48 protein-coding genes, 1 tRNA gene and 2 pseudogenes (1 of these 51 running past the window's edge) are annotated in these 57,671 nt (G+C 61.1%); 24 read left to right on the top strand and 27 right to left on the bottom strand.

The window, feature by feature from the left end; all coding sequences use genetic code 11:
• From ACMZPQ_RS06715 to ACMZPQ_RS06705, 3 genes are all read right to left on the bottom strand, one after another.
• On the bottom strand, positions 1–1,920 hold the 5' portion of the coding sequence (locus tag ACMZPQ_RS06715) for a TonB-dependent siderophore receptor (protein ID WP_197580271.1). It extends 612 nt beyond the left edge of the window; only the first 1,920 of its 2,532 coding nucleotides appear in the window; its start codon is at positions 1,918–1,920; the stop codon falls past the left edge of the window.
• A 92-nt stretch (positions 1,921–2,012) separates the two neighbouring features.
• A complete protein-coding gene (locus ACMZPQ_RS06710) occupies positions 2,013–3,167 on the bottom strand; it encodes a FecR domain-containing protein (protein ID WP_197580272.1) in 1,155 nt (384 codons plus the stop codon).
• A 79-nt stretch (positions 3,168–3,246) separates the two neighbouring features.
• On the bottom strand, positions 3,247–3,756 hold the full coding sequence (locus ACMZPQ_RS06705) for a sigma-70 family RNA polymerase sigma factor (RefSeq protein WP_197580273.1): 510 nt from the start codon (positions 3,754–3,756) through the stop codon (positions 3,247–3,249).
• Between the two features lie 120 nt (positions 3,757–3,876).
• Between ACMZPQ_RS06705 and ACMZPQ_RS06700 the strand changes: the two genes are divergently transcribed.
• Positions 3,877–4,065 carry a hypothetical protein gene (locus ACMZPQ_RS06700; protein WP_414485981.1) on the top strand — a complete coding sequence of 63 codons (189 nt, stop codon included), beginning with the start codon at positions 3,877–3,879 and terminating at the stop codon, positions 4,063–4,065.
• A 268-nt stretch (positions 4,066–4,333) separates the two neighbouring features.
• On the opposite strand, the gene ACMZPQ_RS06695 is transcribed toward ACMZPQ_RS06700, so the two are convergent.
• Positions 4,334–5,134, bottom strand: a complete 801-nt coding sequence (locus ACMZPQ_RS06695) for a lysozyme inhibitor LprI family protein (RefSeq protein WP_024957134.1) — start codon at positions 5,132–5,134, stop codon at positions 4,334–4,336.
• Between the two features lie 818 nt (positions 5,135–5,952).
• Here ACMZPQ_RS06695 and ACMZPQ_RS06690 point away from each other — a divergent pair.
• Positions 5,953–6,987, top strand: a complete 1,035-nt coding sequence (locus ACMZPQ_RS06690) for a DUF4365 domain-containing protein (protein WP_143568645.1) — start codon at positions 5,953–5,955, stop codon at positions 6,985–6,987.
• A gap of 154 nt (positions 6,988–7,141) precedes the next feature.
• Here ACMZPQ_RS06690 and mobQ read toward each other — a convergent pair whose 3' ends face one another.
• Positions 7,142–8,665, bottom strand: coding sequence for a MobQ family relaxase (gene mobQ, locus ACMZPQ_RS06685; RefSeq protein ID WP_024957137.1), 1,524 nt, complete (start codon positions 8,663–8,665; stop codon positions 7,142–7,144).
• Positions 8,666–8,924: 259 nt separating this feature from the next.
• Here mobQ and ACMZPQ_RS06680 point away from each other — a divergent pair, with 259 nt between their 5' ends.
• The 5 genes from ACMZPQ_RS06680 (at position 8,925) to ACMZPQ_RS06660 (ending at position 16,574) form a co-directional block, all read left to right on the top strand.
• On the top strand, positions 8,925–9,191 hold the full coding sequence (locus tag ACMZPQ_RS06680) for a hypothetical protein (RefSeq protein ID WP_024957138.1): 267 nt from the start codon (positions 8,925–8,927) through the stop codon (positions 9,189–9,191).
• Positions 9,192–9,380: 189 nt separating this feature from the next.
• Positions 9,381–12,353 carry a tellurite resistance TerB family protein gene (locus ACMZPQ_RS06675; RefSeq protein ID WP_024957139.1) on the top strand — a complete coding sequence of 991 codons (2,973 nt, stop codon included), beginning with the start codon at positions 9,381–9,383 and terminating at the stop codon, positions 12,351–12,353.
• Positions 12,350–13,648 (top strand): ATP-binding protein, encoded by a 1,299-nt coding sequence (locus ACMZPQ_RS06670; protein ID WP_024957140.1) that lies wholly within the window; start codon positions 12,350–12,352, stop codon positions 13,646–13,648. The genes ACMZPQ_RS06675 and ACMZPQ_RS06670 overlap by 4 nt, the downstream gene beginning before the upstream one ends.
• Positions 13,649–13,650: 2 nt before the next feature.
• Positions 13,651–15,831, top strand: a complete 2,181-nt coding sequence (locus ACMZPQ_RS06665; protein WP_024957141.1) for a DEAD/DEAH box helicase — start codon at positions 13,651–13,653, stop codon at positions 15,829–15,831.
• 182 nt (positions 15,832–16,013) lie between these two features.
• Positions 16,014–16,574, top strand: coding sequence for a hypothetical protein (locus tag ACMZPQ_RS06660; protein WP_024957142.1), 561 nt, complete (start codon positions 16,014–16,016; stop codon positions 16,572–16,574).
• A 941-nt stretch (positions 16,575–17,515) separates the two neighbouring features.
• Here ACMZPQ_RS06660 and ACMZPQ_RS06655 read toward each other — a convergent pair.
• Positions 17,516–18,004: a DUF6624 domain-containing protein gene (locus ACMZPQ_RS06655; RefSeq protein ID WP_024957143.1), complete on the bottom strand. Its 489-nt coding sequence runs from the start codon at positions 18,002–18,004 to the stop codon at positions 17,516–17,518.
• A 330-nt stretch (positions 18,005–18,334) separates the two neighbouring features.
• On the opposite strand from ACMZPQ_RS06655, the gene ACMZPQ_RS06650 reads away from it, so the two are divergent.
• Positions 18,335–19,732 (top strand): site-specific integrase, encoded by a 1,398-nt coding sequence (locus ACMZPQ_RS06650; protein WP_038645844.1) that lies wholly within the window; start codon positions 18,335–18,337, stop codon positions 19,730–19,732.
• 120 nt (positions 19,733–19,852) lie between these two features.
• Entirely contained in the window at positions 19,853–20,197 is a 345-nt protein-coding gene (locus ACMZPQ_RS06645; RefSeq protein WP_024956681.1) for an H-NS histone family protein, read from the top strand.
• Positions 20,198–20,305: 108 nt separating this feature from the next.
• Here the strand turns inward: ACMZPQ_RS06645 and ACMZPQ_RS06640 are convergent, their stop codons facing one another.
• Positions 20,306–22,066 carry a P-loop NTPase fold protein gene (locus ACMZPQ_RS06640; RefSeq protein WP_024956680.1) on the bottom strand — a complete coding sequence of 587 codons (1,761 nt, stop codon included), beginning with the start codon at positions 22,064–22,066 and terminating at the stop codon, positions 20,306–20,308.
• 120 nt (positions 22,067–22,186) lie between these two features.
• Positions 22,187–22,807, bottom strand: a complete 621-nt coding sequence (locus ACMZPQ_RS06635) for a hypothetical protein (RefSeq protein ID WP_231910911.1) — start codon at positions 22,805–22,807, stop codon at positions 22,187–22,189.
• Positions 22,808–23,141: 334 nt separating this feature from the next.
• On the opposite strand from ACMZPQ_RS06635, the gene ACMZPQ_RS06630 reads away from it, so the two are divergent.
• Together ACMZPQ_RS06630 and ACMZPQ_RS06625 are read left to right on the top strand one after the other, a co-directional pair.
• Positions 23,142–23,456 (top strand): DUF1153 domain-containing protein, encoded by a 315-nt coding sequence (locus tag ACMZPQ_RS06630; RefSeq protein WP_024956679.1) that lies wholly within the window; start codon positions 23,142–23,144, stop codon positions 23,454–23,456.
• Positions 23,456–24,280 carry an IS3 family transposase gene (locus ACMZPQ_RS06625; RefSeq protein WP_032963337.1) on the top strand — a complete coding sequence of 275 codons (825 nt, stop codon included), beginning with the start codon at positions 23,456–23,458 and terminating at the stop codon, positions 24,278–24,280. The genes ACMZPQ_RS06630 and ACMZPQ_RS06625 overlap by 1 nt, the downstream gene beginning before the upstream one ends.
• Before the next feature lie 59 nt (positions 24,281–24,339).
• Here ACMZPQ_RS06625 and ACMZPQ_RS06620 read toward each other — a convergent pair whose 3' ends face one another.
• From ACMZPQ_RS06620 to ACMZPQ_RS06610, 3 genes are all read right to left on the bottom strand, one after another.
• Positions 24,340–25,047: an HNH endonuclease gene (locus tag ACMZPQ_RS06620; protein WP_197580274.1), complete on the bottom strand. Its 708-nt coding sequence runs from the start codon at positions 25,045–25,047 to the stop codon at positions 24,340–24,342.
• A gap of 508 nt (positions 25,048–25,555) precedes the next feature.
• Positions 25,556–26,569, bottom strand: coding sequence for a hypothetical protein (locus ACMZPQ_RS06615; protein ID WP_134967741.1), 1,014 nt, complete (start codon positions 26,567–26,569; stop codon positions 25,556–25,558).
• Positions 26,570–26,854: 285 nt separating this feature from the next.
• Positions 26,855–27,091, bottom strand: a complete 237-nt coding sequence (locus ACMZPQ_RS06610; RefSeq protein WP_143568571.1) for a hypothetical protein — start codon at positions 27,089–27,091, stop codon at positions 26,855–26,857.
• A gap of 168 nt (positions 27,092–27,259) precedes the next feature.
• Between ACMZPQ_RS06610 and ACMZPQ_RS06605 the strand changes: the two genes are divergently transcribed.
• From ACMZPQ_RS06605 to ACMZPQ_RS06565, 9 genes and pseudogenes are all read left to right on the top strand, one after another.
• Positions 27,260–28,372: a hypothetical protein gene (locus ACMZPQ_RS06605; protein ID WP_134967742.1), complete on the top strand. Its 1,113-nt coding sequence runs from the start codon at positions 27,260–27,262 to the stop codon at positions 28,370–28,372.
• A 235-nt stretch (positions 28,373–28,607) separates the two neighbouring features.
• The gene (locus tag ACMZPQ_RS06600; protein ID WP_327083332.1) at positions 28,608–28,892 is read left to right on the top strand and encodes an HNH endonuclease; all 285 of its coding nucleotides are present in this window, start codon (positions 28,608–28,610) and stop codon (positions 28,890–28,892) included.
• Positions 28,893–28,948: 56 nt separating this feature from the next.
• Positions 28,949–31,697, top strand: a pseudogene (locus ACMZPQ_RS06595) (UvrD-helicase domain-containing protein); the annotation flags it as partial.
• A 711-nt stretch (positions 31,698–32,408) separates the two neighbouring features.
• The gene (locus ACMZPQ_RS06590; RefSeq protein ID WP_024956670.1) at positions 32,409–32,708 is read left to right on the top strand and encodes a hypothetical protein; all 300 of its coding nucleotides are present in this window, start codon (positions 32,409–32,411) and stop codon (positions 32,706–32,708) included.
• A 192-nt stretch (positions 32,709–32,900) separates the two neighbouring features.
• Complete coding sequence (locus tag ACMZPQ_RS06585) at positions 32,901–33,206, top strand: hypothetical protein (RefSeq protein WP_134967743.1); 306 nt, start codon at positions 32,901–32,903, stop codon at positions 33,204–33,206.
• A 191-nt stretch (positions 33,207–33,397) separates the two neighbouring features.
• A pseudogene (locus tag ACMZPQ_RS06580) lies at positions 33,398–33,466 on the top strand (DNA-binding protein); the annotation flags it as partial.
• 475 nt (positions 33,467–33,941) lie between these two features.
• Entirely contained in the window at positions 33,942–34,898 is a 957-nt protein-coding gene (locus ACMZPQ_RS06575) for a hypothetical protein (RefSeq protein ID WP_024956669.1), read from the top strand.
• A 61-nt stretch (positions 34,899–34,959) separates the two neighbouring features.
• Positions 34,960–36,744 carry an ATP-dependent nuclease gene (locus ACMZPQ_RS06570; RefSeq protein WP_024956668.1) on the top strand — a complete coding sequence of 595 codons (1,785 nt, stop codon included), beginning with the start codon at positions 34,960–34,962 and terminating at the stop codon, positions 36,742–36,744.
• Positions 36,741–38,006 carry an ATP-binding domain-containing protein gene (locus tag ACMZPQ_RS06565; protein WP_024956667.1) on the top strand — a complete coding sequence of 422 codons (1,266 nt, stop codon included), beginning with the start codon at positions 36,741–36,743 and terminating at the stop codon, positions 38,004–38,006. The genes ACMZPQ_RS06570 and ACMZPQ_RS06565 overlap by 4 nt, the downstream gene beginning before the upstream one ends.
• Before the next feature lie 27 nt (positions 38,007–38,033).
• Here the strand turns inward: ACMZPQ_RS06565 and ACMZPQ_RS06560 are convergent, their stop codons facing one another.
• Complete coding sequence (locus ACMZPQ_RS06560; protein ID WP_024956666.1) at positions 38,034–38,366, bottom strand: helix-turn-helix domain-containing protein; 333 nt, start codon at positions 38,364–38,366, stop codon at positions 38,034–38,036.
• 112 nt (positions 38,367–38,478) lie between these two features.
• On the opposite strand from ACMZPQ_RS06560, the gene ACMZPQ_RS06555 reads away from it, so the two are divergent.
• The 4 genes from ACMZPQ_RS06555 (at position 38,479) to ACMZPQ_RS06540 (ending at position 40,938) form a co-directional block, all read left to right on the top strand.
• A complete protein-coding gene (locus tag ACMZPQ_RS06555; protein WP_024956665.1) occupies positions 38,479–39,228 on the top strand; it encodes a hypothetical protein in 750 nt (249 codons plus the stop codon).
• A gap of 29 nt (positions 39,229–39,257) precedes the next feature.
• Positions 39,258–39,578 carry a lipoprotein gene (locus tag ACMZPQ_RS06550; protein ID WP_024956664.1) on the top strand — a complete coding sequence of 107 codons (321 nt, stop codon included), beginning with the start codon at positions 39,258–39,260 and terminating at the stop codon, positions 39,576–39,578.
• Positions 39,579–39,587: 9 nt separating this feature from the next.
• Positions 39,588–40,052: a hypothetical protein gene (locus ACMZPQ_RS06545; protein ID WP_024956663.1), complete on the top strand. Its 465-nt coding sequence runs from the start codon at positions 39,588–39,590 to the stop codon at positions 40,050–40,052.
• A gap of 112 nt (positions 40,053–40,164) precedes the next feature.
• Positions 40,165–40,938 (top strand): hypothetical protein, encoded by a 774-nt coding sequence (locus ACMZPQ_RS06540; RefSeq protein WP_024956662.1) that lies wholly within the window; start codon positions 40,165–40,167, stop codon positions 40,936–40,938.
• A gap of 395 nt (positions 40,939–41,333) precedes the next feature.
• On the opposite strand, the gene ACMZPQ_RS06535 is transcribed toward ACMZPQ_RS06540, so the two are convergent.
• The 15 genes from ACMZPQ_RS06535 to folP form a co-directional block, all read right to left on the bottom strand.
• Positions 41,334–43,061, bottom strand: a complete 1,728-nt coding sequence (locus ACMZPQ_RS06535; protein ID WP_077684414.1) for a patatin-like phospholipase family protein — start codon at positions 43,059–43,061, stop codon at positions 41,334–41,336.
• A gap of 340 nt (positions 43,062–43,401) precedes the next feature.
• Positions 43,402–43,845, bottom strand: a complete 444-nt coding sequence (locus tag ACMZPQ_RS06530) for an ankyrin repeat domain-containing protein (RefSeq protein WP_024956660.1) — start codon at positions 43,843–43,845, stop codon at positions 43,402–43,404.
• Between the two features lie 183 nt (positions 43,846–44,028).
• Positions 44,029–45,507, bottom strand: coding sequence for a site-specific integrase (locus ACMZPQ_RS06525; RefSeq protein WP_024956659.1), 1,479 nt, complete (start codon positions 45,505–45,507; stop codon positions 44,029–44,031).
• 82 nt (positions 45,508–45,589) lie between these two features.
• Positions 45,590–45,682 (bottom strand) — tRNA-Ser (locus ACMZPQ_RS06520).
• Positions 45,683–45,760: 78 nt separating this feature from the next.
• Positions 45,761–45,964: a carbon storage regulator CsrA gene (gene csrA, locus ACMZPQ_RS06515; RefSeq protein WP_004152909.1), complete on the bottom strand. Its 204-nt coding sequence runs from the start codon at positions 45,962–45,964 to the stop codon at positions 45,761–45,763.
• Between the two features lie 148 nt (positions 45,965–46,112).
• The gene (gene alaS, locus ACMZPQ_RS06510) at positions 46,113–48,761 is read right to left on the bottom strand and encodes an alanine--tRNA ligase (protein WP_197580276.1); all 2,649 of its coding nucleotides are present in this window, start codon (positions 48,759–48,761) and stop codon (positions 46,113–46,115) included.
• Between the two features lie 109 nt (positions 48,762–48,870).
• Entirely contained in the window at positions 48,871–49,362 is a 492-nt protein-coding gene (gene recX / locus ACMZPQ_RS06505; RefSeq protein ID WP_197580277.1) for a recombination regulator RecX, read from the bottom strand.
• Positions 49,363–49,472: 110 nt separating this feature from the next.
• Positions 49,473–50,510 (bottom strand): recombinase RecA, encoded by a 1,038-nt coding sequence (gene recA / locus ACMZPQ_RS06500; protein WP_040008061.1) that lies wholly within the window; start codon positions 50,508–50,510, stop codon positions 49,473–49,475.
• 204 nt (positions 50,511–50,714) lie between these two features.
• Positions 50,715–51,350, bottom strand: coding sequence for a transcriptional repressor LexA (gene lexA / locus ACMZPQ_RS06495; RefSeq protein WP_197580278.1), 636 nt, complete (start codon positions 51,348–51,350; stop codon positions 50,715–50,717).
• A gap of 201 nt (positions 51,351–51,551) precedes the next feature.
• Positions 51,552–53,234, bottom strand: a complete 1,683-nt coding sequence (ubiB, locus tag ACMZPQ_RS06490; RefSeq protein WP_197580282.1) for a 2-polyprenylphenol 6-hydroxylase — start codon at positions 53,232–53,234, stop codon at positions 51,552–51,554.
• Positions 53,235–53,268: 34 nt separating this feature from the next.
• The gene (locus ACMZPQ_RS06485; protein WP_005409020.1) at positions 53,269–53,763 is read right to left on the bottom strand and encodes a CinA family protein; all 495 of its coding nucleotides are present in this window, start codon (positions 53,761–53,763) and stop codon (positions 53,269–53,271) included.
• Positions 53,764–53,885: 122 nt separating this feature from the next.
• Positions 53,886–55,196 (bottom strand): ribosome rescue GTPase HflX, encoded by a 1,311-nt coding sequence (gene hflX, locus ACMZPQ_RS06480; protein WP_049434772.1) that lies wholly within the window; start codon positions 55,194–55,196, stop codon positions 53,886–53,888.
• 14 nt (positions 55,197–55,210) lie between these two features.
• A complete protein-coding gene (gene hfq / locus ACMZPQ_RS06475) occupies positions 55,211–55,486 on the bottom strand; it encodes an RNA chaperone Hfq (RefSeq protein WP_004152891.1) in 276 nt (91 codons plus the stop codon).
• Positions 55,487–55,581: 95 nt separating this feature from the next.
• Entirely contained in the window at positions 55,582–56,535 is a 954-nt protein-coding gene (gene miaA / locus ACMZPQ_RS06470; RefSeq protein ID WP_197580279.1) for a tRNA (adenosine(37)-N6)-dimethylallyltransferase MiaA, read from the bottom strand.
• Positions 56,535–57,431, bottom strand: a complete 897-nt coding sequence (gene folP / locus ACMZPQ_RS06465; RefSeq protein ID WP_197580280.1) for a dihydropteroate synthase — start codon at positions 57,429–57,431, stop codon at positions 56,535–56,537. The genes miaA and folP overlap by 1 nt, the downstream gene beginning before the upstream one ends.
• Positions 57,432–57,671: the final 240 nt, after the last annotated feature.

The following is a 57,671-nucleotide window of genomic DNA, read 5'->3' as shown; positions in this document are numbered from 1 at the left end:
CAGCAGCTCACCCTTCACGCCCACTTCGGTGTTGCTGCCGTGCATCGGCTTGAGACCACTGCCCGGTGCCGGCCCCGATTTGTAATAGGCCTGCGGGTTGAAGATTTCCGCGTAGCTGGCATAGGCCGACCATTGCGGCGAAAGGTCGTAGATGATGCCGCCGAACGGCACGACCTGGGTGGGTTCGCTGTACTGGGTGGCGCTGGCCACGCGCCAGGTATCGGTCATCTGCCAACTGGCGTCCAGGTAGGTGCTGTAGACCTGGTTGAACGTATATCTGTTCGCGCGCGCGCCGACGACCACCTTGGTGTTGTCCGCCACTTCCAGCCGCAGCGTGCTGTAGACACCGTACTGGCGCGTGTCGTTCGGATCGTAGCTGCGGAACAGCTGGCCACGTGCCAGGTTGCCAGGCACGTAAGGCGTCGAACCGATATCAAACAGATTGGCGGCCTGCCCGGTAGCGCGCTCGACCACGAAACTCTGCCAGCGGCTCCGGATATCCTGCATGTCCGCACCCACCAGCAGTTCGTGCGTGCGCCCGAACATGTCGAATGCACCACTCAGGTTGAGATCGATCATGTGCTGGCGGTTCCAGCTGTGCTGGTCGGAGCCGACCCAGCGCGAACCGGCCAGGGTCACCGGATTGACCGCACCAGACACGTAGCCCCCGTTGACGTCACGATCTTCCTCGGTGAACGTGGCGTTGAGGCGCATCGTCCAGCGCGGCGCCAACCTCCAGCTGAGCTTGGCGAAGAACTCGGTCGAGGTGGTGTCCTCGTAAGCCCATGGCGCGGTCAGTGCGGTGTGCCGCGGCAATCCCAGGTCGGCACCGTTGCTGTAGCGCGGAAAACCCTGCGGTGTTCCTTGTTCCTTGACGTGCTGGTAGCGCGCCCCCAGTGCCACCACGGCATTGGAACCGACATCGGCTTCCACAACGCCATAGAAGGTCGGCTTGCGGGTGGATCGCAGATCGGTGAAGTACCTGCGGTCATCGTAGGCCACCACCGCGCGGCCGCGCAGCTTGCCACCGAAGGCCAGTGGACCGGAGGCATCCATCTCGGTGCGGTAGTTGTCCCAGCTGCCGGCGCTGGCGGTCAACTTGAACTGCGGCACGGCGGTCGGCATCTTCCGCACGAGGTTTACCGCGCCGCCCGGGTTGCCGGTGCCGTTGAGCAGGCCTGCCGCACCGCGCAGCACTTCGACGCGATCAAACTCGGTCATGTCATAGGAGATGAAGGTGTAGTTGCCGCTGGAGGTCGACATCGGCGCACCGCCATCGATCTGCACGCTGTCGATGGCAAAGCCGCGCGAGTAGATGTCGGTCAGGCGGTGGCCACTGTCCTGCACGGTCAGGCCGACGATCTGCTCGGCCGCCTTGCCCAGGTCGGTGATGTTCTGATCCTCGAGGCGCTGCTTGGTCAGCACCGAGACCGACTGCGGCAGTTCCCGCATGGCCTGTGCCGTCTTGCCAATCGTCAAGCCATCGCTGGTGTACGAGCTGGTGCCTTCAGTCTCTCCCAGGCGACGGGCCTCAACCCGCACTTCGCGTAGCGTACCCACCGTCCTGTCGTCTTCGTGGCCCGCCGATGCACGTCGCACGATCACGTCAGTGCCCTGGATATCAGCCACCAGGCCACTGCCTGACAGCAGCCTCTCCAGCGCCTGCCGCGCTGTCAGCCGTCCGGAAACCGCAGGCGCCTGCTTGCCCGCCACCAGGTCGGGATGCACCATCAGCTGCAGCTCAGCCTGCCGTGCCAGTTCATTCAGCGCGCTGCCCAATGACTGTGCTCGCAGCGAGACGGTCACGGAGCCGGCATCGGTTTCCAGCGCATGTGCTGGCAAAGAAGTGGTTGCCAGCAATGGCAGGGCAATGGCGGTGGCCAGCGCGAGCGGCGCAAGGCGAAGGAACGGGTGCGGCATGTAGGGAGCTCCACGGTAGAAATATTTCCTACCTGTGCAGACGCACGACCTGCGAAAGTGTTGAGGTCAATCCGCGAACTTTCTGCAGCCCCTCACTCCGCGCTGACCGCCACGATTTCCGTATGCCCGTCGCGAGCATCCAGGCGCACCGGCAGCACCTGTGGCAGCGCCCTGGCAAAGGCGCCGGCACGTCGCAGGTTGAAACTGCCCTGCACCTTCAGTGCCGCCACCGCCGGATCGTGGATGACCAGGCCAGTATCGCCATAGCGTTCGAACTCGGCCAGGGCCTGGTCCAGGCGGGTACCACTGAAGCTGATGCGGCCCTCGCGCCAGGACATATCCACCTCGCTGCCCACGGGGCCGGGCTTGCCACCCGCGCCGACAATGACCGATTGGCCCGCCAACAGATCCACAGCAGCAGCGTGCTCTGCCGTGTCCTGCGCCTTGGCGACGCGCACATGCCCCTGCTCCACGGCCACGCTCACCTGGCTGCTGCCATCGAGGGCACTGCCGGTACGTCGCACCGAGAAGCGTGTTCCGACCACGGTGACCCGGGTATTGGCGGCCAGCACATTGAAAGGATGCTCACGGTCAGGGTGCACGGCAAAGAACACCTGCCCCGTCGACAGGCGCACTTCACGGTGCGTGCGGTACAGGCTGACATCTGCGCGTGTCGCGGTATCCAGCCACAGCGTGCTGCCATCGGGCAGCGCCACCCGAGTCTGCTCGCCACGTGCCGTGGCAAATGACTGTTCGAAGATCGGCGCGCGCTGCCACGCATTCCAGGCGATCCACGCCGTGCCCATCGCAGCGAGTGCGATGGCGGCAGCGGCTGCGCGGGGAATCACGCGGCTCACAGCAGGACGCCATGACCGCCTGCGCGGCGGCACCTGTGGCGCGGGCCGCTGGGCACGCGATGGCTCCGCGGCGGAAGCCGCTGGCGAAGGCAGGCCGGCCCTCAGCGCATCCACGGCCCCAACCGGCAGATGGCCCAGCCTGTCCCAGGTGCCTTCCAGGCGTGCCAACGCGCGGGCATGCGCCGGGTTGCTGGCCAACCACTGCTCGAATTCGACCTGCTGGTCCGACGTCAGGCCATCCTGGCACCGGACCATCCACGCCGCAGCTACTGCATCCAGCGGGTCCTCGCCCTGTACGGCGCTGGCGGAGCCACGCATATCCACGTCGTCCTGCGGGGAGGACAACGGGTCAGGCCGGTCGTTGGAATGGCGGGGATCGGGCTGGCTCATGGGCTGGATGGCATTTCGTATCGGGACCGACGCACGCAGGCACGATCAGTGTAGTTCGAAGGGTGCAGTTGGATCGGTGCTATCTGGCCTTCTTCATCGCTCGCTGGAAGCGATCTTCGCAAGCCTTGCAGGCCAGTACGCCGCGGATGACATGCTGGGCCACCATGTTGCGCGAGATGCCCATGCGCTCGGCCACCTGCTGGTGCGACAGGCCGTCGAAGCGGTTGAGGATGAACGCTTGGCGGCAGCGCGGTGGCAGGCTTTCAATGGTGGCCTGCAGGGCCTGCATGTACTGGCTGGAGTCGAGCACTTCGTCAGGCTGCAGGCACTCCGGCGCGGGAGGATGTTCCTGCTCCGGCAACGCGTCCAGACTTGCGTGGCTACGCACTTCAGCGCGCCGATGCTGGTCGGTGAGCAGGTTGCGCGTAGTCCGGTACAGCATCGCGCGCGTGTTGCCGATGGTGGTGCCGGACTGCTGCGCGCCCAGAAGGCGGACGTATGCCTCCTGCACCAGATCGGCCGCTGCGGTCCTGTCCCGCAGACTGCGCGCGCAGAAGTTCAGCAGTTCCCTGTAGTAATGCGCTGCCAAAGCGGAGTCGCTCCCAACCTGTTCGTCATCGTTGTCGACGCCGCACAATTCTAAATGAGACGTAGTCGCGTTTATAGCGCAACATGGAAGATGGCAACTGGGTGATCCGGAGATGGCCGCATGACGGCGATCGATCTGTGCCGTGCACGTCGATCAAAGCTGCGAAGACGCATCGAGCATCGATCGCGGTTGCACTTCCGCGGCGATTGTCTTCTGCGTGAATCTGCGCAGACACTCAAGCACGCACGCAACGAAAAACGCCCGCAGATCTCAGGATCTGCGGGCGCCTTCTTGTATCTGGCGGAGTGAGAGGGACACTATGCAGTCCAATCCAACCGCCTGAAGTTGTTAGGTTTTTTAGACCCGGACACTCGCAGAATGTGTCCAAGGGAGTGTCCAACTCTACCCTAGCCTGCATACTGCAGCCAGTTCACGAAGGCCTTCTGACGAGAGCACTCCCTCCAGCGGGCCCTATCGGCCGCAACCGATTCGCCAGAGGCGTTCTTGATCTGGTCGTCCATGGGCTGCTCAGGCCGGTACCCTGAGCAGTCACGGTCTGACATAGCTTCCTCGGAGGTTAGTTCAACTCGGCCAATCGCGCTTGGTAAGCCTGCTCAATACAGGCTGCGTCAGCACAGATGTCCCGCACCGTCCTGCGCCACCGTCCTTGACTCGCCGTAACTTGGCCCGGGTCCATCGAACGGGCCCGGACGACACCAAACGCCTCTGCGGTTTGCTTGTCCAACCGGGCCAGATCCGGATCGGCGCAGATCATTTGCTCTACGGCCGACGACGCATTCCCACAGTCAAAGCTGGGCCCAGTCGACGCGGCATCGACCAGCGGCTCGTCCGAGTTGGGCTCTTGGTAATCGTCCGCCTTCGTCGACATCGCTGAATCATAAGCAGGATCAACCTGCACTACCTGTGACTCTTCGATTGGAGCCGCAGCTGCGGGAGCCGCGACGCGTGCTTGGCTCCGGACATTGGAGCTGATAGCCGCCCCGATGCCAATGAGGTCTCCAGGAAGTACCTGGACTTCGGCCAAGTGTTGTCCATTGACCGCCTGAGAGGTGTATTCAAGCCGCAGCTTGTAAACGTCCTGCCCAGGGTTGTTGAAGGGCACGGTCAGATCGGCTTGGCAACTGTAGCGGCTGATCTTCTCGTCAAAGCTCGTCGGGTGGGCCAAGGAGATGGGAAGGACGCTGCGAAGCTGCTCTTCGCTCAAGTTGGCGGCAGCACTGCCCGCGCCTAATTCTCGCTGGATGATGCTGCGAACCAGGTCCAGGGTCATCTCGTCGCCGCACTCCGGCGCTCCGGCCTTACCGCATCCTGCGAGCACTGGAAGCAAGAACGCACTGCTTAGAACCAATTTCTTCATTGACATCCTGTCCTCGTCGCGAATGGTGGGCAAGGCCCTCTTATGCCCCTATCGACTCCGCTGCGGAAATCTTTAGGTATCTAAGTCAGGGCCATCGTCATTGGGCGTCGGTCGAGCCTGTAGGCGTTGAAGGACCGGCGGTGCGGCTGCAGACGGCTTTCCAAAGGCCGGTCACAAACCAGCAAGTCCTTTCCGACTAACCAGCAATTTTGTGCGCAATTCCCTGCTGAGTGCCCTTGCTAATTTTCACTTAGCTGGTTGGCTACGGGCACACACCAACGATGGAGGCCCCATGACTGACCCACAAACCCGAATCGCCGCGCTCGTTTTAAGCGGCACCATCGAACGAGCGGCTCAGCGTTCTCAGCGAGAGCGCTCAGAAGATGTTCGAGTGGCCTTGGAGGTCGCCGCCGAGGTTCTGCGCCAGCGCGCAGGCGGAAACCCAGGCGACCTCATTCACGACGGGCCTCGCCCTCAGCCACGGCCCGCCCCTACAACCAAGGAACGCGTGGAGGTAAAAGAGGATCTGGCTCCCTTGGACCAACTGCTCGCTGATCGACGGGGACTCAGCCCCCCGCCCAAGCCGACGACGACCAGGCAACGAACGCTTCATTGACCACGTAGAGCCCCGGCGGGGCTCTACTATTGAATGGGTAGCAAGTCGCGACCAAACAAGGCGCAGCTACCCAAGACCCCTGAGCGTCCTCATTTGGGCAAACTTTCAGCCAAGTCCCTACGGTCTTCACTGTTCACCACGTTCGAGGCTGGACCGTCTCTGCCCAGGGGATGAGTTTTCTGCACGTCAGAGTACGCGTGCATTGAGCTGGCCGATCTACATGCTAGATGCCGCGATCAAGCCTGATGCCTGTGGCATCATTGGCAAGTACAAGGCTGCCAATTCCTGCACCACTGGCCTTCGGCATGTATCCAAGTCAGATTTTTCCAACCCTCACTCAAGCTACCGCGCCTATCGCTGCGCGGTAGATTCGGGCACGTCTTTCCACATGAGAACTCAGTCACACATCATTGACACCAAAGCGGTCAAGGCCGTCATGGCGCAGCTACCAGATCACTGGGTCGTTCGGGAACTATCCGAACGCGACTATGGCATCGATCTTTTGGTGGAGATTTTTGCGCCTGGCTTGAAAGATGCGATGGGCAAAGATGCCTTCGTCGCCACCGGTGCCGTTTTCCACATCCAGATTAAGGGCACTGAAGAGCCACTCAAGCCTGTCGGCGCGGGCACGATCAACTACTCACTCCAAAAGAAATCGCTCGCTTACATGGAAAAATTCAGCACACCATTTTTCCTGTTTCGCGTAAGCACTAAAGAGCCCCAGACAATATTTTTCACATGGATTCAAGGTTACATTAAAGAAGTCATGGATCGCGAAACCCCCATGTGGCGCGATCAAGACGGCGACACCATTGTGATCCGCATCCCTCCAGCAAACCTACTCTCAGCCGACCTGAATAAGATCGAGAATATTGCATTTGAACCAAAATTCTTGGAGGAGTCGATCGAATTTTCCGAAATTTATTCAGACATCTCAAACAGAATCAATGCCATCCTCCACAGAGCACACGACTTCGACCAAGATGTGGCGAAAGATCTCAGGATTCGCGCCTATCGCATGCGGCGACTCGACGTACTCCTCACACGCAACGATTGCTGCATTAACCGGGAAAGTGTGGATGATCTAATCGCCTACATTGGCGAGCTCGACACGCGTCAAGGCCGTCTCGATCCGCCCCCCCACAGCGATAACTTTGAGCTTCTTATGGACACCCTGCTCGCAAGATCCGACGCGAGGCGTCATGTTCTGGAGAACGATGGACTTACAATCTATTGATCACTGCAAGGAAAACCAATTACTTTATTTGACGGTAGACGAAGCATCCACACAGGCTGCCACGCCTCTGAGCTTTCGGGTGGCGGCAGCCAGTTCAGCATCTTGACCTAGCACTACCCTGCTCATGGCCTGCATTCGGCTCTTGGCTTCTGGATCAATGAAGCCTAGGCCGAGGCGTGGCCTGCTGCATGGACGCAGTCAGCACCTCGGGGTCTCTCGTTTCGTGGAGCGGATCCTCAAACCGATCCAGGGCTACTTTGCTGCCGGCTTCCAACTCTGCCACGGCGGCTGTCAGTTGATTCTCACAAGCCTCCTCCTGACCACCCGCGATCTTCATGCGGGCAGCCCTCAAGGTATCCAAGCGCTGCTCAACCGCGGCCAAGCGCCGTCCCCGACGCCGAGTCCAAGCCACTACTGCAGCTCCTGCCGGACGGGGCTGGTGTTCGACAAAGTCCTCCAACGATCGCTCCGCACGAGTCAGCAGGGATGCTGCCCGCCGCTCAGCCTCCACACGACGCTTCCACTCTGAAGCTCGCCGCCTTACCGCAGCCAAACCCCTTAGCGTTCGCTGGATGTCCTTGCGTAGCCTTGCACCCACATTCCCATTGCGAATGGCCGAATCCAGGCGGCGCAGAAGCATGCGGGTGGTTCGAAGCACCCCCTCAAAGCCAGCCGCTACCACGTCGCGCCACAACTCCAGTGCTTTCTCCATCAGGGTTTGGAGCGGTGGTTCGGATGCATCCGGCAGAGCGCGAATGGCCATGATTCCTCGCCGAGTGAATCCCTTAGCGTCCTCGATGTAGCTTTCGCCTGATTCTGGCCCGAGTCGGATACGGTTTGGCGGCAACGATGGACGCCCACGAGCGGGGTCCCCGTCCGTGACCGCTTTCTCAAACCGTATGCTTGTTTGATGCATTGTTCTTTGATTGTCCGCAACGATGTTGGCCAGGACCTTCCCCACATCGGTTTCCATGCCCCGCCGTTCCAACGCCGAGGCCTGCTGGCCCAAGTGGATCGTTGGGCGCCGGCCCAGTATCGCTGCCGCGACCACATCACCGCGCTCAAGCGCTTCTTCTGCTTGCGCTTCCAAGCTTCGATGGTCGACCGACACTGCGATCTCGGCAGCTTCAAGGTGCCGGTTGGTCAATTGAGCCACCATCGCTCGGAGCCACTCCACTTCGCTGCGCCCTGAAGGCCCACCGTCGAGTTCGCGTGTCTTGTCCGCAAGCCCTTCGGCATCCAAGCGTCGCGTCGTGGCGAGGATATGTACGTGCCAATTGAGTCCGTCTTTGCTCCCCGGCGAGTGGATGCTCGCTTGAACTGCGAAGCCATAGCGATCAACCAGTGCGCGAGCAATGTCCGCCGTCAGGGCCGAGCGCTGAGGCGCATCGAGCTCATGCGGAAGCGCAATCTCGAACTCGCGGGCCACGGTCGCGTCCTTTCGCCTCTCGGCTGCCTCGGCGGCCTGCCAGAGTTTGGCAGCGTCGAGCGACCAGTCGGGCGCTTTCAAGGGCACCACCCAGCGGCTCTCGACCACGCCGCCCCTGCGAGAATAGTCGTGCCGCGCTCCGGTGCGCTCATCGACGAGCGACAAGCCCGCGCGGTAGGCAGCTGCCGCAACGGCCGAATGGCCTTTGGCACGGGAGAAGGTTTTGACACGGGTGTGGTAGATCGCCATGCAGAGAGCTCCAGTTCTTTGAGCTCTTTATGCCTTTGAATTTGCCGTTGGCAAGTCGCAAAGCGGCTTGGGGTTCAAGGGGCGAAGCCCTTTGCGCACGCATCACTTGTGATGCCTAAGTGCGCTTTTCGCTCTTTGCTTTTGCATCTTCCTTTTCTGATTTTCTGAATTGCTTCAAGTGCGAAAGCGATGTCGCCATCAATAGTTGACGGATGAGAAATCATTGCTTCACTGAGGGAGACTTCACTAGGAGAAGATCATGTCATCCACCAATCACTACCGCGATCAGATCCAAAGGGCGACCCATCGGCTGGCCCAGCTTCAAGCCAGGGAGCTTCTGGCGCATCAGCGGCAGGATGCCAGGGAGAAGGCCATCAAGCGCCGCGACGACGCCAAGCGCAGACGACAAGTGGCCGAACTCGTTTTCCTCGCCGGGGCCCAGAACCTGCCAGACAACGAGATCGTCGCGGCCTTGCAGCGGCATCTGCTTGCGATGAACGAAACACGCCTCTCACCGCCCCACTGATCACCCCAGCTCACTCGTACGGCCACCAACGTCAAGGTCTGGACCAGGCACTCCAGCGCCCCGGACGCCAACGCTGAATGGGCGAAACCTTGGCCATTCCGGTGCCCCGCCCCGCTCTCACGATGCGCGTCTCACGTAAGGCGGGCGAGCTACAATGGCCCAAAGGAAGCGCCAAAGGCAGGGGGCCACATGGCGAGAAGGAAGCAAACTGCAGGCGGCTGGATTGTCGCAATCCTGGTCGTCATAGCATTGGTGCCAAAGGAAGTCTGGATCGGATTGGGGATCGTCCTTGCGGTGGCCACCGCCGTTTGGCTCTGGGCCAAGTGGCAGGCGATGCGCCCGAAAAGGACACCCTCTCCCGCCAAGCCTGTCCCCACTCCAGAGCCGACCTTGGCCGAGTTGATCAAGGCATCCGCTCTTCCATCTGGGCAGGCGCCACAGAGGCAGTCCCGCCCAGAAGCTGCCCAACCGGCGAGACCCGCGAGTATTGAGTCGGGCACCTCCTCGGGATCGGTCGACGGTGCCCTGTTAGAAGATGCGCGCCCGGTCGACTCTGAAGGTCCCTCGGCGCTGCCCCCGGCGCAGGCCTCGAGCAGAGCGTTCCCAGAGACTCTTTCGCCGTCCCGGCCTGGCAATTTGGAAGAGGCCAAAGCTGCGGTGAGCATGCGCCTGGCCATCGAGTCCGCCGCACGGGTGCTGACGGCCGTGGGCTCCGGAAACCCTTCTACCCCCTCCCCCTACCAACCTGACGTGGAACGCATTGAGCGCGCGCGCCCGGGCAACCTCGCTGCGGCGAAACTTGCCGTGACCCAGCGCTTGGCCGCGACTTCGCAAGGTGAGCTGGTCGAGCCTCTGATCCAGTCCGCCACAAACGCGGACACAACCTCGGGCGAGCCCTTGACGGGCGCCAGAGATGGGCGAGCGCACGCGCATTCGGACTCAAGAGCGGCAGAGCACTCTCCCCCTCCCCACACGATCAACGGAACCAGCGACGCAAGTGCAATGACACCGCCGCCCCCGCTTCCATCGCGGGCTTCGCCTCCCTTCCTGCCCGATGAGCTCCGGCAGGTGGCCATGGACTCCGAAAAGCCGGCAAAGCAATACACAGTGCCCCGACCGCCCGAGGGCTGGGACAAGACCCGCTGGCTCGGCGCTCAGGACGAGATCGAGATCGCGGGCATCGTTATCCGGGGCGGCCTGTTCTACACAGGCCCGCGGCTGACCACCCCTGGCACGCGTGAGAACGAGCCCAGCTTGGTCAATGGCGTTCTTGCCGTTGGGCGGTACGGGGATTACCGGTCCACGACGCGCTACTGGGGAGGCTACGCAGATTTTGAACCCGCTGAACGCCACGCCTACCTGAAGTGGCTCGCTTCGGACCGCACCGATCCCAGCTGCGCAATCCAGTATGTTCGATTGTTCCTGTTTGGATTGGAGCGTCGCATCTTGCTGGATTCGGTGAACGATCCGGAATCCAAGCAAGACTGGCCCGCTATCGAGGCGATGCTCCGCCGTTTGTCGTCTGCTTATGCCGCCGTGCTTCCGAACGTCCACGGTCATGTCAACAGCCTGCTCGACTGGATGGCTTCGACCGAAGCAGGCGACCAGCTTTACAACGCGCCGCTTCCCGCATTCGAACGAAGTTACGAACTGCCCTTCTACATCCGCTTGGCCCTGGGGCAATGCTCCTTGGATCGAGTCCCCGTGCCCGCCGCGCTGGCCACGGCTTGGGTGCGCCTCAATCCAGAGATTCCGCTGCGAACCGCCGCAACGCGTTGCGCGGAAGAGTTCGATCGCCTTTTCGCTCTGCGGTATCAAGAGACGTTCGGCCCTGGAATGGTGCTGCCAAAAAACCGCACCAAGCTGAAGTTCACACGCCGCCCCTTTAACCCGGCCCTGGACCGAACCGACGCTGGCACCAAGACTTTCGGTGACATTCCCGATGTCACCGCGTTGCGAGTGCCCCTAAAGGCACTGCAGGAACTTGTTTCTCAGTGCACCGAGGACCTCGGAGCCTTCAGCCGGCTCGTGGGCAAGAACCCCGAGGCCCGCCAATCCATTGAGGGTACCTTGCTGCTTCCGCCAGAGATCTGGCCGCTGGCCACGCGAACAGCCTTGGCCGAAGTCGCTTCGGATGTTCAAACCGCCAATTTGTCGATCAAGCTGACTGACCTATTGGGAAGGCTTGGGGCAGTCGGAACCACCTTGGGCAAGGACAAAATTCGGGAACTCGCACGAGCACTGGAACAGTCCAAGGTCGGCATGGAACCCAATGTCCTCGAAGGCGCGCGGGTGCCGGGTGAGAACGACCCAATCGTTCTCTTCGCCCTGCTTCCCGATCAAACCCATCGGACCGACGCTCAGGCATATCAAACGGCCCAGTTGACCCTTCAGCTCGGCTCGACGGTCGCCCAGTCTGATGGCGCGTTCAGCGCCCACGAACTTGAGCACCTTTCACGCGAAATCGAAAGCTGGACGCATCTGAGCGAGGGGGATCGGCGTCGACTGCACGCGCACCTCGAGCTCCTTGCGTTGGCGCCGCTTTCCCTGCCTGCGCTGCGCAAGAAGCTGGATCCGCTCAGTGAAGGCATCAAGGACGCCATCGCAGGGTCCATGGCCACCCTTGCCCAGGTCGATGGGATGGTCTCCCCGGAGGAAGTCCGGTTTTTGGAGCGTGTCTACAAAGCGCTGGGCGTGGATCCCGCTCGTGTGTTCAGCGACGTCCATGCCCCAACACCACCGAAAGCCCGTTCGACATTGGCCCGATCCACGACGGGTGCTTTCCAGCTCGACCCCGATAAAATCGCTGCTCTGCAGCGCGACACGGCTCAAGTTTCTGCGCTTCTCGCCAACATCTTCACTGATGAGGTGGTGGAAGCCATTCCCGATGTTCCGCAGGAAGGCAGTCAGGAAGAGACGAGTGGGCCTGCCACTTTGCTGGGTTTGGACGAGGCGCACAGCGCGCTGCTGCGCCTCATGCTGTCGCGCCCGGTTTGGACCCGTGCCGAACTGGAAGATGGCGCCGCTGACCTGGAACTGATGCTGGATGGCGCTCTGGAGCAGATCAACGACGCCTCATTTGACGCCTACGACATTCCTTTTGCCGACGGTGACGATCCGTTGGAAATCAACCCTGAATTCATTGAGAAGATCGAACAATGAGCAGCCCAATCCGCTCCAAGGACCGCGACGCGGTGATCCAGTCGCTGCGCACCGGTGTCGTGCCACGCGCAGGCCAGCATTTGATCCAGGTCGGGCGCGCCCGTGAAGTGCAAACTTTGGTCAGTGACATCGATCGGCTCGCCGATGGCGGCTCGTCCTTCCGCTTGGTGGTGGGTGAGTACGGCGCAGGCAAGACCTTTTTCTTAAACCTCGTTCGCGCCATTGCAATGGAGCGAAAGCTCGTCGTGGCCAGCGCGGACCTGAATCCTGACAGGCGGTTGCATGCTTCAGGGGGCCAGGCCCGGTCGCTCTACGCGGAGCTCATGCGGAACTTGGCCACTCGGACCAAGCCCGACGGAGGCGCCCTGCCCGGGGTGGTCGAGAAGTTCATTTCGACCGCAGTTGCCGAGTCCAAGTCGCAAGGCGTATCCACCGAGCAGGTCATTCGCGCGAAGCTCGAGCAGCTGAGCGAACTGGTGAACGGCTATGACTTCGCCGACGTGATCGCCGCTTATTGGAGAGGGTTCGAGCAAGGCAACGATCAGCTCAAGTCCGATGCCATTCGCTGGTTGCGTGGCGAATTTGCCACCCGGATGGACGCGCGTGCAGCGCTGGGCGTCCGAACCATCGTGGACGACGCATCGGTCTACGACCAGCTCAAGCTCATGGGCCGCTTTGTTCGGCTGGCGGGCTATAGCGGCCTGCTGGTGTGCCTGGACGAACTGGTCAACCTCTACAAGTTGGCCAACGCCCAGGCCCGGAATGCAAACTACGAGCAGCTCCTGCGCATGCTCAACGACTCCCTGCAGGGCACTGCGGTTGGCCTTGGTTTTGTTCTGGGCGGCACCCCGGATTTCCTGATGGATACCCGCCGCGGCGTCTACAGCTATGAAGCTCTTCAGAGCCGCTTGGCTCAGAATACCTTTGCCACCAACGGACTGGTGGATTTCAGCGGCCCTGTGGTTCGACTGTCGAGCCTGACAGCCGAAGATTTCTACGTCCTACTCACCAAGATTCGCCATGTCTACGCTGCCGGCGACGCGGGCAAGTATCTCTTGCCCGACGATGCCATTCACCAATTCATGACCCACTGCGCCAATCGAATCGGCGATAGCTTCTTCCGCACCCCGCGCACGACGATCACCGCCTTCATCAACCTCTTGGCCGTCTTGGAGCAGAACCCGGGCGTGGACTGGCAGGACCTGATTGGATCGGTCGAGGTGGCAGCTGACCACGGGGGCGACGGCGAACTGGTCGTGCAAGAGGACGACGAGCTGGCGTCGTTCAGGCTCTAACGATGACTGCCTCCAGCGCCTTCCAATCGCTGCATCCTCGAATCCAGCGCTACCTATGGATCGAACAATGGGAGGCGCTGCGTGAGGTCCAGGAATTGGCGATCCCCCTCGTCCTGAGCGCCGACCGGGACGTGATCATCGCCGCCAGCACCGCCTCGGGAAAAACCGAGGCCGCCTTTCTTCCTGCGCTCACGCGCCTTCTGAACACCGACGAGGAGGGCCTGATTGTCTACATCAGCCCCCTAAAGGCGCTCATCAACGACCAGTTTGAACGGCTGCAGCGGCTTTGCGAGGACCTTGAAGTCCCCGTGTGGCCTTGGCACGGAGACATATCGGGCTCCACCAAGCAGCGATTCTTTAAGCACCCCCGTGGCGTGCTCCTGATCACGCCGGAGTCCTTGGAGGCGATGCTCTGCAACCGCGGAACCTCCGTAGCCGCCGCGTTCTCCAAGCTCCTCTACGTTGTCGTGGACGAACTCCATGCGTTCATTGGAAGCGAGCGCGGAAAGCAGCTTCAATCGTTGATGCACCGGATCGACGTGCTATTACGGCGGCGAACTCCCCGCCTGGGCCTGTCAGCGACCTTGGGCGACTTTTCGAGCGCCGGGACCTTCCTACGCCCGGGTGTTGGGGCTGCCCCCGCGCTGGTCAACGCCTCATCAGCCGGAAATGATCTCCAACTGATCATCAAGGGCTACGAACAACCCACACCTGACGGCGGATCCGACGAGAATCCGGTGGCTCCCACGGCGGTGGCCGAGCACCTCTACCGAGTGCTTTCAGGGACGAACAATCTGATCTTCCCCAACAGCCGAAGGGAAGTTGAACGCTACACCCACCTCCTCAATCTGCTGAGCGAACAGGACGGCCGGCCGAGAGAGTTCTGGCCACACCATGGGAGCCTGTCCAAGGAAATACGCACGGACACAGAAGCGGCTCTGAAGCAAAAGGGTCGTTCAGCAAGCGCAATTTGCACGAACACCCTGGAACTGGGCATCGATATCGGAGCGGTGAAAAGCATCGCGCAAATTGGCCCACCACCTTCCGTGGCCAGCCTTCGCCAACGCCTTGGTCGCTCCGGGCGCCGTCCTGGAGAGCCAGCAGTGTTGCGCGGCTACGTTATCGAGGATGCAATCGACGCTGAGTCGACGTTGAAGACAAGGCTTCGACTGGACACAGTTCAGTCCACTGCGAGCGTCATGCTGCTGCTGGAGAGGTGGTTTGAACCGCCTTCGGTCAACGGGCTACACCTCTCGACGCTGATTCAGCAGTTGCTCTCCTCCATTGCCCAGTACGGCGGACTCAAGGCAGCCCAAGCCTATCAGCTGCTCTGCGCAAACCAGGGACCGTTCCACGGGCTGTCCCAAGACGCGTTCGCAGAGCTGCTTCGCCACCTTGGCCAAGAACAGGTTCTGATTCAAGACGGCTCCGGCTTGCTGCTCCACGGCCCGGTCGGCGACAAGTTGGTCAACCATTACACCTTCTACGCCGCTTTCAACGTCGACGAAGAGTTCCGGATCGTGGCCGCCGGCAAGGCACTAGGCACGCTCCCCGTGTCCCAACTGGTGACCGTCGGCCAGCGTATCTTGTTTGGCGGTCGCACTTGGCTCGTCGAGCAGATCGATGACGCCCAAAAAACGATCTACGTGGCCGCGGCGAAAGGCGGCACCCCGCCTCTTTTCAATGGAACGGGCGGGCAGGTCCACACCCAGGTCCGTCAAAAGATGCGTGGACTGTATCAGCAGGAGATAAAGCCAGACTTCCTGGACCCCACTGCTTCTCGCTTCCTGCAGGAGGCGCAAAGCGCCTACCGTCAATTGCGCCTGGACGGCAAGGTTCTCCTCGACCAAGGCAGCGATGCCTTGCTGCTGACATGGCTGGGAGACTCCGCAAATGAAGCCATCGCCTGCCTCCTGAACGCCCAGGGATTCACTTCTCAGGCCGGTAGGCTGGGCGTGGAAATTTCCAAGGGAGCAAGGAGTCTCGATGATGTGATAAAGGTACTCGGGCGGGTGGCGAAGATGCCATTGCCCTCCCCGGAGACCCTTCTCCAATCTGCGAACAACTTGATCACACAAAAATGGGATAGCTTCCTTCCCTCGCGCCTTCTCAGACGCTCCTACGCGTCAATGAAGCTAGACTTGGAAGGGGCTACCGATTGGCTCGTGGGCGCGTTCGGGTAGTCCACCATGTTGTGACCAGTCCAGGGCTGATGCCATCTCCGAGTGAGGCTGTAGCCTCGTTGTCTCATTCGAATTAACCGGATTACTGAAGATGGCCGGCATCGGCTATCGCCCCTTGCTTTGTATATTATTTATTGAACCCCACACACCAATACAGAGTCTCCTTTAAAAGGACGAGCAAAATGGCGAAAGAAGGCCAAAATAGATCTTCGAGCAACAAGACCTCCGCGAAGAAGCAGACTAAGAAGCCAGCCGAAGCAACCGGCAGCGAGTCCCCAGCCAATGCAGCTCAGACACGGAAAGCCTGGGCAAAGAAAGTTCTGGAGAAAGCTATAATCGACGTCGTCGGAGGCCTTCTGGCGACGGGCGCAGTCGCTGGAGGGGGATGGCTCATTGACCACATCAGCAAAGTCATCAATGGCGGTGGCCTCTTCTGGGGCGAGGCGACCACGCCGAAGTCCGCCATTAAGGCAGCAGCAACGCAAGACCGATTGATCTATCTGCAACAGCTATACCTTGATATAGCAGTGTTGCTCGCTACTCATCAAAAACAGCTCAGCAAGCATGCGTCACGGCTGCCTGAGCTGGAACAGCAACTTAGCGCCAACCTAGACATCAGCGTCAAGGTTCGCTCCCCCGGCGAATCCGAGAGGCTTAACCATAAAGTTCTTGCTGCGCTCATTTTCGACAGGTGGGTTGAAGGACTCAAGCCTATGGCACCATCTCGTCTGCGCAGGATGTAAGTAGTCGTTTACGCAGGCTGCTCAACCCCGTCGGCAAGACCTCTTTTCCGCCAATGGGGTTGAGCGTTCGCTGAGCGCGCAGTATGCCGCCCTTCACCTTCCAACAGACTCCCCACACACCAGGGCACGCCGCCCTGGTGTCTGGAACTCCAGGATCGTCTTGGCTATCCAATACGCCGAGCATTCCAACCAGAAACCAGCAGTCTTTTGTCAGGATTTCGGCGATTTCATCCTCACCATAACAGTCGGCTGTGCACTCTCAGGGCAGGTGAAGACATCGCCCCTCCGCTTGCCGCCACACGACAAGAGTGCCAATTGCTTCCGCGCATATCCAAACCGATTACTTCAGCAACAGGCAATAGCGACGAAGGCCGGCGCCATAGTGGTGTCGGCCAGTGTCGCACTTCAGCTCTTTTGATCCCTGCCGCCGACAACCAATCCGCTTTAAGTCACTTGCCGGGCTTATGCTTGTGAGGCTTCAAGCCAGGGGTATTCCCGGGGGTATCCTTGTTATCCCGCCGACGCTTATCCGGCTCGCCGGTGGATGGAGCTATAGGCTTCGGTCCAGGCTTAATCGACATAACTTGACTCCTTCATTGAGAGGGAACGGCCATACAAAGCTGCAACATCGCGCCACGACTGTCAATACAGCCTAACGAGATAAAATAATTCGCTCGCGATTGCCGTTGCCTGCCCTCTCCCATTCTGCCCAGGGAGGCCCGACAGCCTCAGTTCTGTTTCGCAAGTGAGATGAGGTGGCGCAGCGCACGCGCCCGATCCTGGCACGTGTCTACGTTCCACGATGGATGGTAGACCCAAGTCATCAGGGCGGATCCTCCCGCGAAGTCCAGGGACCAGACTTCTCGGGGTTCGATGAATAGGCGCTTGCCCTCTCCTCGATTCACCTGTTGGGAGATGAAGAGCTTTAGCCCTCTACCACCTCACCATGCCCGAAGAGCCGCCAAGCAGTACTCCCAATGCCCCATATCCGCACAACGCCCCTGCGTTCCATAGCGTTGGGGGTCGTTGGTGTGGTCCCAAAGGTAGGCGTAACTGGACGCTTTGACCTGCCCGGTCGCTACCAAGGGCTCCATGGCTTCCGCAAGAGAGCGCTGGAGCGCCGGGGCCTTGTCGGAATGCTGGGCCAGCAGACAGGCCGCGTCCGCCCCGTCTTGGCCCACTTGCGCCCCGGTCGGCCAGCCACGGGCCGCAACGGTGGACTTCAGCCGAGCGGTGTGCACCGCATCGACGGCACTGTGCACCCTCTCCTCGCCCTCGGCAGTCAGTGAGAGGTCCCGCACCGCCTGACCGGCATCCTTCATCCGCAGGAGCTCACCGCGCAGCTCGGGCTCAGTGGGCGTCGCACCGCTGGCTCCCAGCGGCGCGAAGAGGATCGCAATTACTAACAATGGACAGACCCGTTGCGCCACAGCTCCGCCTCCAAAGTGAGTTCTCAGCCCTCAATTCTCCGCAACGTTTATCAGCCGTACAGAACTAACATAACAACCCAAAGGGCGCTGTTAGCTTATAGAAATTAAACAGTACCGTAATGACTGCGATTCGACATAATCTTTATCCAGCCAAGCCATTGATTTTCAAGGATTGAATCCCTCCAATTCCTGCGTAATTTTCTTTTCCTGAAGAAGCATTAATGGGCACTCACAATAGATGCCTACGGTCGGCACGCGACCGACCTATTTCCATTGACGATTGCTGAGGCTGCTTTATCTGTACTTCCATCGAAACGATGGAAGCCCTCAATGCGCCTGGCTCAACCCTCAAGCCCCCTCCAATCCTATCTGGACGATCCCAGCGGCTCGCTGGAGATGTCCGATATCCGGATCGGCAGGCTCAGCATCGGAAAATTGGTGATCACCAGCCGAGAGGCCGCGATCCAGGCCCAAGAGATTCTCAATGCCGCCTATGAACGCACCCGCCGCGCACGTTCGACGAAGAACGGCACACGGTATCCCGAGCCGCTGCCGGCGGGCACACCCGGGCGCTCGCTCTCCGTAGAGATTGACGACTACATCCGCAATCGCGGCGACTACAGCTGCCTGGCCAGAGAGACCGTCGAGGCGACCTCTCGCACCCTACGGCTGCTTCTAATGACGTGCGGGGACATACCGGTCACCCGCATCGACCACGCTCACATCTACAAGCTATGGGACCTCATTCGCTGGGCCCCAGACCGTCTGCTGTCCGACCCAGAGTACCGCAGGTTTACCTACGACCAAGCGGTCGCGCGTGGAAGGCAACTCAACGTGGCCCCACCGGCCCCCGCCACGCTTGAGAAACACCGGCGCTTCCTATCGACCTTCTTCAAGAAGCTTGAGAAATCCAAGGCCATCGGTGCCTCACCGATGGTCGCCTTCGACGAGATCAAGAAGGACTTGGTCGTGGATCCGAACAAGCCCGAGCGCCTGTTTGACGATGCAGAACTCAAGCGCATCTTCGACCATGGGACATATGTCCCATGGGCTAGCAAGTACCCCCACCGCTGGTGGCTTCCCATCCTCGGCCTCTGCACGGGAGCGCGCATCAACGAGATCGCCCAGCTCAAACTGGCGGACGTGGTGCAAGAAGCCGGCGTCTGGTGCATCCGGATCCAGAAGACCGTCGATCCCGACCTGGCGCACAAGACCCGCAACCGAAGCCGTCAGCGCCTGAAAGGGAAGGCAGCCATTCGCACCCTCCCCATCCCCACCCCAGTGCTCAATGCGGGCTTCCTCGATTTCGTGGCCGATATCCGGGCATGCGGTCATCCCCGGTTGTTCCCACACCTGACCGCCGGCGTGAACCGCAAGACGGGTGAGTCGAACCAGCGTTACAGCCAAGCCGCCCTCAACCAGTTCAGCACATACCTGAAGAGCCTAGGTTTCGGGAAGGGTATTGGGCTACACGCGTTTCGGCACACCATCGCCACGGAGCTCCATCACAAAGGAATTCCCGACGAGGACATTGCCTTGCTGACGGGCCACAGCATCAGCAAGAAGGTGCCGGTGCTGCATGAGGCCTACTTCCACAAGAAACCAGAACTCGCCAGAAGGAAGCAGATCGATCTCCTGAGTCGCTACGCGCCACCGGTCGAATTGCCGATCTACCAGAGAGGTCAGTTCGCGAAACAACTAAGCGATCCAGACAAGTTCTACCCGTAGATCGGCGGCTGTTGCCTGGGCCCTACCGAATATTGAAGGAGAGCTTGGGCGCCCCTGCGAGCATTCGCATCGGATTCCATTTGGAATTACCCTAAAGCCCTCACCGCTCGGATCAAACAGATGACCATCGATGTCAGCGGCCTGTCGGCCAAAGAACTCAAAGCCCTGATCACTCAGGCAGAAAAGCAGCAAACCAAAGTGCTGACTCGGCCCAAAGCTGCGGCTATGCGAGCCAAGATCAACAAATACGTCAAAGATCATGGTTACACGATAGAGGAGCTTTACGGCGCGGTTTCAACGACCTCTTCAGAGGCATCCAAGAAGCGCACCGACGGCAAGGTCGCCCCGAAGTACCGCAATCCGGCCAACCCTAGCAAAACGTGGTCCGGCCGTGGCCGCCAACCGAGGTGGCTGGCTTCGCTGATCCAGAAGGGGAAGGAGCCCAGCGAATTTCTCATCAAATGAGCCTTCGCTCGATAGACTAAAGCTACGTGACTGCGCGGACACGAATGAGCATCAGGGCCCTAGAAGGCAACGAGGAAGTTTCGCGGGGTTTTCCGAAGCCTAGCGAGTCTATGCGGATGGGCACTCATACCTATCGACGTATTGGACGAAGGAGCGGAGGTAGGTAGTTGCTTGCTTGATTTCCGCATCAAGCAATGACATTGGGCGTTGAGAAGGAACACTCCGCTCGATGCAGGTTATGAGCTGCTGGGCGTAGGCTCTATCCCCACCCACGTAATCAGGCGAGTTGGTGACACTGAGCCGCATCCGAAATACTTTGTTCAGGCGGATGACAGCCGCGATACCGCTTTCTCGAAGCTTTGCCAGGAAGTCCTCCGGCGGCGGTGCGGAACTGAACACAGGCGTGCCGCTTGTATTGGGCGCCACGCCTTCCCCGCTGAAAATCCAGGAAAGTGCAATCGTGCTCGCCACGACTTTGGCATGCTTTCGGGCGATCTCTACGATCTCGTCACACTTACTAATGACCTCCCTCTCTTCAGCGCTGTAGTCGTCCGGCCAGACTTCATAACCATCGCAGTCGATGAGGTCAGGTGCGCTCAGATAGTAATCCAGCCTCCGAAGCACCGTCTGGGTCCACTCTTCCTGCGTCTGGACGAATACACCTTTGAAGCCGAGGAAGTACAAGCTTCGATAGATGCTTAAGATGCGAGACAATTTAATTGCTTTTCCATCCTCTCCACCCGCCTCCAGTTCGGCCTGTGCGTGACCTATAGCCGCCTGAATCTGCTCATCGGTGGCGGACGCATAGTCTCCGATCATCATGAGCGGATCATAAGAACGAAGCTCCGGGATGAGCCCAAACTGGGCGGCAAGCACTTGGTAGTCGACGCCCACCGACCCACGCATGTGATCGATGAACTCTTGTGACGCAGGCCAGCTGTGGACAGCTGCGGACAGTCCAAGCCGCTCCAACGTGGATGCTAGGGAGGCTGTCTCGTCTTCGGTGGCCTGTCCCTTCTCCTTCATTACGTCGTGAAGGGCAAGCATGATGCCCACCTGATCGGTCGAAAAGACCTTCCTGACAAGCTCGCGGCCATTGGCATCGCGCGCGAGGGCAACTGTCCAGAAGAACACCGCGCTGGGCAGGGGACTGTTGAAAATCTGATCCAGCGCATCTTTTGGAAGCGCTTCCGCCAGCCGCTTCAATTCGACTATCACCGTTCTGACGGTTCGCAAGTTGGTGACGCGAGCGCTCTCGATGAGACTGATGATTTCCGAGAGACCTCCACCAACGATCCGACGCACACCATCCTCCGCAATGCCATTGATCGTCAGTTGGCAGAACGCCAGCAGATCAGGCTCCACGTGGATGGTGGCACCGACGATACGCTCTTTATACCTTCCAAAATTTTTGAAGTTCTCGCCCGCACGAACTTCGTCGGCAATCAGCAGACAATGAACGCCACTGCTGTCGATGAGGTTGACGACGAACCCGAATAGGACACTGAAAGGACCTGCAAAGCGCTCGACATCATCGATGCAGACCACGGTCTTGTCACGTGTGAGCTCTGCTCGCCAAGTGATATCTTTTGGCTCAATCTTTGCCACGCGAAGCAGCGCCTTTCCAAGCACTGACCCCACTTCAGCAACCACGCCAGGAACTGCCATGGTGATGGATGCTTGGAGCAAGGCCCGCTCCAGATCCTCCAACGACTCCAGACCCGCAGCAGAGATAGTGATGGGCGAGCGATCCGTTAGCTCCGCAGCGTAGCGACTCCATTTATAGGACTTCCCAACCCCCCAGTCCCCTGAGATCAATATGGCATAGCCGGGTTGGGGTGATCGCAGGTAGTTGTCCAGCTGTTGCATCAGAGGGTCCTTTTTTGACGATAAGTGCTAAAGCCCAGGATTGACGCTCGATTCTGACGCTCAAAACGCGCCCGCGCTGGCGGTCAAGCGAGCTGGCCCCGCGGCTAAACAGGCGGACCATTACTGCTCAGATGGCGCCCAGGTCTTTGACCACCGCTTGGCCTTGCTGCAGGAATCCCAACAGCAACCGCCCCCTGCCACCTTCCGCCCACTTCTCTCGTTGAGCCACTGCGCCGGCCGCCGGCCGGACTCAAACAGGGCCGGCGTTGCCATTGAGGGCGGCCAGTCCTGCAAGGGCTCACCAGGTGACGAGAGCTGTCCCGTGATCGGCTGGACCACCGCGGGCACCGTCGCGTCGTGTTTGGCGTAGGCGGTAGCCGTCATGCGTCCGTTCTTGGGAGACCATCCACCCAGCACCAGCTCCGTGGTGCAGTATTCTGCCGGCAATCCCGCTTCAGCCAGGGCTTTGGCGTAGTTCGGCCAAAGCTGGTCAATGACTCGCCCCAATTCCGCCGTCAGCTGTTCCAAGGTGAAGTCTGCTCGAAAACTTGCTTCCAACGAGAGTTGGTAGATTCGCAGAAAGAACTGAGCTGAACCCCGGGTTGCAAACAAGATCTGGTGCTGAGGAATGAGCAGCACCTTCGCCCCTGCCGAAGCTTGGCCACTTAGGGCGTCCTCCGCCCAGGTGTCTACCGTCACGACCAACTGGTCAGCGCTCAGCAAAACGTTAAGGATGCTCATGGGTAAAGTCTGGCTGCCTGTCTCCTACTATCCAACCTTGCCCCCGCACCTGTCGAGCCTTCTATGGAGCTTTCCCTAGAGCTGTTGGCCGCGCGCCTTGAGGCATGCGACGTAGACTTAGAAGCCCACCGCGGCAACATCAAGGCCCTGGAATATGGACTACGGGCGGTCATCGCCAGCCATCCTAAAGGAAGGCTTTCTCCATGGAACTACGTTAGCCAGAACTCGTTTCGCCAGATGACACGCCGATCCGAAAGGCACTGGCATCCAATGCACCAGTGTAATGACCCACTGAAAACCTGCTCAGGTGTTACTTTCCCCGAAGGAGACACCGATGAGCGAAAAGATGGAAGAAGAGATCAAGCGCTGGACCGCCCGGCGCAAGTCGGCACTGGTCCTTGAGATCATCCAGGGCAAGACGACGGTGGCGGCGGCCAGCCGCCAGTTCGACCTGACCCCGGCCGAGATCGAGAGCTGGGTCGAGGACGGCAAGCGCGGCATGGAGAATGCCCTGCGTGCCAAGCCGGAGGACGTGCGCGAGCAGTATGCGCGGCAGCTCAAGGATCTGCAGGAGGCCTATGGCGAGGCGATGCTGGAGATCCGCGCCCGAAAAAAGCTGGCGTCCCTGGTGGGAAAGGACGAGAGCTGATGCGCTCGGTCCAGCAGGGCCTGAAGGACGAAGGTTTCGCGGTGCCGATGACCAAGCTGTGCCAGTGGTTCGATGTGGCCCGTCGCACGACGTACTACAAGCCGACCCGGTCACCGCCCAAGGTGAAGCCAGAGCTGGCCGAGCCAATCAAAGAGATGATCGAGGCGGAGCCGAGTTTTGGCTATCGCATGGTCGCTGCGTTGCTGGGCATGAACAAGAACACCGTGCAGCGGATCTTCCAGCTCAAGGGCTGGCAGGTACGCAAGCGTGCCCTTGGTCAGCGCCCGCGGATCGAAGCCAAGGTGTCGCGGGCCGAAAGGCCGGACCAGCGCTGGGCCACCGACCTTTGCCGGGTCTGGGGCGGAAAGGACGGCTGGCTCAGTCTGGCGCTGGTGATCGACTGCAGCACGCGCCAGCTGCTCGGCTGGCACCTGTCACGGACCGGCAAGGCCAGCACCGCTTCGGCCGTCCTGGAGCAGGCGCTGATCACCCGCTACGGCACGTTGGGGCGTGTGAAGGAGCCATTCCTGCTGCGCTCGGACAACGGCCTGGTGTTCACCAGTCGGGATTACACCCGGCTGGTGCGCAGCTACGGCCTGAGCCAGGAGTTCATCACCCCGCACTGCCCTCAGCAGAACGGGATGGTCGAACGGGTGATCCGGACGCTGAAGGAGCAATGCGTGCACCGGCATCGCTTTGAGAGCCAAACCCACGCCCTGCGGGTGATTGCTGACTGGATCGCCTTCTACAACCAACAGCGCCCTCATCAGGCGCTGAAGATGATGACCCCGGATGCGGCCTATGCCGCTACATTAACCGCATGACCTGAGCAGGAAGCGGTGGGTCATTACACCAGCGCCGGCAAGAGAACCACAACCAAGGGTCAATCGTCTCCAGCATCCACCAGTGTTTCAACCACCAAGCGAAAGGCGTGCGCTGCTCGGTTCTGGTGGATGCGCAACAATTGACGGCGTGTCGCCAGCGTTGCTTTCTCGAGCGCCTCCCGAACGAAATCGTCCCCATGCAGATTCGATTTGCGCGAGTTGCAACTCACGCATGCCAACACGATGTTGGAGATGAAGTTGCTCCCCCCATGATGCAAAGATACGTAGTGATCCTCGTGGCAACTGGCAGGCTCACCAAGGCCATTTACAGCACCACCCGGTCCCTCGAGGGATCTGTAGCAGTAGTAGCAGCGACGCTCCTGGAGCACCAGCAATGTCCTAATCTGCTCAGTGCTGTGCGAGCCTGGCGCCGCCTTCGACTTCAGGGCCCGGCGAAACGACGTTCGTCGGCGCGTCTCGCGGGCGCGGACTTTCCAATGCGCATGAAAGGTATTCCAGGGCAAGAGCACTTCCAGATCGGAGGACTGGAAGAAACGGCGATCACCTGCTCTGCACGCCTCGTGAACGCTCCAATCCTCCAACGTCCCATTGTAGCGCGCGCATCGCCCGTGTTTGGTAAAAAACTGCATCAGCTCGTCGCTGATTCCAAAACGTGCGTTGAGGTCCACGCGCTGAAACCGGCAACCGATCATGCCGTCGGAAAAGACCTGATCTCCCAGGCGTTCATAGGGATAACGCCGGACCATACCCCACCCTGCCTTTGTCAAACATCCGAGAATGGTGCCCGCTTTCCCTACCGGCTGCCAGCAGAGGTCGCCCGTGGCTGGTCCAGACCTTCTCGCAGTAACCGCCGCACCAACTCGCTGACGTGAACATCCTCCCGCGTTACCGCCTGTTCCTGTTCCAGCCGGTTCTTCAGCTCCCGTGGCACGCGAACGGCGACTTGCACGTAAGGTGGCCGGCCCGCGTGGACAGCCTCACCAAGGTGAGCCCCTACGTCAATACCAACGCGTGGCGTGCGCCGTTGAGGGCGCCACGCCACCCGCTGGCGTTGGGCATGACGTCCGATCGACGCGACCGGACGACCTTTTGCTACGGGAAAAGCATGCTAGACCCGAAAAGGGCTTAACAGAGGATCAGAGCGCCTGAGAGTTCAACTGAATCCGGCAACTACACCTGTATTCCCCGCTGATCGGCAATCTCATTCATCGATGGAGAGCCCCGTTCAAGGGGCTCTCTAAATGCTACAGCCATCTAAGGCTGGTCACCATAAATTTGCTTCCGCAACTGCATTTCCGAGGCAGCCGCCCTCTCCATCTCCATCTCATCTCCAAAGTACAGCTTTTTAGTATTCTCCACCGTATCTGGACCATACTTGGCTTGGACACCCTGCTCGAGAGTTAGTCCCTCTTTCGCACATTCCCCAATATCAAAAGCTTGACCATAAAACACTGCAGCATAGGCAGGCGAGGATCTACGACGCACCACGCTCTTTGCTCGTTCGACAGCTTCGGCTACGGCGTCACCGGTCCTGTAGCTCCTATCACTTTGCACATCCGCTAACAATTGACAAGAGACAGGTTCAGAGGCATCGAGAAGAGCGTTGATCTGCGCTACCGATGTCAACGTTCTCTCATCTTCGCTCTCCTGCTCCTGTTGCTCCCTCTGGTGCTGCGCCCTCTGCGCTTCTCTTATCTTTTCATCGACCAGGGCTACCGCAACGCGAGACACTAGCCGTTCCGGTGAGGCAGCGCAGGCCACTTCTACTTCTTGCCGATATGCCTCCAAATCCTCCTTACCAGGCTTGAAGATGAACCCAACAACCGAAGCAGCTCGTCGCTCTTCAATAACGGAAGAGAGATAATTGACTTCCGCATTGGGTGGCAGGAGTCCATCAGTCGAAGCTTTGCAGCTCGCAAGCCCGACGTCTCTTCCGTGTCGATCATAGCTAGACTTCACCGTTTGACGGAAAACATCAGCCAAGGAACGCCCTGTATCAGCCAAACATTGGGAAATAATGTCTTGATCCACGTCCTTTCTTGGCTTGGACCTTCCTTTTAGGACGTTCTGAAAGTAATACTCGACATCTGAGTCCCCCTTGTAGCTAGCAGCGGCGGCTTGAAAAACCGTCTCTATCTGGCGATTGACCGCAAAGTCATCGCCCATCGACTGGCTATCGGCGAGCTGCTCGCACTTAAGCTTAGAATCGAGTGAGATTGCTGGCGCTTTGTTGCCTGAGCAAGCAGCCAGGAAGAGGAACACCGTCATGACGGTTAACGATTTTATGCGCATACATCCCCTGTAATTTAAGCGTCTTGCCGAAACGGCGGAGCATTCTACATCGCAGCGCCACTCGGCTGTGGAACTGGGCCTGAGGTCCACCGACAAGGCGCACTTAAATACGTCAGTGCCGCAGCCATGGTATGGATGCACGTAGCAACAGGGCCACCGCTGCGAACCATGTGTACCGCAGTCTCCTTAGACCGCCAGTCCATCAACTTGTTGCGCGAGTGCTTTCAAGTGAGGGACAAGCGTTCCGAGGAGGTCCCCTCCTCATCCGAAGGTGTGCTGCGACCCCAGCACGGTCCATCCTCGGTCCATCAGGTCGCATCGATGCAGCCAGCACTCTCTCTCAGTCATCCTGACTGGATGGTCGGCTGGCACCTCGACCGGCTCCAGTGTTCCTAGAACTGGTGGCAGCGTTGGATGGTCGACCTGGAACAGAACGTGGAGGTGCTCGCCAGTGTAGTCGGCGGTCATTCGATACAGCGTTAGGGTTGGTTTGCTCATGGAAGTTCTCCTATTGGGTAGCGTCGAAGCCGAGCCGGCTTGACTCAATTACTTATCCTCAAGCGCCCAAGAACTCGAACTACCCTTGTGCCGCAAGCGTTTCCATTTGAAAACGTCTTGGAAGACCTGAGTTCCGCTATCCTTTGCTGAACAGGGGACCACAACACCATGAGCCAACGGATCATTGGCCTGGCCTGTATGGCCATGCTCGCTGGATGCAACGCACCCACTCCACCGCCCACGGCGGGGCCCGAACCTATAGCGCTTCCGGCACCTGTTGCAGAGCCCGAACCAGTCTCCGTTCCGGAGGAAGTACCCGCTGCTGTGGCCGAGGAGCCAAAGGCACACGCCGATGATCCGGCGGTGGTAGCGCGCCTGAGAAAGCTGATCAAAGAAAGGGACGCATTGGGCACGAAGGTGTTCCGGGCTGGCGTGTCCATCGATGGGGCAAGTTCGGCCGGCACGGCATACAACGAAATCCACATCCCTGAGCACACGTGTTTTGTGCTCGGCCAGCTGCTGGACAAGGCGGACTTGGTAGCCCCATTGGCTATCGAATACGAGCCGGACTACGAGACTCAAACCACCGAAAATGCGTCAGATCTCCGCATCATGGGCAATTCCTTAGGCAACTTCGCCAGCGTTGCTCAGCGCGTGTTGGACATGCCGCACGACGAACGTGTGATCACTTGGAACCTGGACTGCGCCGGCCAGCTTGGCCTGCCCAAAGCCTACATCAAGCAGGAGGGACAATCCTCGTTCTACGTGGTGACGAACGAGGGCCATGCCCTGAAGGTGTTGGGTGACATAGAGGCCGGGTTTGCGCAGAAGGTCGAAGACGCCATCGAGGCTAACCCCACGGTAGAGGTCGTGATGCTGGGAAGTGGCGGGGGCTATATCGATGAAGCCATGAAGGCCGGTGCCTACATTCGACGCAAGGGACTGGACACCACCCTTTACAACAACTGCTACTCCGCGTGCCCCTTGGTCTTCATGGCAGGGGTTGAACGGCTGAACTGGTCGCCCTACCCCAAGCTGGGGTTCCATCAGATTTACACACCCGATGGCCAAGCCGTCCCGCTTGACAGCCAACCCTACCGGCTCGTGTTTGGCTACTTGACCCGCATGGGCATTGAACCTCGTTACGTGCTGCAGAAAATGTGGTCGGCGCCGCCGTCGGGCATGACCAACGTGGACGGACAGGACGAGGACCTCTGCCAGGCCAACATCACCACCTGGATTCAGCGGGGTTGTTCCAACCGAGACTACGGCCACCTGTGAGGGGCGGCCTCTTGCTCTGGCCCCTGACACGCCGTATAAAGCACCTGCCGGTCGCTAAAGCGTCGGTGTTGTGCCCGCATAGCCAATAGGCTCCGGGTGCCCGAGGTCCACCCAATGGGGGCGCGGGAATCCTTTTCGATTCCGGAGCCCGCCGTTGAGCACAAAGACCCTCAAAACCCTGCGCACCCATTCTTTTCACGCCCAGCAAGGCCGTTGCTACTACTGCAGCAGTCCAATGTGGCTGTGCTCGCCCGACGAGTTGGGCCTGCGCCCCCGTTCGGCCGCCCTTTTTCGATGCACGGCAGAACACCTGCTGGCCCGCCAGGACGGCGGGAAGGACGTGGCAGACAACGTCGTGGCCGCGTGCCACCTGTGCAACCTGCGGCGACACAAGCGCCCTACCCCGGCCCCCTCACCCGACGCCTATCGCGTCCGTGTCCAGCAACGCATGGCCAAGGGGACTTGGCGCCCTGCCCTGTCCAAGGTGGCCGCCCACAAAGGCTTTCACGCCTTATCATGACGTGATCGGCTTCTCACTTTGGCGTTGGATGATCGCGGGGCATGGACAGCAAAAGGATGGCGAAGGAATGGACCCCGTCGTGGGCGGGCCGACACGTAACGGGATCATCGGATTGGCGTTTGCGCCTTGAGGGCTTGGAGCTCGCCTTGGCGCTGGACGGACGCACCCACCGGGTCAACGTCGAGGACGAGGCCACTTACCGCGTCAACACCGGCACCTTCTGGACCGACATCACGTTCCATCCTGGGCAGGGCCGGGAAGTAAGGGCCGACGGGCTGCCCAACGTCCAGGGCGCCGCCTTGGTTCAAGCGTTGAACGTGGCATTGACAGAGAAACGCCTGCGCGAGGACGTGGCGTTCCTCAAGGGCCAGCAGCGCTCGATAGACGTGTGGCTGGACCACAAGGCAGACCAGGAGCGGGGCTGTTTGGAGCAGCGCCGCTGGTTCACCCACGAGCAGCAGGAGGACGTCCTCGCTGCCCGCCCCAAGATGGATGCGGCCGGTCTTCGATCGCGCCTAAAAAAGCCGGGCGTGGCGGTTCGATTGGGACCGGCTGCCCAGGCGATCGAGCGCTCGCTGGCAGCGTGGGAAGCCGACCACCGCCCTGCATGGGCCGCGCTCAACGCTGCCCACGTGGACCGCGAATTGGTGGCCTGCAAAGACTTGCTGGACCGGGTGGAGAGCAGACCGCTCACCCCGGAACAGGCAAGGGCCGTGGTGTGCTTCGACAACCGTGTGCAGGTGGTGGCCTCGGCCGGCTCGGGCAAGACTTCGACCATGGTGGCCAAGGCGGCCTACGCCATCCACCGCGGGTTCGTGGATCCCAAGCGAATCGTCCTGCTGGCGTTCAACACGGACGCCGCCGAAGAGCTCAAGAAGCGCGCGGTCTTGGCGTTTGAGCGCTTGGGCATGGGGGACGTAACCGTGGAGGCGTCCACCTTCCACGCGCTTGGTTTGCGCCTCATCGGCAAGGCCACCAGGGAAAAGCCCGACGTTCCCGATTGGGCCACCGACGCGGCTGGTGGCGTGCGAAAGCTCACCGACCTCGTGGACCAGCTCAAAGACCAGTCGCCCACGTTCCGCCGCCAGTGGGACCTGTTCCGCTTCGTCTTTGGCAAGGACCTTCCAGCGTTTGGTGCACCGGAGCCGTCCGACGTATGGGACGCCCAAGGCAAGGGCGCGCTGGTCACCAACCGCGGCGAGCGGGTGAAGAGCGTGGAAGAGGTGATGATCGCCAACCTGCTCTTCTTAAACGGAGTCGACTACCGCTACGAGGCCCCCTACCCCCACCGCACCGCCGACGAAACGCACCGGCAATACAAGCCCGATTTCTACTACCCCGACTTGAACCTGTTCCACGAGCACTTCGCGCTCGACGCCAATGGCGTGCCACCAGCGCACTTCGAAGGCTACATGGATGGGGTGATCTGGAAGCGACAGCTTCACGCGGAGAAAGGCACCGAGCTGTTTGAAACCACCAGCCACGGGTTGCGCCACGGCGACGACTTCGATCGGCTGGAGCGCGAACTGACCGACCGGGGGTTGGTGCTCGATCCCAACCCTGACCGGGAGATTCCCAAGGAAGGCCAGCAGCCCATGGCATCGGTCGAGCTCGTTGGGCTGGTGCGCACGTTTATGAGCCACGCCAAGAGCAACGGCTTGAGCGCATCGGATCTGCATCAGCGGTTGGACGCGATGCCCGCCGACACCTTCAAGCTGCGCTACCAGATGTTCCTGGACATCGCCGTTCCGGTGATGGCGGCGTGGGACGAAGCCCTGGCAGCAGAGGATGGCATCGACTTTGAGGACATGCTCAACCTCGCCGCCAGCCATTTGGAAGGCGGGCGCGTGGAATCGCCTTACGACCTGGTGATGGCCGACGAGTTCCAAGACGCCTCGCGCGCCCGGGCCCGGTTGTGCCGTGCACTGGTCCAAGGCAAGGGCCGCTTCCTCTTCGCTGTGGGCGACGATTGGCAGTCAATCAACCGCTTTGCCGGCGCGGACGTGTCGGTGATGACCGGCTTTCGCCAGTGGTTTGGTCACGGCCAAGTGCTCAAGCTGGAGCAAACGTTCCGATGCCCCCAGGCGCTGTGCGACGTCTCCAGTGCATTTGTCTCCAAGAACCTGGGGCAGATCGCCAAGCGCGTGCATTCGGCCACCCCTGCCCATGGCCCAGTGCTCCAAGCGTTCCAGGTGGACACCAAGGACCAGCTGGCCGATGCAATCGACCGCTTCGTGGTGAACTTGGCCGAGGGGGTGCGCGATGGCACGATCCCGCCGGGGCGCAACGGCAAGGTGTCGGTTTATGTCTTGGGCCGCTACAACGCCGATCGGCAGTATGTGCCGATGAGGCAAAGCCGGTTCAACCGCTGGGTGGAGGTTTCCTTTCTGACCATCCACCGCTCGAAAGGCAGCGAAGCGGACTACGTCATCCTCCCGGAAATGATCAGCGCCCCGCGTCGGCGCAGCTTTCCTAACACCCGCACCGACGATCCGGTGTTGGCCCTTGCCATGCCCGAAGGAGACACCTTCCCGCTGGGCGAAGAGCGCCGGCTCTTCTACGTGGCCCTGACCCGGGCCCGGCGCACCGTGGCGATGTTCACCGCCCGTGGTCAACGCTCGATGTTCCTTCGGGAGTTGGTGGAAGACGGGATATTGGGGATCACTGACACCGATGGCGAAGCCGTCAAGGAAGAAGCGTGTCCGGCATGCAAGCAAGGCGTGCTGGTGCTGCGCACCGGCCCTTATGGGGAGTTTCGCTCCTGTTCCAATTTCCCCGTTTGCAGCTACAAGCCGAGGCGACGCGGTGTAGACCCCTCTCCGCTCGCCACCCCACCGTCGCTCCCGAAACGCGCGTCGGCGGTGCACCCGAGCCAGCCGGTCCGCTCTGCCTCCGTTCCCCAGCCTACACCTCCCAGTCGGACACTCTTCTCCTTGCTCGAATCCTTCAACAATGGGCTGGCGGAGATCAATCGCAATGTTTCCCGCGCCAGCGCTGTGCAAAGCGCGACGTCCGACTTGAAGCACCGAATCTTCGCTGAAAGAAGCACGATAGAAAGTGCATTGGAGTTGGCGCGATCCGCAATCTCGTTGGAAGAAAAACTGAAAGACCCTCGCTTCAAGGAAGCCTACGAATCGCTGTCCGAAGCACTGGATGCAAACCGCCACGAGCCCGAAGAGGCGCAGTCGTGGGTGGAAACCCCACTGCCGACGTTCTCGCGCAGCCAGCAGCATCCAGACGAAGACATTGATGCCGCGATTCAGCGGTCGTTTGATGGGCTGAGGGAGGATCGGGACGCATTCCTGTCCGCAATCCATGGTCAGCTCGCAGGGGACTCCGTTCTGCGCCACCACTTTCTGACTTCGATCGAAAAGCTGCACGGACGCCACTATCTGGTAGCCCTAGACCCCACATCCTCTTGGCACCGCATCTAAGGAACCCATGTGGAAGAGGTTGCGTGCAACTTGTGGAACTCAAAGGCTGTGGGATGATGGCCACATAAGCAAGGAGCCGGGCATGACCATCCAACTTGACTACCTCCTGTATGGCCTGGCTGCAGCGGCGGTCTCTGGCGTCATCTTCGCCTTCAAGCGCGATGCACTGATCCGCAGTCGCAACGCCTCCAAGATCGAGCACCTGAAGGCCGGCCTCCCCGCCTCCCCGTCCCATCGGGCTTCGCTCGATGAGGTCGACGACACCGTTAAAAAGATCGACAACAGCTTCTTGCTGCAGGACGAGGATCCCTACGGGAACCATCTGTCGACCAGCGGTGAGCCGCATGGCTACTGGGGCCGGAACCGTGTCGGCCCGGGCTGAGCGAACTTCGACTGCCAAGATGCAAAACGGCGGCTAGTGGCCGCCATTTTTTCCTCACGGCCGTCTTTCCTCCCCCCATCCTCCGAACGCGGCCAACAAACTGACCTAGTCCAGCAATAGGAGGTTCGGTTGAGCGCAACTTTGCACCTGACTGATGCATGAGAACATTCCAGAAGAAATCCGGAGAACGCCGTGTCGCCCATCACCACCTACGCTCTCATCGCGGCTCTCACCGTGGTCGTTGTTGCGGCTCTGGTCTACGCCTTCAGGCGAGACGCAGAATCCGAACGAACTAAAACGGCGAAGGTGCTAAGACTCACGCAGGCGCTGCCCGCTTCACGTCCATACAACGAAACAGCCGCCGAGGCGGAAGTGACACTGCCGAAAATCGAGACATCCGCGTTCAGCGATACGGAAGATGCCTATCGTAGGAACCACGTCTCGGTGATCGGTGAACGCGATGGATTCCACGGAACAAGCAACATCGGCCCTCCTTAAGATCGAATGACAGCACGACCATTGAAACCCGACTTCAGCCGGCCATACTGGAAACGCATCTAGGAACCTTAGGACTCTTGTTTTTGGCCAGTGACCGAGAGTGCGGGGGACCACCAAGTGACGCGCCACAAGGGAGTTTCACTGGGCAGCTCCTCTCGCGTTTCTGCAGGACAGCCTGACCAGAACGTGGCCGACAACCGAGGTGGCTGGCTGCGCTGGTGCAGAAGGGCAAAGAGCCCAGTGAACTCCTGATCAAATAGTCGACAGCGTCGGGTTCCGAACGTACTCCAGGCAGGCTCAAGTCGGAGGAGAGCTTCGACTTCTGGCGACTTGCAACATGGGCTACTCAGGAGCAAAGTTCACTCATCCAGGGGGGACGTCGTTCCCTGCCGCGCTTCTCGACCGGCTCCTTCTTCTAGCTGTTTGATCTCTGCGTTGAGCGATTGAGTGTAGTCAGGGCCAAGGCAGAACTGCATGCAAATGAGACAAGACTCATAACCCATTTCTCTATTAACGGGGCTGGCGTCCCCGCCAGAGCGCTCTCTCATGAGAGCATTCTTGGCCACCAGCCATACTGTCAGCAGTCGAACGTAAGTTCCACAGAATTTCAATAGTGTTGACCTCACCCAAGGATCCAGTCCATTACCCTACCGATTCATCCAAAGAAGCGGTTGGAAGCCTCGCCTTCCGAGCCCAAGACGTTCTATCCTTCAATAAACCAAAAGGGGATGGGTCATGCCGGAGCATCCGATATACCGTAACGCGCTCAACGCGATACAGGTTGGCGTGGAGGATTTCAACGAAGGGTCCCCACCCCGACTGTCTTCAGCCGTCCGAAACCTGACCGCCGGCATTCTCCTCCTGTGTAAAGAGAAGCTTCGCCGCCTGTCGCCCGAAGACGAGATCTTGATTTGGAAGCAAATCAGCCCGTCGCTGGATGACAATGGGAAAGTCATCTTTGAGGGGTCTGGAAAGACGACAGTTGACGTCTCTGAGATCATTTCCCGCTTTAAATCGCTCGGCATTGAAGCAGATGGAAAGCTCTTAGACCGTATCACACGAGTCAGGAACCGGGTCGAGCACCACCACGTTGATGACGTGGGTCAGATCCGAGGCGCTTTCGCTGACGGTCTTCTTTTCCTCTCTCAGTTCATGCCGAAGCACCTAGGGGTGGACCCTCAGGACGAGATAGACGACGACTCCTGGGCCCTCCTAGTAGCCGAGAAGGAGATCGAAGACCGCCTCAGAGCAGAGTGCAGGGCGTCTTACGCTCCAATCGACGGGCCTACCTCGCTGACGGATGCTATTGAGCGCGAGGGGTGCCCTGAGTGCAGCTCCCATTTGGTCAGGCAAACTCAAGCCCAAAACACCAACCCATTTGAGGCCCAGTGGGCGTGCCGAGCTTGCGGTCATAGCAGCTCAAATCAGGAGTGGCTTGGTCGCATCCTTCCTAACTTCTTTGCCGGCGCAAGCTTCCTGGCTGCAAAGGATGGCGGGCCTGACCCCCTGGATACCTGTCCAGAATGTAACAAGGAGGCATATGTTCACGAGGAGGAGATGTGCCTCGCCTGCGGCTTTGAGCTTGAGCCGATCGAATGCGCCGTCTGTTCACAGCCACTTGGCCTAGACGAGTATGGCGAAACAATCTGTTCATATCACCGCTATGTCGCAGAGAGGGAGCGAGACCGGTAGAAAGCCGTAGGACATTTGTGGTTCTCGAGGAGGTCCTCGTCCGCCAACGCATAGGGAAATCATGCGAGTTGCAGATCTTGCCATCCATAACTTCCGTGGCGTGAGTGAGGGCTACTTGCGCTTCAGCAAACACGTGGTGCTAGTTGGGAGCAACAACACCGGCAAAACCACTGTTATCGAGGCCCTCACCCTGATCCTTGGTAGGGATCGTCTGATACGGGACCTCACGGAGCACGACTTCTTTGGGTCGGATCCACTGCCGGATGACCGCATCAAGCTGATTGCGACTATCACGGGCTTTGAAGGCAATGACCCCAATCAGCACTCCGAATGGTTCAGAGATGGACGCGCTGTCCCGAAGTGGTTGGACGAGGCGACCGGCAAGATTCACCCGTTGCCGACAGAGACCGCTAAACAACTCTGCTGCCAGATTGCAGTTCAAGCCTATTTTGACCGGCTGTCACTCACAGTGGAGGTCGTGCGCTACTTCCACGACCACGATGGCGCAGTCGACCCTTTCGATGAGGACTCGCCGGTAGCGGTTCCCCATCGGCTCATACAGCATTTTGGGTTCTTCCTGGTTAGAGCAAGTCGGACCTGGGATCGAGTGCTGTCGTGGGGCAGCGAGCTCTTTCGCAGGACCCTCCATGCCGCAGCCGCGCAGCCAGCCGGCGCTATCATTGCCCAGCGGGACCAGCTGCGATCGCCTGAAACAGCCATTGAGGACGACAGGCAGATTGCGCCCCTAGTTAACAGCGTGAACGATGAGGTCGCGCGCTGTATTGCAGGCTCGCCTAAGCTGAGGCTTCGTGTCACTTCCACGGACAGCCGCTCGGTATTGGATGCCGTGGCGGCCCACTACGCTGTGCCGAACGGACCTAGTGTGCCCGCCGCCCGCCAAGGAAACGGTTTGATTTCATTGCAGGGGCTGTTCCTCCTCCTTGAGCTTGGAAGACTGCGTGCTAAAGGCGGCGAAGGCTTCACCATGGCCTTGGAAGAGCCAGAGCTTCATCTGCCTCCGGCAACTCAGCAGCAGATTGTGCTGAGAGTCCAAGCACTGTCCTCACAGACATTTGTCACCACCCACTCTCCAACCATTGCCGCGATGGCTGATCCCACCTCCGTCTTGCTGCTTAGAAACACTGGTGGGATTTTGACCGCCAAGCCTTTCTTGGAGAAAAATCTTGATGGTCAAACGGCTAACTGGCGACGCAAGTTCTATCAGCACAACCGGACTGAGGTCATTAACGCCCTCATGCACTCGTTTGTGCTGGTCCCCGAGGGCCGTTCAGATCACCTGTTGCTACAGACACTTCTCAAGCCACTCATGCTTAGACAAGGCTGGGCAGGCGAGCATGCTCACTCATTCGGGTTGGAGGTCGGCCTAGTTCCAACCGAAGATGCCAAGGTTGTTGAGACTTGGACCGACCTTCAGCGGTTGCATCCGTGCGTTTGCTGCCTTGTGGACGGCGACGGAGAAGGCTTCCGATACTCCGCGGAACTTGCTCAGGCGGGGGCTCGTCCCGGCTCTATCATCAGGTGGTCCGATGGTCAGATGCTGGAAGATGTCCTGTCTTGGATCTTCTCTGCTGACCCAGCTGCGATTGCGGTAGTAACGAGGGATACTCCGACGTTGGCGGATGCCGATGTGCCCATGGTCGTAGCGCATGCAAAAACGAAGAAGTGCGACTTGGTGCTCTACGAGTCTATCGCGGATGCCATCGTCAGCAACGAGGCATGTAGAGGGCGAGCGTCGGAGCTATTCCAAGGCATGGCGTTGGCCTGCGCCGATCTGGAGAGCGCCCGCTTTAGCAGGGCCGAGAACATCTGGGTCTTCCAGCCATGACCGTTACCGTCTTTTCCGGCGGGGCGGGCAGTGGAAAGACATACCAGCTGATGCAGAAGCTTGCAGAGGTCATTGCCGAGACGCCTTTGGAGATCGGAAGTAAGGTTTTAGCGCTGACCTTCATGCACGGCGCTAGGCGACGCTTAGATGATCGACTTGCCCGGGTTCCGGGAATTGAACGTCGTTACGAATGCGCCACACTAGACAGCTTCGCCGCCCGGCTTGTTCGACGCTGGCAGTCGCTGGCTACCCAGGAGCACTACGGTGAGCCGCGTGAATCCGAATACGAAGAGACGTGCCGGGTAGCCGCAGCCCTTCTCAACCACCGCCGCGTCGTGCTCTGGGTGAAGGCCTCATATCCCATCTTGATCATTGACGAGGCTCAGGATCTCTCTGCAAACCGCCTAGATGTCGTCCGTCACCTCGCATCGGAACTGACAACGCTCATTGCTGCCGATGAGTTCCAGTGCCTGGACGGTGACCTTCGACCGAATCCGGCATGGGGCTGGCTCCAAACCCAAGAAGACCACGTAAAGCTGGAGCGGACGATGCGCACAAACGTGGATTCATTGCTCAACGCCGCCGCTGCACTCAGGTCTGGCTTGGATCTCCCCATCGGCCCCCGGTTCTCTGTCAGAGCGACAGCGAACGCTGCACTGGCGTCTACCTTCTTGAGTAACCAGATCGCATGGAAGGTAAGGGAGAAGTCCTTGGCAGTTATATCCCCTGTAGTGAAGGCCTTCGCAGAAGAGACTGTGATGACGTCTGCCACCAAAGCCACCAAGCAGGGCAATGGGCCCTACCGAGTCGATTGGGAACAGGCCGAGGAAAAGGTCGTGGAAGCACTCTTGGCTCGGATAGTGGCTCCCGCTGTTGCTACCCCAGCCGAGGCTTTGGAGGCCGTGAGAGCGACAGGCAATCAAGGTCTCTATGATGAGTTTGCCAACTGGGTGGACCGCTTGATTCGGACCAAGCGTGACGTAGCTATCTCTCGAGAGATGCTCTCAGCCGCCGTTAAACAGATTTGTGCAAGCCGCGTCAGGTTCCAGCGCTCTTCGGACTTCGGTTACAAGGCGATGTCCGTGCACAGGGCAAAAAACAGAGAATTCGACCATGTTGTGGTTCTTTGGCCTGCTGCAACGCCAGGAGACAGTGAACAAAAGCGGCGATTGCTCTACAACGCGGTGACCCGGGCAAAAGTGGAGTGCCTGGTACTCGTTCAGGCGAAGAAGCACATCGATGCGCCGCCCTTCAAGCAATAGCTAAGCGACGCCATACGCCGTCTATCGTTAAGCAGATTCTGACAGTTCGCGCAGCCTCTTCAACGCTTCCTTCTGCTTGGACGCAGGCAGTCGTGAGACCAGCAGGATGACCTCAGCGAGGGTGTCGGACGTGGCGTGGAAGTAGGCCACCGGAAGACCGAGCGCCTTCGCCAGAGCCTCTGAAGTGGCCGGGTCTGGGTCGTGCTGCCCTGTTTCGTAGCGGCTCACCCTCGTCGCTCCCGACACCGAGTCGACCATGCCAATGCGCTCAGCGAGCTGGGCTTGCGTCCAACCCTTCGCGACCCGCGCACTGCGCAGGCGCTTGCCATAGACCGTCGCGGGCGTCTTGGGTTGGGGCATCCGGAATCTTGCACCACAGCTGAACTCCTTCCAAGTCTGACGGTTGGAACCGGAATGCACATCTGCGATTATCGTAAATGCCACCGCGTCGGTGGTCTACAGGGGATTACCCATGCAGCACGCACGACAAGGAGCCGTCGCGCTCCTCGCACTGGCCATCGCCAGCTTCCCCGCCTTGGCCCAAGCACCCTCTGAAACGAAGCCCGGCTTCTTCCGGCAGCTGGGAAAGAGCCTGAAAGACGCGGGCCAGCAAGCACTGGGCGCCAAGCCAGCAACCAGCAGCACGTCCGCCGCTGGCCCGCTCTACACCCCAATCAGCGGTGCGGGCCACATCAACGGGCTGTTCAAGAACGAGAACCACCAGGCCGCCCAGCAGGGCCTGCTGGACTGGCCGCGGGTCGCGCTGACCTACAAGGAATGGGGCGCAAGCTTGCCCTGTTGGACCGTGGAAGCCCGGATCTGGACCGGCGCCACCGCCTCCACCACCGAGACCTTCCGCGCGTGCGCGGACGCCCCGTTGACCATCCGGGACGACTTGGGGGAAGAAGCGGAGCTCAACAGCAACGCCCGAGCCAAGGCCACCACCGACTTGATGGTGGGCTTGAGGGTACGCCCTGGGAAGCCGAACACCGGCGACGACCGAACCACCGGCCCTACCCCACCCAGGGAACCGTTCAACGTGCGCACGACCCGAGAGGGCGTGGCATGGCAGGCCCGGAGAATTGCCCTGAGCACCGCTTGGGTGTCCGGCTTCTTGCGAGCTGATGACCTCTATCCCGGTCCCTCCGGAATCTTGACGCCGTTCCGCGACAGCCGCATGTGGATCGCCGGCTTTGATCCGGCCGGCAACCGCGACAAGTAAGCCCCCACCTCAACCAGGAAGAGACCCTCATGAACACGATCAGGAACATCGCTTTCGCCGTGACCACTGCTTTGGCTTTGACGGCCTGCGGCAGCAAGCCCTCCGACGAGCAGGCCAAGAAGGCCATTACCGCCGAATTTGAGCGCGCGCTCGGCAGCCAAGTTTGGGTAAAGGAGTATCGGGACTTCAGCCTGAGCGGCTGCAAGAAATCGGAAACTATTGACGGAGTGATCTGCGACGTGGGCGGCTCTGTCGTCCTCGACATTGGAGGCGTCGCCCAGGCCCGGCCGTTCGTTCAGCCAGTGCGCTTCTCAAAGGCTTCTGGCGAGTGGACCGCCCACAAGCTCTGACCCGGCGCCATGACGACTACACCCTCATATGCGCACATCGGCTGCGCGACTGTCCTGCTCGGCGGGGCCGGCCTGGTGTTCACGGCTGGCGGTCTTGAGGCCCTGCAGCAGGAGGCCACTCTGGGCTGGCTCGCTATCGCTGGCGGTTTGGCCATCTGGACCGTCTTGGGCTTTCTCTACTGGATCAACGCCCGGGCATACCGGCGTCAGGAAGATGCCAAAGGGCAACCGTACGCCCCACCCTCGCCCCAGCGCGGCGGGTTCTGGAAAGGGTTCTTCGTGACCTGGACCATCGTGGTGGCCATCCACATGGCAGCTTTCCTAGGAATGGGTTTTGCCGACCTGTTGCCGCGTCCTGAGCAAAGCCGAGCAATCTTCAGCCTGCTCGTCCTGGCGTTGGTGCCGGCGCACGTGGTGGTGCCCGGTCTGGTGGCAATTGTCTACAGCATGATGCGCCGGACCTCGTCCAGGTAGGCGCTTCCTGATGTTCCCATCAAGAGGCCCCGCTTCGGCGGGGCCTTTGCGTTGCGTCCGTCCATTAAATCTGGCACAAGGATTTTAGGACGTATATCAGCGAGGAAAGGGAATGGCGGACACTGGAGCGGACGGGGAGCAGACGAAGAAGGAGGCAAGCAACCCGGGCGCGAAGTCGCCTTCGCACATCGCTTCTGCGCTAACAACGATGGCGGGCGGCATCTTGGCCGTAGCTACCCTGATCGGGTTCTTCCTTCATTTGTCCGGTGATGTCGCGCATTCGACCTACTTGACGGAGATGGGTGTTCCTGCGGGCCTCTTCCCCCAGGCCACCGATGCAAAAATCATCCATGGCTACTACGTGGTCATCATCCAAGGCATTCGGCTGATCAGCGACATTCCTTGGGGCATCGTGTTTACCATGATCGGAATGTCCACGCTGTCCATTGTCATCGCCCGTGCGCCCGTCAAGGAGAACACAGCGATGCGAGGGTGGCTTGAGCGGCGATCCTATTGGATCAGACAACCTATCGTTGCGCTCCTGGGATCAGCGGTGTTCCTCTCTGCCGCAGCGAGCGTCGGTTGCTTTGTCCTGCTACTGGCCATCGTGCCGGGCCTTGTAGGGGAGAAGTTTGGCAAAAGCAAAGCCGACGAAACAAAGAAGCTGCTTCTTGCGGAAGCCTCGGCAAAAGGCTCAGAACTCTGGAAGGAATCAGAGCGCCTCGCCGGAGGCCGCGTTGTTGAGGCGAGCGACAGCTGGATCGCAATCTACGACAGCGAGCTAAAGATGGTGCGAATTCTCAAAAACGATGGCGTTGAAATAAGAACTCACCTATCAACTGCAAAGGCGTCTTATCAGGCTAGTCCACCCATGCAATCGCAATAACTCCACCTGCTCAGGAGAACGTTGTGCCCACTGTGTTCTTTTCCTACTCCCACGCCGACGATGGCTTTCGGGAACAGCTCGAGAAGCAGTTGACCATGCACAAGCAAGAAAGCGGGCCGCGAACGGCCCGCTTCCATTCTTTCAAGTAATGACTGATCACCATTTCTTAACCCGGAAGGAAGAAAATAGCTTCCCAAACCTGCTCGGCTGGCCAACTTTGCCTGACTCAGGAGGGTTGCTTTTCACAGTAACCGGATTGAAGTTCCACTGGTGTACAGTTTTGGCCAAAGAGCGTTCATCAGCAGACTGTGGCCTGACCTTTACGACCACGGTCTTTTTTTTCTCGGGCTTCGCGACCGAGACGGGGCCGATAGTTGTGCCGTTGGAATCAAGTTTTATTTCCATAGCTGCGCACCTCTGACGCTATCGATCAGCTTCGAATCCTTATCCACAGCTAACAAAATCTGCTTGACGGAATCGATCACTGAGGTGAACGAACTTTTCAAATCACCCGCCCCGTATATAGCGCAAATTCCATCCAGAGTCAATGACGATGACTCAATCACCAGTACAGGCGGATCCGGCTGTGTGGTATCCCCTGCCAGCACAAGAGGCATGGCTAGGCACCAGAGGCTGTCAGCCAGTGGCCAAACTGAAGTATCTGTGAACAGATCATCATCCGCCTGCTCGCCCAGTCTCTCAGCCTGCCGGACGAACACCTTGTCCTGTCGCAGCACAGTCCTAGCAATAGGACGCCGACGCTCCGCCGCTTCTTCTGGGCCGTATCCCACCTCAAACCTAGGCCAAAGCTTGAGGATTTCGTCACCTCGCCTCGTGGCAATTGCCGCCTTCAGCGTAAAGTCATGCGGCAAGTCCGCCTCAATCAAAGCGCTACGTATTGTGTCTTCAAGTGAGCCTACAAAACGCTGCACTACTAACTCAATAAATGGGGTTGCAACTGCCTTGTAAAGCTCAATAGTCGATTCATTTACAACATTAACCGCCTCATCAACATAGCACTTCTGGCTCTTGTCGAAATCCAATAGATGCAGCCTTGTCTTCGCGGGGACAATCACCAGCCCTGGGATATTCCGAGCATGAATCTCCGGAGGACCGGACACAACGGCATCGATGATCGCCCCTAACCAATGCCCGGATGCAGCACTGGATGAATCCGCAGACCGTAGTGAAATCCCAACCGTCCAACAATCTGGCTGGAACATTCGCTCATCATCAAAAGCCCACAGAGGCAGATTGGAGACAACCCCGCCATCCGCAAACTCATTTATGCTCCCATCCGGCATCCTTATAGGATACGGTTTAAATATTAAAGGAAGACAAATGGAAGCACACACTGCGCTGGCAACTGAAATCCCCGGAGTAGTATCCACAGAGAACAACTGCAACGTCTTCTTTGTCAAATTTGTGGCGACAATCCGGAGGGGCTTACCACCAGCATTTTTAAGCTCTTCGAACGTAATATCCTTCCCACCGGAAATACCGTCCTTTATTGGTGAATTTGCCAACACCTCATCAATGACATCACGAACTTGATCAAGGGGAGCAAGCCCCTCTCTCAGCAACTTGCACAACTTAAAAAATGAAACCAACCCAGCAACTAAGAGCACAACAATCACACTGAATACAACCAGAAATCCAGTAGCCCTCAATGAAAGCGCGAATAGTGTAGGGGCCGCAAATAAGGCAAAGACCAATCCAGCCAGCAAGTCCACCGCCATAAACTTAAGAATGGCGGTATTTTCTGCAATCCACCTAGCCTTCTTTATCCTAGCCCATCCACGCTCCGTGAAGAGCCCGGTAAGTGAGCCAGAAGAAAATCCTTCCAGCCCTTTCAAGACGTGATGATCACTCTTTCCGCTCAAATCTAGGATCTGATCAGATTCATAGCCCGCAGACACTAATGCGGCCATAATTGATCCGGCCGAGGTACCAGCCACTCCTACTATTTCAGGTCTCGTTGCTGGCTTTGATAGATCTTTCGGCGGAAATTCTGCTAGCTCTAGTGCTTTCAAGGCACCAACGTGGACTGCCCCGCGGGCGCCTCCGCCTTGGAACACAACGTAAACCTTTCTCGCCTCCACGGCCTTCCTCTCGGTACTCATAACGCAGCTCGCTCCATCTAAATACACCCACCTCACCGCGCCGGTGACAATATCTCGCTTTACATCCCAAAGATTGAGCTATGACTTTACATTTTGCGCCCGGCAAGTACTCTTTAATTTGCGATATCCAATGCCAGCAAGGGGAGCCCGCTCTACTCGCCAGCCCAACTGACAGAGCGATTGAGCGTCTGTAACTGAGAGATACAAGATAGGACACACATCCGGCCTCAACACTGAAGCAAAACAATGAATTGACCGTGAGCCGCTCGACCGTTATCTCTTCTCCGCTAGGGTTTCAGTGACCTTGAATGGCACAAGTGGAAATGCGGGTGACTATGTATCAGCACACCGCGTCAGAGCGACTCTTGGCATGCAAAAATTTGGCGAAATCGTCGTCCCCAACGTCCTTAGCCTCCTCTTCTGGATCCCCCTCTTCCACGCTTGCTCCCGCCACAAGCAGTGCCTCGGCGACCTGACACTTAACCTCGAAATCGAGCTCCAAGTCACGGGCCAGCCAGACCAAGGGAGGCTGATCCTCATCGTCGTCTGTGTAGGAATACGCGTCCGGGCCCAGCCCGGTAGCCAAAAGCGCCCTCACAAGCTCCACATCCCCCATCACGCAAGCGTTGTGCAGTTGGGGATACATCAGTGACCGCCCGCGCTCTTGGAGGCCTTCTGGCAGCGCCTTCACCGCGTCCAGCATCTCATCGAAGCGCGTACGAAAGGCCTCACTGCCCCCGTAGAGGTCGTCGAAGCCCATGGCGGCTGCAATGTCTGCGTGCATATCGGTTTCCCTATTTGGAAGAACTAAACGTGCCGTCCAACCCTGCGCGCTGAGGCCAGCCTCGTGGCCAACTGCTGGCTGCGCGCACGGCATACCCAGAGAAGTGATTTGGATCGGTGAGCAGTAGCGCCGGGCAAGATGCAAGTCACAACCTCGCCTGATGCCCTCATCCCGCAACAGACCTCACTCCTCACCCAAGTCCCCCCTGCCCAACCGAAGTCCCCAGTGGAGCACCGGGTGGCAAGCCTCGGCCAGCGCCCGCGGCGCGAACTCCGTCTCATAAGCGTGGGCATGTTCTTGCCGGTCGGACAGCTCGTGGCCCGTGTACTCCTCCCGGAGCTCACGGTGGACGCCCTTCGCTTTGAGCGCGCCGATCACGGTGTCACGGAAGCTGTGGTGCCCCACCCTGCCGCCGCCGCGCGCCTTGATGCCCAGCTTGACCAGGTAGCGAGAGAAGGCGTGCTGAGCTCTGCCGGCAGGCCCATTCTTGGCGTCAAACGTCAGCTCCGGAAAGAGCTTGGTCTCGCCAGCCGCCTTCAGCCTACGCACCCGCTCCCACAAGCCCAACGCGATGAGGTCGGGATGCACCGGCGTCTTTCGGTCACTGGCGTCGGTCTTGAGGCTCTTGTGTTCGCCCAACCAGGTGAAGTGGAAGATCGGGACGCCCTCCTCCTCCCGGCAGTCCTCAAGCTCCAAGCGGGCCACTTCGTTGGAACGCGCACCCGTGTAGAGAAGGATGAGCGGGATCCACTTAGCCGCATCTCCCTTCAGTTGCCGGAAGTTCTCGGGGTCAAAGACACGCTGCACCTGGTCTGGAGAGAATGCCTGCGAGCCGTGCGTTTTGGCCCGCTGCTTCTTGACCTGCTTTGACACCCGAGCGTGACCCTCCGCAGGGTTATCCCCGACGGGATAGAGGCCCGAGGTTTGAGCCCAGTCCAGGAAGGTCACGCAAACCGAGAAGCGGTTGGCGATGTAGGTGATCACCCGCCCCAAGGACTGCTCATGCAAGAACCAATCGGCGAAGTCCAAGCGCGTCAGCTCCTGCAACAGCACCGGTCGGCCATTCTTGCGCTGTCCTGCCAAGAAGAGCTCCAGGTCAACCAGCGCTTTCCGCTTCTGAACGATGGTCTTGCCAACGTTCTTACCTTGTATGCCCAACAGATATTTCTCGCGCGCATCCGCAAGGGTGATACCCACCGGCACGGGTGGCCGCTCATTGTCCACCGGTCGAGAGGGAAGAGGCGCCGAGGGCGGCACAACGCCTTCGACGGCGGCGGCCAAAGGGTCGAGCGCCAAGAGATCGCGAACGGTCTCCTGAAACAACACACGATCACGATCGTCGTTGATCTCGACACGACCCAGCTCCACACCACCCGGCAGCTTGACCCCTTGAAGGGTCAACTCGCGGATAGGCTTTCCCTTGAGCATCTTCAAGAGCTCATCCAGCTCCGGTCCCATACCGTCATTCCTGAGGGCAGCGAAGATCTGAGCATAGCCTGCCTGCATCACCAGCGCACAAGCGGTGGCGACACGCGCACAGGTCGTCGCGGTGGCGCGTTTGATGACTTTGCAGCCCAGCAGGGATTGAAGATCGCTCGGCACCTTCAGCCGAACGTAGAAGCGGCCAGTCGTGCCGCGGACCAAGTAGTGCGCTACTCGCATGACAGAGTGTCCAAGCGAGTGTCCAAGGCCGAAAAAAGAAAAACGCCCGCAAATCACTGATCTGCGGGCGTTTCCTATCAACTGGCGGAGTGAGAGGGATTCGAACCCTCGATAGAGCTTTTGACCCTATACTCCCTTAGCAGGGGAGCCCCTTCAGCCGCTCGGGCATCACTCCGGGGTTTTCTCCGCGTCTGGTGCGTTGCACCTCAGCGGGGCGTGAATCATAACGTTAATCGAGTGCGAAGGTAAAGCGTTATTCGGCAGAATTTTCGCTACCGGTGCCACCGGCTTCGTCACCGCGCTGGATGCGCTGATAGATCTCTTCGCGATGCACAGCGACGTCCTTCGGCGCGGTGATGCCGATACGCACCTGGTTGCCCTTGACGCCAAGCACGGTGACGCTCACCGAGTCACCGATCATCAGGGTTTCGCCGACGCGGCGAGTCAGGATCAACATTTTTGTAAGTCTCCATGGAACCGTGTGGAAGGGTATCCCCCACCGGCTTGACGCTCCGTCAAGAAGCGCTACCACGACAAAGGGAAAAGATTTCGCAATGGTACCGTCAGCCGTCCCGCTCCTACAAGGAGGGGGACGGCGGGGATCATCACAGGCGGGGGCTGACCCATTCGACAACTGCAGCCAGCGCAGTGGCAAGGGCGGGCCCGTCCTCACCACCACCCTGGGCGAGGTCCGGGCGTCCGCCGCCCTTGCCCCCGATCTGACCGGCGATATGGGACAACAGTTCCCCGGCCTTGACCTTGCCCGTTGCGCTGCCGTTCACGCCTGCGACCAGGGCGGCTTTGCCGTCCTGGGCACCGGCCAGCACGATCACCGCGTCGCCCAGCTGCTGCTTCAGGCGATCCATGGCGTCGCGCAGGGCCTTGGCGTCGAAGCCCTCCAGGCGGGCAGCCAGCACCTTCACCCCGGCGACCTCGACAGCCTGGCCGGACAGATCGGCGGTGGCGCCGGCGGCAACCTTGGCCTTCACGGCCTCCAGTTCGCGCTCCAGCTGCTTCTGGCGCAGGCCGAGGGCGCGGATCTTCTCGACCACGTCGCCGGCGCTGCCACCGAGCAGCTCGGCGGCCTCGGCCAGGCGGGCCTCTTCGGCATCCACGTAGTCCAGGGCACCCTGGCCGGTCACCGCCTCGATGCGGCGCACGCCCGCGGAGACACCGCCTTCGGAGGTGATCTTGAACAGACCGATGTCGCCGGTGCGGTTGACGTGGGTGCCACCGCACAGCTCGGTGGAGTAGTCACCCATCTTCAGCACGCGGACGTGCTCACCGTACTTCTCGCCAAACAGGGCCATCGCACCGAAGTCCAGCGCTTCCTGCATGGCCATGGTGTGCACTTCGGCGGCGTTGTTGGCGCGCACCTGCTGATTGACCTTGCGCTCGATCACCGCCAGTTCTTCCGCGCTGATCGGCTGGAAGTGCGAGAAGTCGAAGCGCAGGCGATCCGGGGCGACCAGCGAGCCCTTCTGCTGCACGTGGGTACCCAGCACTTCGCGCAGCGCGGCGTGCAGCAGGTGGGTGGCCGAGTGGTTGAGGATGGTGGCGCCACGGCGCTCGCCATCGACCTGGCCGGACAGCACATCGCCGACCTTCAGGCCGCCTTCGGACAGGGTGCCGACGTGGCCATGGAACTGGCCGGCGAACTTCTGGGTGTCCTCCACCGCCAGGCGCACGCCGTTGCCGGTCAGCACGCCCGTGTCGCCGACCTGGCCGCCGGATTCGGCGTAGAACGGGGTCTGGTTGGTGATGACGATGACCGAATCACCCGCATCGGCCGACTGCACTGGACGACCGTCCTTGAGCAGGGCCAGCACGGTCAGGCCATCGGCCTGCAGGCGGTCGTAGCCGAGGAAGCGGGTCGGGCTGAGGGTGGCCACCAGCTCGGCCGGCAAGGTCACGCCGCCGCCGAACTTGCCGGCCGCACGCGCAGTTTCGCGCTGCTGCTCCATCGCCGCGTCGAAGCCGGCGATGTCGACGGTCAGGTCACGCTCGCGGGCGATGTCCTGGGTCAGGTCGAGCGGGAAGCCATAGGTGTCGTACAGGCGGAAGGCATCGACGCCCGGGATCACGCCCTTGCTGGCCTTGCCCGCGACGTCCTCGAAGATCTTCATGCCGGCATCGAGGGTTTCAGCGAAACGCTCCTCCTCGGCCTGCAGCGCGCGGGTGACCGTGTCCACTGCCGCCGGCAGTTCCGGGTAGGCCTCGCCCATCTGCTCGACCAGGGTCGGCACCAGCTTGCTGAAGAACGGCTGGCGCACACCCAGCATCCAGCCATGACGCAATGCGCGGCGGATGATACGGCGCAGCACGTAGCCACGCCCTTCGTTGGACGGCAGCACGCCGTCGACGATCAGGAACGAGCAGGCACGGATGTGGTCGGCGATCACGCGCAGCGACTTGTTTTCCAGGTCGGCGGTGCCGGTCAGTTCCGAGGCCTTGCGGATCAGCGCCTGGAACAGGTCGATCTCGTAGTTGGTGTGCACGTGCTGCAGGATCGCCGCCAGGCGCTCCAGGCCCATGCCGGTATCCACGCACGGCGCCGGCAGCGGCACCAGGGTGCCGTCGGGCTGGCGGTCGAACTGCATGAACACCAGATTCCAGATTTCGATGAAGCGGTCGCCGTCTTCATCCGGAGAACCCGGGGGGCCACCGGCGATGTGGTCGCCGTGGTCGTAGAAGATCTCGGTGCACGGGCCACAGGGGCCGGTATCGGCCATCTGCCAGAAGTTGTCCGAGGCGAACGGCGCCCCCTTGTTGTCGCCGATGCGCACGATGCGCGCTTCCGGAATGCCGACCATGTCGCGCCACAGCGCGTAGGCTTCGTCATCGGTCTGGTAGACGGTGACCAGCAGGCGTTCGGCCGGCAGCTTCCAGACCTGGGTCAGCAGCTCCCAGGCCCAGGCGATCGCGTCCTTCTTGAAGTAGTCGCCGAACGACCAGTTGCCCAGCATTTCGAAGAACGTGTGGTGGCGCGCGGTGTAACCGACCTGGTCGAGGTCGTTGTGCTTGCCGCCCGCGCGCAGGCAGCGCTGCACGTCGGCCGCACGCACGTAGCTGCGCTTCTCCGCGCCAAGGAACACGTCCTTGAACTGCACCATGCCGGAGTTGGTGAACAGCAGGGTCGGATCGTTGCCCGGCACCAGCGGCGCCGACGGCACGATGGTGTGGCCTTTGCCCTTGAAGAATTCAAGGAAGTCGCTGCGGATCTGGGAAGTCGTGAATTTGGCGGATGCGTTCATTGGGGGCTGGCAGTCTGCGGGCCGGCGGACCCGGACCACCGGCCACGTTGGCCAGGGTCGCAAGGGACCGCCGAAAACCTAAAGGGTATCAGGCCCGGCGCCGCCAGTCTCAGTCATCCGGATCGTAGCGGGTCGCACGGCGGATGCTGTCGCCGTCGAAGCCCCGCCGGGCCAGCAGGTCCGCAGCCTTGCGCCGCTGCGTCAGGTCCTGCGGGCCGGCCTCGCCGAAGCGGCGGCGGACGAGGTCGCGGGCGTTTTCCTGCCAGTCGCCTTCATAGCTGTCCATCGCTGCGGCAATCGCGGCGCTGTCCAGGCCATGGGTACCCAGCTCGGCACGCACGTGGATCGGACCATAGCCGGTGTTGGCGCGCATCCGCACCAGGTTCTCGGCAAAGCGGGTGTCGTCCTGCCAGCCGGCCTCGGTCAGCTTGGCAACAGCGGCCTGTGCCGCGTCATCCTCGATGCCACGGGCAGTCAGCTTGCGGGTCAGTTCCTTGCGCGAGTGTTCACGACGAACCAGCAGGCCCAGCGCCCGTTGCACGGGGGTCTGCTCGCGTGGCCGGCGCTTGCGGCCAGGGGGAGTGTCTTCGGCGTCGGACATCGGTACTCCAGGGGTGGCGCCCTCCATGGCGCCCTGCCCATCCGTGGGCGATTCGAACCTGCGAGGCAGGGCGACGTCACTGACGGCGCCGCCCTGCCCCACAGCAAGCCTTATTCGTCGTCGCCGTCGTCGTCGCCTTCCTCGCGGACGGCTTCAGTCGGCTGGAACTTCTCCCGCAGCTCGGCTTCGAGCTTGGCGGCGACGGTCGGGTTGTCACGCAGGTAACCGCGGGCATTGTCCTTGCCCTGGCCGATGCGCTCCTCACCGTAGCTGTACCAGGCACCGGCCTTCTCGACCAGCTTGGCCTCCACGCCCATGTCGATCAGTTCGCCTTCGCGGCTGATGCCCTCGCCGTACAGGATCTCGGTGATGACCTGCTTGAACGGCGGTGCCAGCTTGTTCTTGACGACCTTGATCTTGGTCTGGTTGCCGATGATCTCGTCGCCCTTCTTGATCGCACCGATACGGCGGATGTCCAGGCGGACCGAGGCGTAGAACTTCAGTGCGTTGCCGCCGGTGGTGGTTTCCGGGCTCTGGCCCGGCATCATCACGCCGATCTTCATGCGCAGCTGGTTGATGAAGATCACCAGCGTATTGGAGCGCTTGATGTTGCCGGTCAGCTTGCGCAGCGCCTGGCTCATCAGGCGGGCCTGCAGGCCCGGCAGCTGGTCGCCCATCTCGCCTTCGATTTCGGCCTTCGGGGTCAGCGCGGCAACCGAGTCGATCACCAGGATGTCGACCGAGCCCGAACGGACCAGCATGTCGGCGATTTCCAGCGCCTGCTCGCCGGTATCCGGCTGCGACAGCAGCAGGTCATCCACATTCACGCCCAGCTTGCCGGCGTAGATCGGGTCCAGTGCATGCTCGGCGTCGATGAAGGCCGCAGTGCCGCCCAGCTTCTGGCATTCAGCGATGGCCTGCAGGGTCAGGGTGGTCTTGCCCGAGGATTCCGGCCCGTAGATCTCAACGACACGGCCCTTCGGCAGGCCGCCGATGCCCAGTGCGATGTCGAGCATCAGCGAGCCGGTCGGGATGGCTTCAACGGGCTCGACCACGCGGTCGCCCATGCGCATCACCGAGCCCTTGCCGAACTGCTTCTCGATCTGGCCCAGAGCTGCAGCGAGGGCGCGCTTCTTGTTCTCGTCCATCGGTTGGGTCCTTGCAGAGGTGATGTCGTTGGAGGTGCTGTCTTTGGGGGTCTTCTTTGCCATGGGCTCACTTTAAGTCGGACGTATCGCACAGGCTGAGATTCTGCCCGGCGCTCTGAAAAGAATTATCGGACATCCGTACCAACCTCAGTGGAACCAGAGAATCGCCACAAAAGACCGCGGGGAAATGCACTGTGGAACGGGTCAACGGTTGGGTCGCAGCAGGCCGCAATAGAGGCCTTCGATGGCGAAGTCCTGATCCGGCAGCACCTCGATCGGCTTGTAATCGGGATTGCGCGGCAGCAGACGGATGCGGTCCTTGGCGATTTTCAGCAGCTTGACGGTGATTTCTTCATCGATACGGGCCACCACGATCTGCCCCGAATGGGCATCCCGGGTGCGGTGCACACCGATCAGGTCACCGTCGAAGATGCCCTCGTCGATCATTGAATCGCCCTGCACCTTCAGCAGGTAATCCGGCGCTGGCGAGAAGAACACCCGGTCCAGCACCACGAAATCATCCGAGCCGATATCGGCACCGATCGGCAGGCCGGCCGCGACCCGGCCCAGCACCGGCAGCCGCAGCACGCTGTCAGGCAGCGCCGGCTCGGCCAGCTTTTCCACCGGCGGTGCCTGCACCAGGCGGATGCCGCGGGCCTGGCCCGGAATGCGACGGATCGCGCCGGCCTGCTCCAGGGCTTCCAGGTGGTACTGGGCCGCGCGCACGCCCTTGAAGCCGAACGCACGTGCGATTTCAGTCTGCGACGGCGGTGCGCCTTCGCTCTCGATACGCTCGGCGATCAACTGCAGGATCGCCTGCTGGGTGTCGGTCAGGTCCATGGTTAGTAGTATTACTACTAACATCCGGATCTGCAAGTGCCGGGTGCGACACGGCAGCATCTGTAGCGCTGGGCCATGTTCGGCGATCGGGGATACGCGCGGCTGGCAAAGACGAAAGCGAAAGCAGCCGACCAGCGGTCGGCTACAGGAATCGCGCAGCGATTCCGCGGTTCCCGGCGGGAACCGCTGCGGTAAACACACTCACGTGTGTTTACCGCTTCTCCATATCGAGAACAGGATCCAGACGCCGCAGAAGCCGGCGCCGATGAAGCCGCACACGCCCAGCGCCAACAGCCAGCGGCTGGAGACGCCGCCGACGCTGTGCATCACGATCGACGAACCGATGATCAGGGCGGCGGTCACGATACCCATCACCAGCCGGTTCGCCGCGCGGTTCACCTGTTCGCCGAAGCCCTGCAGCGCCGTGGTTTCAACTTTCAGCTGGAGGCGACCACGGCGCGCGGCCTGCACCAGCTTGCGCAGGTCGCGCGGCAGTTCGCCGGCGAAATCGACCAGCCCCAGCAAGCTGCGCCGGCCGCGCTTGAGCAGCGCCTTGGGCGCATAGCGCTGCAGCACCACCCGCTCCAGGAACGGGCGCGCGGCGCTGGCCATGTCGAAATCCGGGTCCAGCTGCCGGCCCATGCCTTCCAGGGTGAGGAACGCCTTGATCATCAGCGCCAGGTCGGCCGGCAGGGTCAGGCTGTAGCTGCGCAGCAGCTGGGTGATGTCGCCCAGCATCAGCCCGATGCGCAGGTCCTTCAACGGCACACCGCGGTACTGGTCAACGAACTGGCTGATGTCGTGCTGCAGCCGGTTCTCGTCCACTTCCACGCCACCGGCCCAGTCCAGCAGCACGTCGGCCACCCCCTGCGGGTCCTGCTCGACCAGCCCGTGCAGCAGCTGTGCAACCTGGAACCGACGCACCTCGGACAGCGCGCCGACCATGCCGAAATCGATCACGCCAATGCGCCCGTCGCGCAGGTAGATGATGTTGCCGGGGTGCGGGTCGGCGTGGAAGCTGCCGTCCTCCAGCACCATCTTCAACACGATGTCAGCGCCGCGCCGGGCCAGTTCGCGGCGATCCAGCCCCGCTGCATCGACGCCGGCTAGATCGCGCCCGGGGATGCCGTCAACGAAGTCCTGCACGTTCAGGCTCTCGCAGGTCCACTGCCAGTGCACGCTGGGAATCAGGATGTCGTCGCGGCCCTTGAAATTGCGTGCGATGCGCTCGGCGTTGCGGCATTCGGCGGCGAAATCCAGCTCGCGGCGCAGTGACACGGTGAACTGCTGCACCACCTCGGCCGGACGATAGCGGCGCAGGTCCGGCAGGCGCGCTTCGACGATCTCGGCCAGCCGCGCCAGCAAGCGCAGGTCGGCCTCGACCACATCGCGGATACCGGGGCGCCGCACCTTCAGCACTACCTCGCGACCATCATGCAGGCGTGCGCGATGGGCCTGCGCCAGCGAGGCGGCGGCCATCGGGGTTTCATCAAGGAAGGCGAATACCTCCGCTGGCGACGCGCCAAGGTCGGCTTCAAGCTGCTCGCGGATGTCCGCGTATGGCAGCGCCGGCACTGCGTTCTGCAGTTCGGACAGTTCGGCGATCCATTCCGGCGGCAGCAGGTCGACGCGGGTCGCCAGTACCTGGCCGAGCTTGACGAAGGTCGGCCCGAGATCCTGCATCGCGCTGCGTACACGCACCGGTGCGGTCATCCGCAACAGTTCCTGGCGATCTTCGTTCCAGTGCAGCAGGCGCCCTGCCCGTTCCAGCGTGGTGGCCAGGCCGATGCGCCGCACCACGTCACCGAAGCCGTAGCGGATCAGGACGACGGCGATTTCCTGCAGTCGGCCCAGGTCACGGACCGTGCCCAGCGTTTCCCACATCATGCGTGCTCCGGACGATTACCGGAGCAGCATGTCACAGCTGGGCGTCGATGCCGCGCAATGCCGCCGCCACGGTTTGCCGGCGGATGGCTTCGCGGTCGCCGTCGAACTGGAAGAGTTCGGCACGGGCGTAGCCGCCGCGGCGCTTCCAACCGATCCAGACACTGCCGACCGGCTTGTCCGGGCTGCCACCGCCTGGGCCGGCGATCCCGGTCACGGCTACGGCAATCCCGGCACCGGAATTGACCAGTGCGCCGGACACCATCTCCAGCACGGTTTCGCGGCTGACCGCACCGAACTGCTCCAGGGTCTGCGCGCGCACGCCCAGCAGGCGCTGCTTGGCTTCGTAGCTGTAGACCACCATCCCGCAGTCGAAGAACGCCGAGGACCCGGCGATGTCGGTCATGCATTTGGCGATCCAGCCGCCGCTGCAGCTTTCAGCGGTCACCAGCTGCAGCGAGGCCTGCTGCAGGCGCTGCCCCAGCGCGGCGGACTGGGCATTGAGATCGGCGTCGGTGGGAATGGACATCGGCATGACGGTGGGGTGAAGAACCTGCACGTTGTACCGCAGATGACAGGTTGATGTCGCGGGCCCGCGGCACGGTTGCGCTGCCGGCCAGCGGCCGGCACCACCTGGCCTTGGTCGCTAGCTCACCACTCCGGCAGCTTTTCCGGCAGCAGGGCGCGGATCGGCGCGCCGTCGGCACTGGCGGCCAGCTTTTCGGCTTCGGCGATCGGCAGATCCACCTGCAGCAACCAGCCCTCTTCATCGGCCTGCTCGCTGCGGATCACTTCCAGCTGGTGCAGGCGCGCGCGCAGGCGGCCGGCATCGGGCGGCAGGCGCAGTTCACCGGTCACGTGCTGCAGGCCCAGGCGCTTGCCCAGCACCGCCTGCAACAGTTCCAGGCCCTGCCCGTCGCGTGCGGAAATCCACACCCGTTCACGACGCGATTCGTCCGGGATGCCGTCCTGGCCGTCATGGCGGACGTCGGCACCGTCGATGCGATCGATCTTGTTGAACACCAGCAACTGCGGCAGATCGCCGGCACCCACCGCCGTCAGCACTTCGTCGACCTGGGCGATGCGCTCCTCGCGATGCGGATCGGCGGCATCCACTACGTGCAGCAGGAAATCAGCCTCGCGTGCTTCGGACAGGGTCGAGCGGAACGCGGCGACCAGATCATGCGGCAGGTCGCGGACGAAACCGACGGTGTCGGCCAGCACCACGTTGCCGCCGGGGACCGCAATGCGGCGCACGGTCGGGTCCAGCGTGGCAAACAGCTGGTCGGCGGCGTAGGCCTCGGCACCGGTCATGGCATTGAACAGGGTCGACTTGCCGGCGTTGGTGTAGCCCACCAGGGCCACGCGCGGCAGTTCGCTGCGCACGCGCGCACGGCGCATCTGGGTGCGCTGCACTTCGACCTTTTCCAGGCGCTTCTGCAGCTGTTCGACCCGCTTCTGCAACAGGCGGCGGTCGGTTTCCAGCTGGGTTTCACCCGGGCCACGCAGGCCGATCGAGCCGCCGCGCTGGCGCTCAAGGTGGGTCCAGCCGCGCACCAGCCGCGTGGCCAGGTGGCGCAGCTGCGCCAGCTCGACCTGCAGCTTGCCTTCGTGGCTGTGCGCACGCTGGGCAAAGATGTCCAGGATCAGGCCGGTACGGTCGATCACCCGGCGCTCCAGGAACCGTTCCAGGTTGCGCTCCTGGCCGGGGCTCAACGCATGGTTGACCAGGATCAGGTCGGCGCCGCTGGCATCGGCCGCCGCCTTGATCTCGTCCAGCTTGCCGCTGCCGATCAAGGTCGACGGGTTGGGACGGTCAAGGCGCGCGGTGATCGTCGCGGCGATGCTGGCCCCAGCCGAGCGGGCCAGATCACCGAACTCTTCCAGCACATCGTCTTCCAGCTTGCCGAAATGCGGCTGGATCAACAGGGCGTGTTCGCCCTTTTTCGAGCGGTCAAACATTCACCGCTCCGGTATTACTCGTCTGCTTCATCACCTGCCTGACCACCTTCACCCGATTGCACGTAACCACCGCCCGGACCGACCTTCACGTTGCGTGCCGGGACGACCGTGGAAATGGCGTGCTTGTAGACCATCTGGCTGACCGTGTTGCGCAGCAGGACCACGAACTGGTCAAACGACTCGATCGTGCCCTGCAGCTTGATGCCGTTCACCAGGTACACCGAAACCGGCACGCGTTCGCGCCGCAGTGCATTCAAGAAAGGATCCTGCAGCGATTGCCCCTTGGACATTGCACACTCCTGATTATTGTTCTTATTGGGTTGCCGACGGTTGCCACGACCCCGAGCCGACCGCCGACCGATGATGTTACACGGGTGACGGGGCTTCAGCGTGCGACGAAGGTCGACACCGCGCCAGCCAGGCGCTCCCCATCGATATGGGGGTCGAACCAGCGTGCATCAAGCTCGCCGCGCAACCAGGTCAGCTGGCGCTTGGCCAGCTGCCGGGTGGCGAAGATCGCCTTGTCACGGAAGCGGGCGGCGTCACCCTCCCCGTCCAGGTACTCCCACGCCTGGCGGTAGCCGACCGCACGCACCGCGGGCAGGTCCAATGGCGCCTTCACCGCGGCCATTTCCGGCATCGCCCGCAACGCCCGCACCTCGTCGAGGAAGCCCTGTGCCAGCATGAGATCGAAGCGGGCCTCGATGCGCTGGTGCAGCACGGCGCGGTCGCGCGGGGCCAGGATCAGCTTGAGGGTACGTACCGGCAGCGGCGCCACGCCCGGCCGGCGCTGCCATTCACTGATCGGGGTGCCGGTGAGGCGGTAGACCTCCAGCGCCCGCTGGATGCGCTGCGGGTCGGTGGCATGGATGCGCGCAGCGGCGGCCCGATCGACCAGGGCCAGTTCCGCATGCAGGGCTGCCCATCCCCGCTCGGCGGCTTCGGCAGCCAGCGCAGCGCGCAGTGCCGGGTCCGCCTCTGGCATCGGCGACAGGCCCTGCAGCAGCGCCCGGAAGTACAGCCCCGTGCCGCCGGCCAGGATCGGCGTTTTGCCACGCGCGACAATGTCGGCTACGACGCGGCCGGCATCGGCGGCAAACTCGGCCGCTGAATAGGTCTGCCAGGGTTCGCGCAGGTCCAGCAGGTGGTGCGGTGCCCGTGCGCGTTCGGCGGCATCGGGCTTGGCCGAACCGATATCCAGATGGCGGTAGACCAGCGCCGAATCGACACTGACGATCTCGCCATCCAGCTGCCGGGCCAGCGCAATCGCGGTAGCGGTCTTGCCACTGGCCGTCGGCCCCATCACGGCGATCGCCAGTGGCCGCCGGTCGATGCCCATCAGTCTTCGTCCGGCCAGCGGATCGACGGCGCGGCGTCGGTACGCGGCGTCGGCACGGCTTCCACGGCCTGCCAGATCTTCAGTGCATCGACAGTGGCCGCCACGTCGTGCACGCGCACGATGCGCGCGCCGCGCTGGACCGCGATCAGGTGCGCAGCCACCGAAGCGGCCACCCGTTCCGACGGCATATCGCGGCCGGTCAGTTCACCGAGACTGCGCTTGCGCGACAGGCCCGCCAGCATCGGCACGCCCAGCTCCAGAAAGCGCTCCGAGCGCGCCAGCAGGGTCATGTTATGCGCGGTGGTCTTGCCAAAACCGAAGCCGAGATCGACCAGCAGGTGCTTCTTGGCGATGCCGGCCATTTCCGCCGCGAACAGGCGCTGCACGAGGAACCCGTGCACCTCGGCGACCACGTCGTCATAGTGCGGATCGGCCTGCATATGGCCCGGCTCGCCCTGCATATGCATCAGTACCACCGGCACGCCCGCCTCGGCAGCAGCATCGAGTGCGCCGTCCTGGCGCAGGCCGAAGATGTCGTTGATCATGCCGGCACCGGCGGACACCGCCGCGCGCATCACCTCCGGCTTGAAGGTGTCGATGCTGATCGGCACCGTGGTGCAGGCGGACAGCTGCTCGATTACCGGAATCACGCGCCGCAGCTCTTCCTCGACCGACACCGGTGCAGCGCCCGGACGGGTGGATTCGCCGCCGATATCGAGCAGGTCGGCGCCTTCCTCGACCAGCTTCAGGCCATGCGCAACCGCGGCCTCGGTGCTGTCGTGCGCACCGCCATCGGAGAACGAGTCCGGGGTGACGTTGACGATGCCCATGACCCGGGCACGGTCCAGGCGCAGGATGCGGCCGGCGCAATCGAGCTGGGGCGAGGTATCGAACATGGGCAATCCTGCAGGGACAACGGCGGGTAGTTTAGTTCGGCAGGGCGGCGCCCTGCACCCGTGGTAGTGCCGGCCGCTGGCCGGCAACCTCAACAGCAACAGCAACTGCGGCATTCCGTGGGATGGCGGGGTGGGTCCGGTTGCGGGAGACGCCGTGAACCCGTCCTTGGGGGCTTGGCCGCGGCATCCATGCCGCGGACACTCCCGCAACCGGACCCACCCCGCCATCCCACGGAATGC

It is taken from the genome of Stenotrophomonas maltophilia (assembly GCF_047497515.2).
Lineage (GTDB): Bacteria > Pseudomonadota > Gammaproteobacteria > Xanthomonadales > Xanthomonadaceae > Stenotrophomonas.
The sequence above is the reverse complement of the archived record's forward strand: the minus strand, read 5'-3'. Positions and strand labels throughout refer to the sequence as shown.

Bases quoted from the DNA above. Each gene is read 5' to 3' on its own strand.
- ACMZPQ_RS06710 (WP_197580272.1), bottom strand. From the start codon at position 3,167: ATGAGCCAGCCCGATCCCCGCCATTCCAACGACCGGCCTGACCCGTTG.
- ACMZPQ_RS06700 (WP_414485981.1), top strand. From the start codon at position 3,877: ATGACGGCGATCGATCTGTGCCGTGCACGTCGATCAAAGCTGCGAAGA.
- ACMZPQ_RS06695 (WP_024957134.1), bottom strand. From the start codon at position 5,134: ATGAAGAAATTGGTTCTAAGCAGTGCGTTCTTGCTTCCAGTGCTCGCA.
- mobQ (WP_024957137.1), bottom strand. From the start codon at position 8,665: ATGGCGATCTACCACACCCGTGTCAAAACCTTCTCCCGTGCCAAAGGC.
- ACMZPQ_RS06680 (WP_024957138.1), top strand. From the start codon at position 8,925: ATGTCATCCACCAATCACTACCGCGATCAGATCCAAAGGGCGACCCAT.
- ACMZPQ_RS06675 (WP_024957139.1), top strand. From the start codon at position 9,381: ATGGCGAGAAGGAAGCAAACTGCAGGCGGCTGGATTGTCGCAATCCTG.
- ACMZPQ_RS06670 (WP_024957140.1), top strand. From the start codon at position 12,350: ATGAGCAGCCCAATCCGCTCCAAGGACCGCGACGCGGTGATCCAGTCG.
- ACMZPQ_RS06665 (WP_024957141.1), top strand. From the start codon at position 13,651: ATGACTGCCTCCAGCGCCTTCCAATCGCTGCATCCTCGAATCCAGCGC.
- ACMZPQ_RS06660 (WP_024957142.1), top strand. From the start codon at position 16,014: ATGGCGAAAGAAGGCCAAAATAGATCTTCGAGCAACAAGACCTCCGCG.
- ACMZPQ_RS06650 (WP_038645844.1), top strand. From the start codon at position 18,335: ATGCGCCTGGCTCAACCCTCAAGCCCCCTCCAATCCTATCTGGACGAT.
- ACMZPQ_RS06645 (WP_024956681.1), top strand. From the start codon at position 19,853: ATGACCATCGATGTCAGCGGCCTGTCGGCCAAAGAACTCAAAGCCCTG.
- ACMZPQ_RS06640 (WP_024956680.1), bottom strand. From the start codon at position 22,066: ATGCAACAGCTGGACAACTACCTGCGATCACCCCAACCCGGCTATGCC.
- ACMZPQ_RS06635 (WP_231910911.1), bottom strand. From the start codon at position 22,807: ATGAGCATCCTTAACGTTTTGCTGAGCGCTGACCAGTTGGTCGTGACG.
- ACMZPQ_RS06630 (WP_024956679.1), top strand. From the start codon at position 23,142: ATGAGCGAAAAGATGGAAGAAGAGATCAAGCGCTGGACCGCCCGGCGC.
- ACMZPQ_RS06625 (WP_032963337.1), top strand. From the start codon at position 23,456: ATGCGCTCGGTCCAGCAGGGCCTGAAGGACGAAGGTTTCGCGGTGCCG.
- ACMZPQ_RS06620 (WP_197580274.1), bottom strand. From the start codon at position 25,047: ATGGTCCGGCGTTATCCCTATGAACGCCTGGGAGATCAGGTCTTTTCC.
- ACMZPQ_RS06615 (WP_134967741.1), bottom strand. From the start codon at position 26,569: ATGACGGTGTTCCTCTTCCTGGCTGCTTGCTCAGGCAACAAAGCGCCA.
- ACMZPQ_RS06610 (WP_143568571.1), bottom strand. From the start codon at position 27,091: ATGAGCAAACCAACCCTAACGCTGTATCGAATGACCGCCGACTACACT.
- ACMZPQ_RS06605 (WP_134967742.1), top strand. From the start codon at position 27,260: ATGAGCCAACGGATCATTGGCCTGGCCTGTATGGCCATGCTCGCTGGA.
- ACMZPQ_RS06600 (WP_327083332.1), top strand. From the start codon at position 28,608: ATGTGGCTGTGCTCGCCCGACGAGTTGGGCCTGCGCCCCCGTTCGGCC.
- ACMZPQ_RS06590 (WP_024956670.1), top strand. From the start codon at position 32,409: ATGACCATCCAACTTGACTACCTCCTGTATGGCCTGGCTGCAGCGGCG.
- ACMZPQ_RS06575 (WP_024956669.1), top strand. From the start codon at position 33,942: ATGCCGGAGCATCCGATATACCGTAACGCGCTCAACGCGATACAGGTT.
- ACMZPQ_RS06570 (WP_024956668.1), top strand. From the start codon at position 34,960: ATGCGAGTTGCAGATCTTGCCATCCATAACTTCCGTGGCGTGAGTGAG.
- ACMZPQ_RS06565 (WP_024956667.1), top strand. From the start codon at position 36,741: ATGACCGTTACCGTCTTTTCCGGCGGGGCGGGCAGTGGAAAGACATAC.
- ACMZPQ_RS06560 (WP_024956666.1), bottom strand. From the start codon at position 38,366: ATGCCCCAACCCAAGACGCCCGCGACGGTCTATGGCAAGCGCCTGCGC.
- ACMZPQ_RS06555 (WP_024956665.1), top strand. From the start codon at position 38,479: ATGCAGCACGCACGACAAGGAGCCGTCGCGCTCCTCGCACTGGCCATC.
- ACMZPQ_RS06550 (WP_024956664.1), top strand. From the start codon at position 39,258: ATGAACACGATCAGGAACATCGCTTTCGCCGTGACCACTGCTTTGGCT.
- ACMZPQ_RS06545 (WP_024956663.1), top strand. From the start codon at position 39,588: ATGACGACTACACCCTCATATGCGCACATCGGCTGCGCGACTGTCCTG.
- ACMZPQ_RS06540 (WP_024956662.1), top strand. From the start codon at position 40,165: ATGGCGGACACTGGAGCGGACGGGGAGCAGACGAAGAAGGAGGCAAGC.
- ACMZPQ_RS06535 (WP_077684414.1), bottom strand. From the start codon at position 43,061: ATGAGTACCGAGAGGAAGGCCGTGGAGGCGAGAAAGGTTTACGTTGTG.
- ACMZPQ_RS06530 (WP_024956660.1), bottom strand. From the start codon at position 43,845: ATGCACGCAGACATTGCAGCCGCCATGGGCTTCGACGACCTCTACGGG.
- ACMZPQ_RS06525 (WP_024956659.1), bottom strand. From the start codon at position 45,507: ATGCGAGTAGCGCACTACTTGGTCCGCGGCACGACTGGCCGCTTCTAC.
- csrA (WP_004152909.1), bottom strand. From the start codon at position 45,964: ATGTTGATCCTGACTCGCCGCGTCGGCGAAACCCTGATGATCGGTGAC.
- alaS (WP_197580276.1), bottom strand. From the start codon at position 48,761: ATGAACGCATCCGCCAAATTCACGACTTCCCAGATCCGCAGCGACTTC.
- recX (WP_197580277.1), bottom strand. From the start codon at position 49,362: ATGTCCGACGCCGAAGACACTCCCCCTGGCCGCAAGCGCCGGCCACGC.
- recA (WP_040008061.1), bottom strand. From the start codon at position 50,510: ATGGACGAGAACAAGAAGCGCGCCCTCGCTGCAGCTCTGGGCCAGATC.
- lexA (WP_197580278.1), bottom strand. From the start codon at position 51,350: ATGGACCTGACCGACACCCAGCAGGCGATCCTGCAGTTGATCGCCGAG.
- ubiB (WP_197580282.1), bottom strand. From the start codon at position 53,234: ATGTGGGAAACGCTGGGCACGGTCCGTGACCTGGGCCGACTGCAGGAA.
- ACMZPQ_RS06485 (WP_005409020.1), bottom strand. From the start codon at position 53,763: ATGTCCATTCCCACCGACGCCGATCTCAATGCCCAGTCCGCCGCGCTG.
- hflX (WP_049434772.1), bottom strand. From the start codon at position 55,196: ATGTTTGACCGCTCGAAAAAGGGCGAACACGCCCTGTTGATCCAGCCG.
- hfq (WP_004152891.1), bottom strand. From the start codon at position 55,486: ATGTCCAAGGGGCAATCGCTGCAGGATCCTTTCTTGAATGCACTGCGG.
- miaA (WP_197580279.1), bottom strand. From the start codon at position 56,535: ATGGGCATCGACCGGCGGCCACTGGCGATCGCCGTGATGGGGCCGACG.
- folP (WP_197580280.1), bottom strand. From the start codon at position 57,431: ATGTTCGATACCTCGCCCCAGCTCGATTGCGCCGGCCGCATCCTGCGC.